The organism is Clostridium hydrogenum, from assembly GCF_021432385.1.
In the GTDB taxonomy this organism is placed as follows: domain Bacteria; phylum Bacillota; class Clostridia; order Clostridiales; family Clostridiaceae; genus Clostridium_S; species Clostridium_S hydrogenum.
In genome coordinates this window covers 1,694,902-1,752,572 of sequence record NZ_JAEACT010000002.1, presented here as the reverse complement: position 1 = coordinate 1,752,572, position 57,671 = coordinate 1,694,902, and the positions used below count along the sequence as shown (strand labels likewise).

Here is a 57,671-nt window from a genome sequence, read left to right as displayed (position 1 = left end):
TTTTTCAAGTCCTGTATCACGAGCAAAGTAATCAATATTATCCTCTATTATTCTATTATAATCGCCTGTAATTTCCCTTTCTTTAGCATTTTTCTCTATAATATTAAACATAGTATCAAAGTTAATTGGCTTGCTAATATAATCGTCCATTCCTGCTTCAATACACTTTTTATAGTCTCCTTCCATAGCATTAGCAGTCATTGCAACAATTGTAGTATGCTTTTTACTTTCATCCATATCTCTTATTTTAGAAGTACATTCATAACCATCCATTACTGGCATCTGACAATCCATAAAAACAACATCATAATCTTTATTTGAAACTGCTTTTAATGCTTCCAAGCCGTCCACAGCTACATCGCAACTCATATCACGAGATTTAAGTATGCTTATAACAATCTTACGATTCATTTCATTATCATCAACCAGCAAAATCCTTGGTTTTAGTACATTTTTATCTTCTTTATCAACCTTATTTACTCTAGCCAAATTTTCTTCTTTAACTTCGCTTTTTAGTCCTAGTACCATAGCAATGCAACTAAGCAAGTCATTTCGTTTAACTGGCTTTGTCAAACATGCTGAAAAACCATATTCTTTTGCAATCTTCGTATCGCATTTTTGCATTACTGAATTTAAAAGTATTAGTTTAATATCTTTTGCAAAGGGTATTGTCTTTAAAGTCGTTGCAAGCTCATAACCACTCATGTCCATCATTTCATAATCTATTATTGCTACACTTATTTTGTTCTTTGTATTTATATTTGAAAGAATAGTTGTAATAGCATTGGCTCCATCCGCAGCCTCAAATACATTAAATCCAGTTTCCCTAAGATATGAACTAACAATTTTTTTATTATTTATATTATCATCAACAACTAGAACATTTACGCCTTTAAGTTTTTCAAACGCGAGTTTGTAATCTGAAGCTCTCTTTGATATTTTGAGTTTCAGGTTAAATTTAAATGTAGAACCCTTCCCAAGTATACTTTCAACTCTGATTTCGCCATCCATCATTTTAACAAGCTCGCTAGATATCGCAAGTCCAAGTCCAGTTCCTCCATATTTTCTAGTAGTAGAGGCATCCGCTTGGCTAAAAGAATTAAAAATAGTATTAATATGTTCACTATGTATTCCAATTCCAGTATCCTTTACTTTAAAATAAAGCAAAGCCATTTCATTTTCTTCCTCTAAACAGTCAACCGTAATAGAAATATCACCCTTCTCAGTAAATTTTACTGCATTGCTTATAAGATTATTTAATATTTGCTTAATTCTTGCTGGATCACCAATAACCTCTTCAGGAACTTCTTCTTTAATCATAGTATAAATTTCAACATCTTTTTCTGCTGCTTTAGGAGCATAAAGTGAAACAGCATCCTCTATAGTGCTTCTTAAATTAAATTTAATTTTTTCCATTGCTAGCTTCTTAGCTTCAATCTTTGAAAAATCTAATATATCATTAATAATGCGCAATAATATCTCCGAAGCAGATTTTGCTTCACGTATAAATTCTTTTTGTTCCAAAGACAAATTCGTTGATTGAAGTAGTTCAAGGAATCCAAATATTCCATTCATTGGAGTTCTTATTTCATGAGACATATTTGCAAGGAACTGACTTTTTGCAATATTTGCCGCTTCAGCCTGTTCTTTTGCCTTATATAATTCAGTTTCCGCTTTTCTTTGTTCTGTAATATCTTCAGCAGTACAGATCAGATATTTAATATTCCCATTATCATCTCTCTGTGGTTTGCTTTTAATTTGAAGCAATCTATTCTCGCCTTTAAAATTTTTAATTTGAACCTCTTTCTTGGCTAGCCCTTTTCTTTGAAATAGCTCCCAATTTACCTCAGAAAGCTTATTTGCTGTGTCTATATCAAATATATCATACAAATCTTGATACTCTATATCGCTTTTTTTCTTTCCAAAAAACTTTGCATGAGCTTCGTTAACAGTGGCATATGATGTAACATTAGTTAAAGCCCAAATTTGTGATTCGGAATTATTTAATAAAATTGCCTGTCCATAAAGGGCATTTTCATATTCTTTTTCCTTTTTAATTCTTGACCTTGTATATGAAAAAATCTTTGAAATATCCCTTAACACATTAATTTGTTCCTCTTCCCATGTTATTGATTTTAACAGTCTTTCACACCCCATAAATCCTATTAATTTATTTTCATTTTTTAATGGAACCATTAAAGAAGATTGTATACCTTCCTTGCTGAAATTCTCTGTTTCAAATATTGCTTCTTTGGGAAACTCGTTAATATTATTTATAGCAACAAATTCATTATTTTTAATTTCACGAATTAACCATGGAAGCGCATAAACTACCTCTTCCTCTTGAAGTTCTCTTTTAGGCTCTACACCTTTTTTATTCCATTGACATTCTATTTTCATAAAAGTTGGATCATTAGAAAAATAGTATATGTACATTCTATCCAAATCAAAGAAGGTTCCAATGTCCTCTAAAGTTTTTTCTAATTCAATCAAATAATTAACACTATGTACATCTAAAAATTTCTGAAAAGTACTATTAATTATCTTAAGACAATCATTAGAATAATTAATATTTGTATAACTGCCTTTACCACTCATAAAATCACTCCCAAATTTAAAATTCACAAGGTTTTTCAATAAAAAGAGTTAATTCTTTCAATAAATCAACTTCATAAGGTTCTACAAGCAAACTTCCATTTTTATCGTAGATTATTTTTATAACAGGTCTCATTGGCATTGAATTATTTTGTTTTACTACTAACCCTTTTTCATTTGAGCTTAAAACAACTCCACTTCCTGTTGGAAAAGCAGCTATATTCATGGTAAACTTTCTAACCATTTCAGCATCAAAATAAACATTACTCATGCTAGTAAGATATTCTATAACTTCCGATACGGTTTTACTTTCGCCACCATTTTCACCAGATATTAAATTATCAAATACATTGCATATAGATACTATCTTTGCAATTTGATTTATTTCGGTGCTGTGTAATTTTGAAGGATATCCGCTTCCATCGCTTTTCTCATGATGCATTAATACAGCAACCTTAACATATGCATTCCAAATACGCTGTTCACCTAAAAAATCATAACCTACTTTTGGATGCATTAGTTCAATATACTTATTTAGTTCTTCCTGACTCTTATACTGATCTACAATTTTTTTATCGTTCATAATTTTTATCTTACCTATGTCATGTAAAAGAGCACCTGTGGCTATATCTTTAAGTTTTAACATACTATATCCCATGTGAGTTCCTATTATTGTGGACATTACACAAACATTTACTGAATGTGAATATATATTATTATCACTTGCACTTATTTCCGCAACATTTATCAAAACATTTTTATTTGTAAGTACATCCTCAATCACTGAATCTACTGAGTTCATAACACTACTATTATAAGTTTTTCCTTCACGGCAATACCCTTCTATCATTTCTTTAACCGCACGTTTGCCCATTTGTCTTGTCATCTCTGAAATGTTTTCTTCAATAATCACATTTTTGGATATATTATCATCAATATATACTAAACCAATTCCAAGTTCTTTAATTCTTTCAATATAATAAGGTTTTAATTTCACTCCAGCGCTAAGCAAAACTCTACCTGACTCATCATAAATTTGCCTTCCGAGAACTTCATCTCCCCTTAGATTAGATACTCTAACAACTCTCATATGTACCTCCAAATGAAATAATAAATTGTCTACTTTTAAGTTAAAAGTTTTTCTATGAAGCAATAGCAAAAGCTGCCAATTAAGCACAAGCAGCAGCACCATTAGCACCGATTCTTATTTAAATATATTATCATATTACTATACTTTTTACTATATAAAAACTTAGGAATTAACTTATTAATAACTAAAATTATTGCTAAGTATTAAAGCAAAGTACAAAGAAGGTAAATCATCCTTCATTGTACTCTGATTTAGTTACTTAGCATGATAAATTTGACTAATAGCATCTTCAATATCTGGTTCCTTTACACTTAAATCGATAATAGATAATTCTTTTGCTAATTCACTAATCAATTCAGAAGCTGTAATCTTATGATGGTCAAATTTGCACCAAATTTTATTCCCTTCAACTTTAACAAGTTTAGCTTTGTTAGTTTTAAGACAGGTTATAGGACTAGCTAATTCTAATACCATCATACGATGTTCTGCCATTTTAGATATTATTTCATCTATAGGTCCATCTTCAACTACATTGCCATGATTAATTACAATTAAACGCTTACATAATTCTGAAACATCCTCCAAATCATGTGTAGTAAGAATTACTGTTACCCCCTTTCTCTTATTAATTTCAAGAATAAATTTTCTAATTGCACGCTTTGCATCTATATCTAAACCTATAGTAGGTTCATCTAAAAAAAGAATTGATGGTGAATGAATCATAGCAGCTACCAATTCTCCACGCATACGCTGCCCAAGAGATAATTGCCTTACAGGAATATCAATAAACTTATTCAAATCCATTATTTCTCTCATTTCAGATAAATAATCTTTATACTGCTTTTCATTGACACGATAAATTCTTTTTAATAATTCAAAAGATTCCCCAAGACGTAAATCCCAATATAATTGACTTCTTTGTCCAAATACAACGCCTAGATTCTTTACAACTTTTTTTCTATCATTTTGAGGAGATATCCCATTAATCAAAATTTCACCTGAAGTAGGATGCAGGATACCAGACATCATCTTTATAGTTGTACTTTTCCCAGCTCCATTTGGACCTATATATCCTACAATTTCGCCTTGATTTATAGTGAAACTTATACCATTTACTGCATTAACCAATATTTTTTCAGAATGAAATAAATTAGAAAAAGCACCTATAAGCCCCTTCTTCTTTTTTGCAACCTTATATTGTTTATATACATCTTTTAAAATAATCTGTTCCATTTATCACGAACCTGCGCTTTCATATTTACTATTTAATCCTAAAAGGAAAAATGCTCTTGCTATTATAAAGCAAATGATACCTACTATTGGACACCATATTATTAAATCTAGTGGAATAGGAACGTTCATTTTTGAAGAAATGTTTAATAACCCGCTGACTGGATAGAAACTAACAAATCCAATTGGAATTATAAAAGTAAATAATCTGATAAACCAATTTGGATAAATAGACATTGGATATTGTGTAGTTCTTTCAAATATAGCAAGATTCAAGTCAACAAAAACGCTGCTTTTCTTTGTCCAAAAGGCTATAGATCCAGTTATGGTGTATACAGCTGCCCTAATCAAAGTTCCTCCAAAAGTAATTAAGATGATGTACAATATATTAATAGGTGACCAAATAAATTTGACCATCTTACAGCCATATAAAAAAATAATTATACCAGGAATCATATCAAATAGACCTACCAAATTAAAACTTGAAATGCAGAATTGATAAAAAGCCCCCATAGGTCTTAATAGCATTCTATCAAATTCACCATTTAATACACTGTATTCGATAGATCTTGTTTGTATAAATAACATATCTTGAAATCCATGACTTAGCAATGCCAGTCCAAATAAAAAAGCAACTTGTCCAAAATTCCAGCCATTTAATGTATCTACTCTAGACATAATAGTTTTTAACACATATATTCCTGCAAACCCTTGAATAGGTATCATTAAAAGCCAGCAAAACATATATGAAGCATATTCTAATTGACTAGCAATTTGTAATTTTACATTAATTATAAATACAGACCAATAGTATTTTATAGTATCTATCATTTCAACCTCCCTGTATTAAAATATTGTTTTTTGCTTTACACCATACAAATGAGGTAATTACACCTAATAGCAAAATCCAAATAATCTGTATGCCTATTTGAAGCAATCCATCGTTTATAGTTATTTTTCCAATATACAACCCCATTGGAGTCTGATAAGTGTACTGAAATGGCATAAATGCCAATACTTTTTGAACATCATTTGGAAAAAACCAAAGTGGAATCAAACTTCCTGAAAGAATACTAACTATGATATCCTTTACAACTCCCATATTGCCTAACTCTAATGTCCAAAAAGAAAACATTCCAACTAAAGCACTAATAAACCATAAAATCATAAAACCTAATACAGAACTAATCACAAAAAGCACAAATGCAGACGAGCTAACTGGTGCATTAACACCAAAAAAAATCATTCCCAAAAACAATAATGGCAATGCTTTATTTAAAATGCTAGCAAAAACATCTCCCAAATCTTGTGCAAAAAATGCTACTATAATATTGTAGGGACGCAACAAATCTACAGCTATTTTGCCTTGACGTACTCCATCTCTTATAGTATTTTGTACATTACATTGAAATACGGAAGATAAAAATACAGACAAAACAGAATATGTAATCATTTGGCTCTTTGATAGTCCCAGCATTTCTTTATTTCCTGCATAAGTGCACTTCCACAAAAATACAGTACTAACCATTAATATAAATCTAGTAGCTATTGTTGCAAATACTTCAAACCTATATGTTATATTTACAATTATTTGCATCTTTAATTTATATAAGTATGCCTCCATTAATTTCTCCTTTCTCATAATTTTATCCAAACCAAATTTGTCCAATTAATTTAAGATTTTACTTTAATTTTAATACAAGGTATTTTTTATGTCAATGTTGACCAATATTTATATATTTTTTCAAATAGCTATGTTTTAAATTAATCAATTTATTAAATTCTTATATAAATAAAGATAAACCATCTTGAAACTTGAAATTGCACATGCCAAATGTATCCTGTTGGATTAGAAAAGGATGATTTACCTTTCGCTTCTCTCAGGTAAATCTTAAACTTAATGTTGTTAGCTTCGCTAATCACCATATATGGGCTGTTGCTTAAACAATAAAAAAAAGCTTAGATTATTGAAATCCAAACTTTTTTATAGATATATTTTGTATATGTTTTTGTTTGTTGCTTGGAAAGTAGTGGAATTAGGGTTAATGAACTTACATGGGCTTAAGCCCACCGCCATTACTCTAGGCGATTAAATTTATTTTGTGCTGTTACTTTTGAAAGTAATTAATTTAAGTTCAATAATCTTAATGGGCATAGCCCAAACCCACCGTAGGTTTACTCACATTTCTTTTCTCGTTTCATTAGATTGGAAACTTCTTGGACGGGGTCGGCGTTTTTGAATAGGACATTGTAAAGCGCATTGGTTATTGGCATTGATATACCTTTTTCTTGTTTTAATTCGTAGAAAGCTTCGCAGGCGGTTATACCTTCTACAACCATGCCTATCTCTTTGCAGGCTTCATCTTTTGGAATACCCTCACCTATTAGTATGCCAGCTCTTCTGTTTCGGCTGTGCATACTTGTGCAGGTAACTATTAGGTCGCCCATACCTGTAAGTCCATAGAAGGTATCAAGTTTTCCTCCAAGTGCTATTCCAACTCTTACAATTTCACTCATTCCTCTTGTCATAAGTGCAGCTTTTGTGTTATCTCCAAATTTTAGGCCATCACACACTCCTGCAGCAAGGGCTATTATATTTTTAACTGCTCCACCTATTTCAACACCTATAATATCATTATTTGTATAAACTCTAAGTTTACTTGCCATGAAGATATCTTGAACTTCTTCCGCATATTTCATTTCATTAGAAGATACTACTAGGGTAGTTGGGATATCTAATGCAACTTCTTCTGCATGACTTGGTCCAGATAGTACAACAATTGGGTTAAGAGGTAATTCTTCTCTAATTACTTCTGATAATCTTTTCTTGCTTTCTTCTTCAATACCTTTTGCAATATTAATTATTACTTGATCATTTTGTAAAAAAGGTTTAATTTTTCTACACATTTCTCTAATAACGTGAGAAGGTACAGAAAGTACAATATACTTATTTTTTCTAACAGCATATTCTATATCGTTAACAGCTTTAACATTACATGGTATCAATATCTTAGGAAGATATTTAATATTCTCCTTTTTTATATTAATATCATCTGCTGTTTCTTTTTTTCTATCCCATATTAATACCTCATAGCCTTTTTTAGAAAGCATTACAGAAAGAGCAGTTCCAAAACTGCCTCCTCCCAAAAATGTTATACCATCCATGCTACTCCTTCCTTTCCCTAAATATTGTTTTAATTCCTGTACCTTCAAAATCAAAACTTTGCCTTAATTGATTTTCCAAATATCTTTGGTATGAGAAATGAAGCGCATCTGCATTATTTACAAAGAATACAAAAGTTGGAGGTTTAGTACCAGTTTGAGTTACATAATATATTTTTAATCTTTTAAGCGCAATAACAGGTGGTTCTTTCATCAAAACAGCTTTGCTTATAACGTCATTTAGAACTCCTGTAGCTATCCTTCTATTGTAGCTATCATAACATTTTCTAATTGTTTCAAGTACTTTATGAACTCTTTGACCAGTTTTAGCTGAAATAAATAAATAAGGTGCATAAGCCAAGAAAGAAAATTTCACTCTCATATTTTCTTTAAACTTATTCATAGTTTTATCATCTTTTTCTATTAAATCCCACTTATTAACTATTACTAAAATTGCTTTATTAGTTTCATGAGCATAACCTATTATTCTTTCATCCTGCTCGCTTACCTCTTCATTAGCATCTAAAACAAGTACACATACATCGCATCTTTCTATGGCAGCCATAGTTCTAACAGCACTGTACCTTTCGATTTCTTCTTTTACCTTGCTTTTTCTTCTAAGTCCAGCAGTATCTATTAATGTAAATTTTCCTATATCCGTTTCCAAATAACTATCTATTGCATCTCTAGTTGTTCCAGGTATATTACTTACTATAACTCTATCTTCTCCTAAAATTTTATTTATAAGAGAAGATTTTCCTACATTTGGCTTTCCAACTACAGCAACATTTATGTACTCATCTTCTTCTCCATTATCTTCAACTTCCTTAAAGCCTTTTACAACTTCATCAAGCATATCACCTAACCCTAAAGCCTGTGATGCTGAAATTGAAATTGGGTCTCCTAAACCTAAATTATAAAATTCATATACATTATTTTCTTCTTTAGCCTTATCTATTTTATTTACTACTAGAACTACAGGCTTTTTACTTTTTCTAAGCATTATAGCAACTTCACTATCTGCATCTGTAAGTCCTTGTTTTCCATCTACTATAAAAACTATTACGTCGGCCATTTCAATTGCAATTTGAGCCTGCCTTCTCATTTGGGAGAGTATTATATCTCCATTTTCTGGTTCTATACCACCTGTGTCTATTATTGTAAATTTCTTTGATACCCATTCAGATTCTGCATAAATTCTATCTCTTGTAACCCCTGGTGTATCCTCAACAATAGATATTCTCTTACCTGCTAATTTATTAAATAAAGTTGATTTTCCAACGTTTGGTCTACCTACTATTGCTACTATTGGTTTTCCCATATTTATTCCTCCTTGCTGTAATCATTAATAATCTGTATTAAATCTTCACCACTGTAATCACAAACTATTACTTTCCTATTTAATTCATTTTCAACATCTTCTATGCTAACATCATCAAGAAATATATTCTCGTCACTTTTAAGCATATTTTTAGGCAAAATTATGTACTCGCCTATTTCACTCATTTTTAAATACTTTATTATGTCCTTACCTGTTAAAAGTCCTGCCACAGTTATTTTTTCTCCAAAGAACTCATTTATTACTTTTATAACGCTTATTTTTATATTTTTTTCCTTATTCATAATCATATCCGCAGCATTCTTTATTTCACCATAGGCTAAAACACCTGTAACCAATGTAAAAGAACCCTTAGCATTATTAGATAAATCGGGCAACGTATCTTCAATATTATCTCTAAACGTTCTTATCATGCCAATTCCATCTTCAAATTGATCAAATGTACCATAAAAACTTGAATCAGGTATTTCCTCACCACTCAAAACATAAAATTCATCAGAAAGCCTTATAAAAGGTGTACCTATTTTTTTTACAAACTCATTTTGTATAGGCTTAATATTATCTATTTGAATCTTTGCAGTTTCAGCATTATACGGCTCCATATGGAATAATCCTTCTCTAAAATTTGTAACTCCTACTGGAACAGCTGCTATATTTTCTACATTAGGATAAAATTGAAACAAATCATTTACAGACTTTACAAGTTCTACGCCATCATTTATACCTGGGCACAAAACTATTTGGCAATTCATTTTTATACCTGCATCCGACAGCCTCTTCATTCTATCCATTATATTTCCTGCAAACCTATTGTTTAACATTTTTATTCTAAGCTCAGGATTTGTTGTTTGAACAGATATATTTATTGGACTAATTTTATATTGTATTATTCTTTCTATATCTTCATCACTCATATTGGTAAGTGTTACAAAATTACCTTGAAGAAATGAAAGTCTGGAATCATCATCCTTAAAATATAATGTTTTTCTCATTCCCTTTGGCAGTTGATCTATAAAGCAAAATATACATTTATTTCTGCAAGATTTTGCATTATCAAGGATTCCACTTTCAAATTCTATTCCAAGCTTCTCATCGTATTCCTTTTCAATTTCAAGTTCCCATATCTCACCAAAGTGTTTTTCAATTTCTACTACAACATAATCATCTGCCATAAGAAATCTATAATCTATAATATCTTTTACTTCTTTTCCATTTATACTTAAAAGCCTATCATTTGGTTCAATTTCTAATTCTTCAGCAATACTTCCTTTTTCTACTTTAGAAATTACGTTTTTCATTATTGCACTCCCATTTAAGCATCTAAAAAATAAATTGATACTATAAAAATTTTTTGAAGACGCCTTTTTATTTATCTTTAGTTATATTACATTATTAAGCATATTAAGTCAAGAAACAAGAACTTATTAATTATAAATCAAGGCTATGTTTTAAATAAGTGTTGATTTTCACACTTATTTAAAACATAGTCTAAATCAAAAAAATCCCACCTCATAATATAACATAAAATGAGGTGGTAAAATTAATTATTTCACTTATTTAAAACATAGCCTAATCATTTAAGTCAACTTGCTCTCCAGTTATTAAATATATTGTAGATTCGCAAATATTTGTTGTCCTATCTCCAACTCTCTCAAAATACTTGCATACAAATAAAAATTGAGTTGATTGGTTTATCATGCTATGATCCTCAGTCATCATTTTTAATAATTCATTGAAGATGTGCTTATACAATGCATCTAATTCATCATCCATCTTACAAATTTCATAAGCCTTATCCAAATTACATTCTACATATGCATCAAGAGCTCCCTTTATCATATCCTTAACAAGTTTGCCCATTTTAGGTATATCAACAAGAGGTTTTGCATACGTTTCATTTTTAACCCTCTTTACTACTTTTGCAATATCTACAGCATGGTCAGCCATTCTCTCTAAGTCTGTAACGATTTTTATAGTTGTAAATACATTTCTTAAATCCGATGCAATTGGTTGTTGCATTGCAATTAACTTTATAGCCTTATTTTCTATAACTTTTTGCATGTCGTCAACAACATCATCGTTTTTTATTATCTCCTCTGCCAATTCTTCATTTTGATTTACAATAGCCTCAATACACTCATATATTTGTTTTTCAACCATACTTCCCATTCTTAAAAGATCTGTGTGAAGATCCTCTAAGCTAGCTTCAAACATTTTTCTTGTCATCTATATTCACCCACCTTATAATTTAATCTTTAAATATAGATATATCAGCTCAACTATTAAAATTTATGTGCACCATAATGCCAAGGAGATGGCATTTTTGTACAAATAAATTTTAAGTTTCACAATGGTATATCTTTAAATCAGCCGAATCTACCAGTTATATAATCTTCCGTTCTCTTATCAACAGGTTTATAAAATATAGTTTCTGTTTTGCCACTTTCTATAACTTCGCCACTTAAGAAGAAAGCAGTATTATCTGATATTCTTCCTGCCTGCTGCATATTGTGTGTTACAATTATTACAGTATACTTCTTTTTTAATTCATCCATAAGTTCTTCTATTTTTAATGTTGAAATAGGATCAAGTGCAGATGTAGGTTCATCCATTAAAAGTATTTCTGGTTCTACAGCAAGGGTTCTTGCTACACAAAGTCTCTGCTGTTGTCCACCTGATAGACCAAGACCGCTCTTTTTAAGTCTATCCTTAACCTCATCCCAAAGAGCAGCTCCCTTCAAACTATTTTCAACAATTTCATCTAGCTTACCTCTATTTTTAATACCATGGATTCTAGGTCCATAGGCAACATTATCGTATATTGACATCGGAAAAGGATTTGGCTTTTGAAAAACCATTCCTATTCTTTTTCTAAGTTCTATTTCATCATAATCCTTATATATGTTTTTTCCTTCAAAGGTAACTTCACCGTCAATTTTTACAATAGGTATAAGATCATTCATTCTATTAATTGTTCTTAAGAATGTAGATTTACCACAACCTGAAGGACCTATTAATGCAGTAACTGTATTTTTTTCAAAGCTTAAATTTATATTTTTAAGAGCTTGAGCACTTCCATAATATAAGTTTAAATTTTTTGTTTCTATTATGCTCATAGAATTTCCCCCTTACTTTCCACTATATGACTCGTATATTTTCTTGCCTATAAAACGAGCTGAAAAATTAAAAATCAATACCATTATTACAAGTACAGCCGATGCTCCACTAGCGATTTTAGCTGCATCTGGCACCATGCCTTCTGAATTTAACTTCCAAATATAAACCGCTAAAGTTTCTGCTGGTCTAAATAAACTAAATGGAGAAGTTTGACCAACTAAACTTACATCACTATATTTTAGTATTGGTGCGCTCATACCTGAAGTATATAAAAGTGCAGCAGCTTCACCAAATATTCTTCCTGCCGCCAATATAACTCCTGTTAAAATTTGAGGCATTGATGATGGAAGAATAACAGTTTTTATTGCCTGCCATTTAGTTGCACCAAGTCCAAGACTTGCCTCTTTTACCTTTAAAGACGATGCCCTTATGGCATTTTCACTTACCCTTGTCATAGACGGTAAATTTAAGATTGCAATTACTAAGGCTCCTGAAAGCAAAGTATTTTGCCATTTAGTCATAATAACAAAAACTAGCATACCAAATAAACCTACAACTATGGATGGTAGTGATGCCATAGTTTCTATACAAAGTCTTATAAAGCCTAAAATTTTTCCTTCTGTTGCATATTCAGATAAATATATACCTGCTCCAACTCCAAAAGGCACTGTTATTATAAGTGAAACTATAAGCATATAAAAAGAGTTAAATAGCTGAGGACCTATTCCCCCTCCTGCTTGAGACGTTTTAGGCTCTCCAAATATAAAATTAAAATTCAATGAAGTTCTACCTCTGTATATTATAAATCCAATAAAAGAAATTAATAACAAAACTACAAGAGAAGATATGAGATATAAAATAGCAGTTGCAATTTTATCTACAGTTTTAGCTTTCATTATACTTCACCCTTTCTCCCAATTAATCTTATTACTACAATAAATACAAATGAAATTATAAGTAATAAAAATGCTAAAGCCCAAAGTGCATCATTCCAAGGCGTTCCATTTCCAGTATTAGCCATATCCATTGTTATAACACCAGTAAGCGTTATAGTTGAATCCGATAATCCCTTTGGAAACCTAATTGCATTACCAATAACCATTTGCACAGCTAAAGCTTCTCCAAATGCTCTTGCAAGTCCCAGTACTATGCCTGTAAGTATTCCATTTTTGCTAGCTGGTATTATTACTTTATATATAGTTTGCCACCTTGTTGCTCCTAATCCATAGGAAGCTTCAATATAATCATGGTGAACATTTCTAATTGCATCAGAAGATAAACTAGCTATGGTTGGAAGTATCATTATAGTTAACACCAATATAGCTGCAAGTACACTAAATCCAACGCCACCAAATTTGTTTCTTATTAATGGTATAAGAAATATTACTCCAACAAATCCGTATACAACTGACGGAATTCCAACAAATAACTCAAGTGCTGGTTGAAGAATTTTCTGTCCTAATTTAGGTGATATTATATTCATAAACACTGCTAAAGCAATTGCAAGTGGAGTACTTATAAGTACAGCCCCAATTGATACAATTCCTGAACCACGCATAAAAATTAAAGCACCAAACTTTTTATTATCTGGATCCCAATTACTTGAGAATAAAAAATGTGATAAAGAATAGTGATCTTTAGCAAAAACTTGAATTCCTTTAGATGCCACGAAAAAAATAATGGATAAAGTTAAAACCACCATTAATATACCACAAAAAGTAACAAATCCTTTTCCAATATACTCATTTTTAAGTTTTTTGAAAAAACTTTTTGATTTCATACTATCTCCCTCAAACTACTTTCTATATTTATGTAAACACTTAGACTGGCTACAAAACTGCAACCAGTCCTTTTTGAATTATTTCAATTCTACTTTCATATCGGAAATTGGAATATATCCATCTTTAGTTATTTGTGATTTATTATCGCTGCTCATCATATAATCTATGAAGGCTTTTGCAACTCCCTTTGCTTCTCCCTTAGTATACATATGTTCATATGAGCAGAAGCTATATTTTCCAGCAGTTATGTTATCAGTAGTAGCATCAACTCCGTCTATTTGAACCATGTTTATACCTTTTTTATTGTCAGCAGTTAAATAAGAAAGAGCTAAATAACTAATTGCACCCTTAGTACTAGTCATAGCAGTTTTAACTGAACCACTTGCATCTTGTGTAGTTCCTAAACCTGCTTTTTCACTTTGATTATCCATTACTGTTTTAAAGAAAGTTGCTCTAGTTCCTGATGATGCTGGTCTATTAATAACATTTATTGCTTCATTAGGTCCTCCAACTTTACTCCAATTTGTTATGTTTCCCTTGAATATATCTTGTATTTGTTGTTTAGTTAAGCTTTTTACTGTTACATCGCTGCTTGTAACAACTGAAAAACCTATAACACAAACCTTATGATCTACTAAAGCTTTAACATCATCTGCACTAAGTTTTCCGCCTTGATCTGCATATATATCTGAATCTCCAATATCAACTGCTCCTTGAGCTACTTGGCTCAAACCAGTTCCGCTTCCTCCACCTTGTACATTTACATTTGCATCTGGATTCTTTGTTTTAAATCCAGCTACTGAATCTTCTGCTAAAGGTTGAAGTGCTGTTGAACCTGAAGCTGTTATTGAGCCTGATACCTTCTCTACTTTTTTAGTTGTATTATCTGAAGTTGCCTTTTTATCATTAGAAGTTGAACTTCCACAACCTGCAAATAATCCTGCCATCACTGTAATTGCTAAAGCTGCAACTACAAATTTAACTTTTTTACTTTTCATCTAATCTACCTCCAAAAACTTAATTAGTTTTAACATCCTAACTACATTTAATATAATACCCCATCAATGTTAATCGAGTATTATACCATTGTTAACTAAACTTAACAAAACTTATACTACAAATTTGTTGACATTGCTATCAAGTTGTGCAGTTATGTGATTCATATTTTTAAGAGTAGTATCCATTTCACTAACATATTGATATTGTTCTTCAATCACACAAGAAACCTTACCTATTACATCATTAAATTCCTTGTATAAGTTGTTAATTTCATTAAGCTTATTATAAACTCCATCATTTTCAATATTAACAGCTTCTAAGTTAACATCTATATTTTTAATACTTGAAGTAATTTCTATACTTAAATTAAATATATTTTTATAATTTTCGATTGTATTATTGACAATTTCTATTTCTTTATTGAAAACTTCATCAACATATTGTATTTTTGTACCTGTATTATTTGTTTTAATATTAATTTTGTTTATTATTTCACTTATATTTTCCATCTCACTTTCTATATTTAAAGATAGCGTTCTTATTTCTTCTGCAATTACGCCAAAGCTGTTTCCACTATTACCAACTCTTGCTGCTTCTATAGCTGCATTCAACCCTAAAACATGGGTTTTATTCGAAATTTCGCTTACAACATTAACTATATTTTTAATTTCGCTTACGCTCTTTGTAAGTTCATCAAAGGAATCTCCAACTTCTCTAATACTTGTTTTTGATATTCCACTCATATTAGCCAATTCTTTAACTCTTTTTATACCTGTATCATTAACTGTTTGTATACTATTAGATAAATTTAGCATTCCCTTAGATAAATTTTTTATTCCAGCTATTTTTGTTCTTATATTGTTAAAGGCATCAAAACTAGCATCTAAATTCTCAGATATATGAAGTGTGTTTTGCTTTGCTCTATCCATGTCCACACTTATAACATCCATACCATCGGCAACAGAGCTCTGAGCTTTTTTAACAGAATTATTTGTATCCATTACTTCATTTGAAACTTCCTTTATGCTCATTAAAAGAACTTTTATATTAGATGCCATTTCATTAAAGGATTTAGATATTTTGCCAACCTCATCTAGACGTACTATTTTATTTGAAACAGTTAAATTACCTTTTGCAATCTCTTTAGTGTTTTTTATAAGCACATTCATAGGCTTAAATAAATTTCTAATTATAACATTCAATATTAAAATTACAGCTGTAACTGCAATTAAAGTAATAATTAAAATAATAATTCCTAATTTTTCAGGTATACTCTTTATTTCTTCTTTCTCATCCATTAAAATTATGGCTAATTTCAATTGTGGTATACTGCTTATATTACCTATATAAGTTTTATTATTAAAATCAAATTGAATAAAATTAGAACTTGGCTTTTCAAAAAAACTTTTATTTCTCAATACCTGTTTAATTTCTTCTACTTCATTCTTTTTATTTATGTAATAATTTTGTGGATGATATACTATGTTATTATTTTGATCAAGTATTGATACATACCCATCATTCATATATTTGAATTTTTTAAACCTTTTAGAAAAGTAATCTATAAATACAGTTTTACCAACAACACCAATAGTATTTCCAGCTCCATCTTTAACTGGACTTACAAAAGTTATTACAGGCTTGCTTGTCATTACTGAAGTATATACAGAGCTAATTGCACTCTTTCCTCCTTGAAGTGCACTATTAATATAATCATAATGAGAATTATCGTAGCCTAAATAGTCATCATTAGTACAAGCTACAGTTATTCCATCCTTTCCTGCAAAAAATATATTTTCAGTATCATTTTTATCTATTGTATTTAAAGCAATCTTATTTTTAATTTCACTTATTAAATCCTGTTCTTTTAGCAAAACATCCTGCCTTGTAGATTGATTTTCCTTTATTGCTATACTTTGTATACTAGGATTTTCAGCAATTTTATCCGTGTCACTAGATTGCACCAGCATCATATTTTGAAAATCATTACACATTTCTGATGTAACAACTTTCATATTATCTTCGTTCATTTGATAAATTTTATTATAGGTTAGCGCATTCACTATTCCATCTACTGCCAACATTAAAAAAATAATTGTGATTGATACAATTACAATTATTTTAAAAGATATTGAAGTTGTTTTATTACTATTTTTTATTTTTGCAAACTTAATATTAGGATTAATTTTTTTTAACAACTGATTTAATACAGAATTTTTCATATGCATTACTCCTTTTATAGATGTACAGTTTGAAAATTTAAAATTACAAATACTGAGTTTACCCTAACAAATCAAAATAAACTTAACATATGCAATTTTAACTTTTTAAGTCGCCCATCTATGCTATAATGTAATAATTTCTTAGTTACTGTGTCTTAAAGATAAACCATTGTGAAACTTAAAATTTCTTTGTGCCAAAATGCCGGTTTCTTGGCATTATGGTGCACATGAATTTTAATAGTTGAACTGGTATATCTATATATAGTGATACATTTTTACAACCATTCTCATAATATTAAATCAATACTCTTATATAACCAATCTCATAATATTAAATTAATGTTAATTCTGTACAATCGTTTGTTAAATTCTTGTTCATATTATGTTTATTTATATTTACATATTATATATAGACAACTTGCAATTTATAATTTCACTGTTTCAACTGCAACAAAAAAGCGAACCCTTATTCAGAGCACGGAGTACAGAGTACAACGTACAGTGAATGAGGATTTTCTTCCGCTTTGCTACAGAAAATCTTATAACTTATTTCTTTAATTGCTTACGCAATTGCGGAATAAATGTTGTTCAGCAAAGCTGACAACATTTAAGTTTAAGATTTACCTAACGTACGGAAAGGTAAATCATCCTTCACTGTACTCTGTACTCTGTACTTTGTACTCTAATTTTTAGTTCGCATTAATTTTTAATTATGGTTAAATTCTTTTTTAGAAAAAAATCCCCTTTAAAATACATTTTGGCATTATCCTTCACACGGTAATGTAACTATAAATTTGCTTCCTTTACCAAGTTCACTTTCTACTTCTATTTTACCATGAAAATTTAAAACTATATGTTTAACTATAGCAAGTCCAAGTCCTGTACCACCTTTAGCTCTAGATCTAGCTTTATCTACCCTATAAAAAGTTTCAAATAATCTTGGAATATCTTTTTCTGGTATACCTGCGCCCGTATCTTCAACCCAAATAATGTAGTTACCATCTTCAAATTTGCTTCCTATAAATACCTTATCTCCATTTTCACTATACTTAATTGCATTATCAGCCAAGTTTATAATCATCTGCTTAAATCTATCAGCATTTCCGATAAGTTTAGGTGCCCCTTCCAAACTAACTTGAATTTCAATATTTTTCTTTTGAGCAGAATCCTTCAAAAGATTATATACATTATTAATTACAGCCTTTACATCAATTTCTTCCTTTTTCTCATCTACATGAATTTCTATATCTGAAAGCGATAATATATCCCCAATTAATCTATTTAACCTGTCAACCTCTTCATCGATTATATTTAAAAATTCTTCTCTTTTATCACTTTCATCTACATATCTTAAGGTTTCTGCAAACCCTTTTATAGATGTAAGAGGCGTTTTAAGCTCATGGGATACATTTGCAACAAATTGAGTTCTCATATTTTCCAATTTAATAATATCCGTAATATCCTGAAGTACTGCAACAGTTCCTATACATTCATATCCATTAATTATCTCAGCTGTTTTCACCCTTAAAATTCTTTCTTTAGGCCAAACTATTTTTATTTCTCTGTACTCCTTCGATTTTTCTTTAAAAATATCCTCAAGTTCATAATTTCTTATATTATCCATGAGCCTTTCACCAATTATATTTTTAGTTAATCCAAATAGCCCTTCTGCACATGGATTTATCATTATAACCCTATATTTTTTATCAACTGCAATAACTCCACTATCCATACTCTCTAAAATTGCTTCTAATTTATTTTGTTTTTCTATAGAATCTGTAATAGTACTTTGAAGTTTTTCAGCCATATCATTAAATGTATTGCCAAGATTGCCAATCTCATCCTTATATTCAACTTTAACTCTTCTTTCAAGTTCACCTCTTGCTATTCTTGAAGTGATAAATTCTAAATCTCTAATTGGCTTTAAAATTATTTGTGACAACTTAAAAGATATAAAAACAGACACAATAGCTGCAAGTGCCACAACCGCAAAATAATATTTTAAATATACTTCTTTAAATCTATTAATATAAGAAATCCAAATTGCAGTTCTCACTATGCTACCGTCTTTTTTTAAATGAGCATAATACATTATTTTTTTCTTTAAAGAATCACTATATCTTATACTGTAACCGTCACCATCTTTTCTGGCCTCTATAACTTCAGCTCTTTTATTGTGATTATTTAATTTTTTTGCATCAATATCATTGTCATAAATAACAGTACCATTTTTACGTATGTACGTAATTCTTAGATCAGAATTTTTAAATATATCTTTGAGGGCGCTAGGTACATCATTTTCTGACGTTTTATCTATTATATTTGATGCTATAACATTATTTCTCTTTAAATCTTGCTCAACATTTTGCTCATATTCACGGTTAACTATATTAATAAACAAGCCTGTCACTATTAGTAACGTAAATGTAAGTATAAATATATTATAAATAAATAATCTTTTTCTCATAACTACTCACCGTCAAAATTAAATCTGTAGCCTATTCCTCTAATAGTCTCTATATATTTAGGCTTCTTATCATCATCTTCAATTTTTTGTCTTAGGTGCCTTATATGGACATCAACAGTACGTGTTTCACCTATATACTCATATCCCCAAATTTTATCTAAAAGAAAATCTCTTGTCATAACTCTTCCCTTATTTTTTATAAGCACTTCCAAAAGCTCAAATTCCTTTAAAGTTAAATCTAGCTTCTCATTAGCTTTAATTATCTCATGTTTTTGAAAATCAATAGCAATGTCACCAAATTTATATGATTTATCATTATATTCTATTTTGGTTCTCCTTAGGACAGCCTTAACTCTTGCCATTAACTCTCTTACAGAGAAAGGTTTTGTTATATAATCATCTGCTCCAAGTTCAAGTCCTAAAATCTTATCGAGTTCTTCACCTTTAGCAGTTATCATAATAACTGGCATATTAGATATATTATTATCTTTCCTAATTTCTCTACATACATCATATCCATCTAATCCAGGAAGCATCAAATCCAAAAGAACTAGCTGAGGTCTCTCAGACTTTGCAATCTTAAGCCCTTCTATGCCGTCAATTGCCGATATAACTTTATATCCATTTTTCTCTAAATTAAATTTTATAAGTTGTATAATATGTTCCTCATCATCTACTACTAAAATTTTTTCTCCAGCCATAAACTACTCCTCCATATTTTCTTTAAGATGCCTTAATAGTTATAAAAGAAAACATCCTACCAGCTTTTTCTTTATCTCTCCTATATGAATGTAATTGGTATTCCTTAGTGCAGTATGTGCATATGTTCAAAGGTTTTATATTTGTAATTCCTGCATTCTTTAATTGTTTTATTATGCACTTTTGTAAATCCAATTTACCATTCACATATATATCTTCATTTCTATAAATATCTATCTTTTTGAAATCTTCAACTAATTCCACACCAAACTCATAGCAACAAACCTTATTGTGTGGTCCTATGACTGCACTAATATTTTTTTCATCACATCCATAATCATTTTTCATAACTTTAACAGTTTTTTCTACTATTCTAAGGACAGTTCCTTTCCATCCACTATGAACTGCAGCTACAACACCACTAGTTTTATCATAAATTAAAATAGGCACGCAATCAGCTGTAAAGACACCAACCGCTACATTTTTTTGATTTGTAATTATTGAATCTCCATCATAAGCATTTCCATCAAATTTATAAATTTTATCACTATGAATTTGATTTAAATAGCCTACTTTTTCTACATTAAACCAACTTTTTAAATTACTGATATTCCTCATGCCCTCTTCTGAATTTATCTTAAAGTTCAAATTATTTTTTGAAGTAGAAAAATATAAACTAACATTTTCATCTTTTTCTTCTATAAATTCATAGTTCTCTATGCATTTTATATTCACAATTATCCCCCTATTTAATATTATCATATTTAGTTTTTTTGTGTTAATATTATTACTCTTTTAACATATTTAACAATAACTTAATAAAAGCATGCATAAAAAATAAGGCTGTCGCACAAAATTATTTAATACGCAAACAATAAATATTGCGAACCTTTTATTCAGAGTACAGATGACAGAGTACAGAATACAGTGAAGGATGATTTTCTTCCGCCTTGCTACAGAAAATCTTATAACTTATTTTTTGATTGCTTACGCAATCGCGGCATCAATGTTGTTCGGCGAAGCTGAACAACATATAAGTTTAAGATTTACCTAACGTAAGGAAAGGTAAATCAACCTTAACTGTACTCTGTACTCTGATTTTTAGTTCGCAATAATTTTAAGTTACGCATTAAATAATCTTAGTTTAACAGTCTCATTTCTTATTTATTAAATTAGATAATTCCTGCATAAAAGTGTTTATATCCTTAAACTGCCTATACACAGATGCAAATCTCACATAAGATATTTCATCTATATCTTTAAGTTTTTCCATAACCATCTCACCAATATCATCAGATTTAATTTCTGCAATCATTTTATTACTTATACTTTTCTCTATTTCAGCTGCAATATTTTCAATTTGTGATCTTGAAACTGGCCTTTTTTCACAAGATTTTATAAGTCCATTAATTATCTTTGATTTATCAAAGAATTCTCTGCTAGAATCCTTTTTTATAACTAATATTGGTATATCTTCGACTTTTTCATATGTAGTATAACGTCTTGAGCATTTTAAGCATTCACGCCTTCTTCTTATTGCCATGCTGTCTTCTGTAGATCTTGAATCTACAACCTTACTTTCACTGTATCCGCAAAATGGGCATTTCAATACTTTCACGTCCTTTGTAAAAAAACTTCTAAAGATAAACCAATAAAGCCGTTTATCTCTACATAATTATAACCTTTTTATCATGTAATATTCAATCCCTATTATCAAATAAATTATCACCATCTATTAGTATTACATCTACGCCAATCTTTTTAATCTTATCCCATTTTATTTCTATATCATCATTCTTTGAAAAAAACTTCGACCCTTTTGAATCCGGAATAGTTAATGCTAAAATTTTATAGTTCTCAACATCTATTTTCAAATCCTTAATAAACCCAAGCTTAGTTCCCGTGTTAATATCTATAATTTCCATTGACTTTAAATTATTAATAGAATACACTTGTCCCACCCCCGACTATTAAACTATATATGTAACTATATTAATTAATGTTATAATTTATAACTAAAGAATTATTGCACTAAATAAAAAAATGCGAACCATTATCAGAGTACAGAGTACAAAGTACAGTGAAGGATGATTTTCTTCCGCTTTGCTACAGAAAATCTTAAAACTTATTTTTTGATTGCTTACGCAATCGCGTTCCTAATGTTGTTCAGCAAAGCTGACAACATTTAAGTTTAAGATTTACCTGACGCAAGGAAAGGTAAATCACCCTTCACTCTACTCTCTACTCTTTACTCTCTACTCTAGTTTAATGTTTCGCATTAATTTTATATTACATGCCTAACAATCATTACCAACCCCTTTTAAACATACTTTCTCATATGTTTAAGAGCTGTTTTTTCCAATCTAGATACCTGTGCTTGTGAAATTCCTATTTCATCTGCAACCTCCATCTGTGTTCTTCCATCAAAAAAACGCATATTAAGTATCATTTTTTCTCTATCATTTAACTTTTTCATTGCTTCTTTAATAGATATATCTTGAAGCCAGCTGTCATCCAAGTTTTTATTATCACTTATTTGATCCATAACATATATTGCATCACCATCATCGTGATATATTGGTTCAAATAACGATATAGGATCTTGTATTGCATCTAAAGCAAAAATAACTTCCTCTCTTGGTACTTTTAACTCCTTTGCAATTTGTGATACCGTAGGTTCTTTATTATTTTTACTTATAAATTTATCCCTAACTTGCAGTGCTCTGTAAGCTATATCTCTTAAAGATCTACTTACTCTTATTGAATTATTATCCCTTAAATATCTCCTAATTTCACCTATAATCATTGGAACTGCATAAGTTGAAAATTTTACATTTTGACTTAAATCAAAGTTATCAATGGATTTTATAAGTCCAATGCAGCCTACTTGAAATAAATCATCTGCATTTTCACCTCTATTATTAAACCTTTGAATTACACTTAAAACTAATCTTAAATTACATTTAATAAATCTTTCTCTTGATCCTGTATTTCCATTTCTCATACTAATTAAAAGCTCTCGCATTTCCTTTTCTTTTAATACTGGAAGCTTCGCTGTATTAACTCCACATATTTCCACCTTATTTATAACCATTTTATCAGCCCCTTTGGAATAATAGCATTAAAATTATTCCCTAAAGAAACTTATTTTATACGAAAGACAATCTATATCATTTTATTTATTTCTCTTTTCAATCTTTTTATTATTCTTTTTTCTAACCTTGATATATATGATTGAGAAATGCCAAGCATATCTGCAACTTCCTTTTGAGTCTTCTCTCCTGTTCCTGTTAATCCATATCTAAGCTCGACAATTTCCTTTTCTCTTTTATTTAACTTTTGAAGAGCTATTACAAGAAGCTGTTTATCAACTTCATCCTCTATAAAATTATATACACAATCGTTTTCTGTACCTAATATATCTGATAGTAATAACTCATTTCCATCCCAATCTATATTTAAGGGTTCATAAAATGATATTTCAGCTTTTACTTTACTATTTCTCCTTAAATACATGAGTATTTCATTTTCAATACACCTAGATGCATATGTTGCCAATTTAATTTTTTTACTTGGATCAAAAGTATTAACTGCTTTAATAAGTCCTATTGTACCTACAGATATTAAATCTTCTACTCCAACTCCTGTATTTTCAAATTTCCTAGCTATATATACAACAAGTCTTAAATTTCTTTCAATTAAAATTGATCTTACACTTTCATCCCCAAGGGTAAGTTTATTGACCAAATTATCTTCTTCATCTTTGGATAATGGCGGTGGAAGAGCATCATTTCCACCTATGTAATACAGCTTTCTAGCAAATATTTTTATTCTGCTTGCTAACCTGTTAAAAAAAATTAATAATCTCTCCATAAAACCCCTCCGTTATTATATACATCCTCTAGGTAAAAGAGCTGTATATTCATTGAAATTACTCAATTTATTATCACTTAAAGCTATAATCATATCCCTCATTTCTACTTGAGTTCCATTATAAATTTTAACATAAGTTGGTTTAAAAGCTTCTAAAATTCCAGGTTTCCCACTAGCAACTTGATATTGAATATAATATTTACCTTTTTCATTCATCACAATATCTTCAAAAGAACTTCTTTCAACAATCATTACTGGAAGATTCGTTACGGGTTCCCTAAGTTCATTTCCGGTATCAAAAAATGCTCTTACAAATTTTTGCTTATCATTTATCCCTATTTCTACATTGTAAACTAAGGAAAAAACGTCTCTCCTATCTTTAACAAATACTGTGATTCTATATATGACCATATACAAAATCATTATACTAATCATCACATACTCATAAGGTATATTATTAATCCATATACTATACTTAGAATTACCATGCATGTAAAAATCAATAAATAAACAAATACCTGCTAGAGCCATTGAATATATTGTTAAAATTACAGTTGCCTTTATATTAAATAATACATTTTTATTTTTAAATGCAATATAAACCATTAATACTGCAACGATTATTTTAAATACTATTCCTGAAAAAAAACTTAATTGTGGAAAAACTAAAGTTATAACATATATTCCTCCAATAGCTCCAGATATAAATAAACGTTTTAATTTAACCTTTATCATTAAAGTTTGAGCTGTTATATGCAATAAAAATGTATTTACTATAACATTCTCAAATATTAATACATCTAAAAATACAACCAAATTTCTCCCCCCTAAAAGTATTATATAACTTATCATTTTAAAATTTTGTCATTTTTTACCAATTGAATTCATTTTTTAATTTATAATTTTTGATAATATTTTTTTTATACTGATACTTAGTAGCAATTTCTATTATTTTAAGTAAAAAAAAAGTGCTATAAGCACTTTTTTTAAAATTTATTCTTATTATGTTGTCTTCTTAAAAAAGCTGGTATGTCTAAATCTTCTTTTTTATCATGAATTTCAAACGAACCTGTATTATCAAGTGCGCTTGCTGCTTCTTCTTCTGGTTTATTAACTTCAGAAGAAATATTATTGTCAACTTTACGCTCTTTAGCTACTAATTCACTTTCAAAGCCAGTTGCAATAACAGTTATTCTAATTTCATCTTTTAAATTTTCATCTATAACAGCACCAAATATAATGTTAGCATCTGGATCAGCAGCTTCTTGAACAACTTGAGCAGCTTCATTAATTTCTAAAAGTCCAAGATCCGGACCTCCTGTAACATTTAAAAGCACTCCTGTAGCTCCAACAATTGAAGTTTCTAAAAGTGGGCTAGATATTGCCTGTTTTGCTGCGTCTGCAGCTCTAGTGTCACCAGCACCCCTTCCAACACCCATATGAGCAAGTCCTTTATCAATCATAACTGCTCTTACATCTGCAAAATCAAGATTAACAAGTCCAGGAATAGTAATCAAATCTGATATACCTTGAACACCTTGTTTTAATACATCATCAGCTAATTTAAATGCATCAACTAATGTTGTTTTTTTGTCAACAATTGCAAGCAATCTTTCATTTGGTATAGTTACAAGGGTATCCACACCTTCTTTTAAACTCTTAATTCCATCTTCTGCATGAAGCATTCTTTTTCTTCCTTCAAAAGGAAATGGCTTTGTAACTACTCCGACAGTTAAAATACCCATGGACTTAGCTATTTCTGCAACTACTGGTGCAGCACCTGTTCCGGTTCCTCCACCCATTCCTGCTGTTATGAATACCATATCAGCACCTTTAATTGCTTGTGATATTTCATCTTTACTTTCTTCTGCTGCCTTGCGACCAATTTCAGGATTAGCACCTGCCCCTAATCCCTTAGTAAGTTTATCTCCTATTTGAATTTTTTGTGAAGCTTGAGAAAGAGCTAAAGCCTGCTTATCTGTATTTATAGCTATAAATTCTACATTCTTTAATCCTTCCACAATCATTCTATTAACAGCGTTATTTCCTCCACCGCCGCAACCAATTACTTTTATTTGCGCAAATTGTTGAACATCAACATCAAAATCAAGCACAATAATACCTCCCTCATTAGAAAAGATCTGTAAAAAATTCTTTTACTCTTGAAAAAATATTTACATCTTCCTGGCCTTTTTTAGTCCCTTTATTCCAAAAATCTTTCAATTCACTTTCATTATTATCATAATTAAGCGCACCCTCAACAGAACCTAAGCTTGTACTTATATCATTCACTATACCAACCGCTGAGGCATACATAGGATTAGATGCACCTACATAATTTGGAGAACCAGTTCTTAAACTTTTTCCTATAATACTATTTCCATTTTCTATTGCACCTTTTATTAAAGTAATACCACCACCAACTACTACAACATTCGCTATTTCTCTATAATAGCCACTATCTTCTAATTTCCTTTTAACTAACTCATACAATTCTTCAATTCTAGACTTTATTATAAGTTTTAAAAAATTATAATCTAAATTAATTGTTTCATTATAAGACAATTTTACACTGATTTTTCCATTAAAGCTACTGTCATTTTCTTCTATGTCACCATATTTTAATTTTATTTTTTCAGCTTCGTTGAATGGAATCTTCATCCCCAAAGCAATATCATTAGTAATACTATTGCCTCCAATTGGCAAGGAATCTACATAACAAATGTTATCATTTTTAACAACCGTTATATCTATTGTTTCTGCACCAACATCAATAAGCGCACATCCAAGTTCCCTTTCCTCTGCCTTGAGCACAACACTTGAAGCTGCTTTTGGTTCAAAGCACATTCCTTTAACATTGAATCCAGCTTTATTAACGCATTTAATCAAATTATTTACAATTGTTGATTGAGCTGTGATAACTTGTACATCTGCCTCCAACCTCATGCCACTCATTCCAATTGGATCTTTAATATTATCGTAACCATCTACTATAAATTGCTGAGGTTCAACTCCTATGATTTCTTTATCGGACGGTAGTGAAATAAGTTTAGTAGATTCTATTAGTCTATCTACATCTCTTCTTTTAATTTCCCTATCATCTGAAGATACCGCAATAACAGCTTTGTTATGTATTAGTTCACATATACTACCTGGTAATGCTATATAAACATCATCTATTTCAATATCAAGCATTACTTCAAGTTTTTCAATACATTTTTTAATAGACTCAGCTGTCCTATCTATGTTAACAACAATTGATTTCTTTAATCCTTTGCATTCTGAAGAAGTTATACCTATTATTTGAAGTTCTCCTCTGTTAGTAATTCTTCCTGCCGCTGTACATATTTTAGATGAGCCTATGTCTATACCTACAACATAATTTTCCATTTGCTTCCCTCCCCTTAAGAGAACTTACATACAGAAAAAATTATATAAATTCTTTAATTTAAAAACAATTTAGCTTATTCCATATTATATATTCAACATAAATACAATATTTCCTCCAATAATTTTAATAAAATATTAATTAATTTTAAATATCGTCGATAAATATATCCCAACTATAGTATATACAAAAAAGAGTAGATATACAAGATATCTACTCTTTTTTATTAATTTACTTTTTCTAAATCAGATATATCAACATTTCTAGTATGTCTTGTATGACTCCATTCTTTTTTATCTTTATTTATCATACCTATAATTGCTATTGGAAGCCATGTTAAAAGATAAATAGGATAACATATTATGTAATATATAATCACTTTAAAAGTTAATTTCCCATCCATAGCTATTACAAGTGGTGTATATATATATTGAAAAACGCCTACTAATATAGCAAAAATTTTAAATATAGTAACACCACCAAAAAACCAACTTAAACTAACTTTTGCTATAAAATCAGAAGCCTGGAAAGAAAATTGTATTAAATTCAAAATTCCAGCTACTCCAAGAAGTACTGTTATTATAGGTTGCATAGAGTATATAGCACAATCAAGTGCCACAAAACTTCTTTTTGTAATTGCCCTTTTTAAAAGTTTAAAAAAGTATCTACTACAAACATCTGAAAATCCCTGCATCCATCTAACTCTTTGATGCCAAGATTGGACTAATTTAAGTGGCTTTTCATCATAAACTACAGCCTCATGAGCCCATCCTACTTTATATCCATTTAATACAAGCTTACATGTGAACTCTAAATCCTCTGTTAGGCAAGTTGCTCCCCATCCTAGCTCTTTTAAAATTTCAATATCAATGCATAAACCCGTTCCACCTAATTGACTTGAAAGCCCAATATTACTTCTTGACAATTGAACCATTCTATCTGTTGACCAAAATGCAATTGAATAACTACCCGTTATCCATGAATCACTCGGATTCTTACTATCGAGGTATCCTTGAACTACCTTATATCCTTCAACTAATTTTTTATTCATTTCATTTAGGAAGTTTTTTGATACTAAATTATCTGCATCAAATATCACTACTGAATCATATTTCTTTTTCATTTTAAATATTTTTCTAAACATCCATTCTAGTGCATAGCCTTTTCCTCGTTTATCTTTATCAAATCTTTCATATACCAAAGCACCATTTTCTTTGGCATTTTTCGCAGTATTATCAGTACAATTGTCCGCAATTACATATATATCATATAATTCCTTTGGATAATCTAATTTATTTAAGCTATGAATTAGTCCACTTATTACTGCTTCTTCATTATGAGCTGCAACTATAAGTGCAAATCTTTTTTCTGGCTTGATTTTTCTTTTATCATTTTTCTTATACAAACCGAAAAATGATATACATAGATAATACATTGTAATAATTAAAACCGTGTCAGTAAAAATACGTGAAAATATATTTAACATGGTTTTTACTATATTCACTATGTATCCCCCCTAGTCAAAATTATTTTAGCACAGTTATTATGTTAAATAGCATAATTTTAACAAAAATTAAGTGCTCTTAGAAAACTTACATACTAAAAGCTCTGAATAATTCAGAGCTTTTAATTTTAATAGCTAATTTAATATTTTCTATATTAATAAATTATATACCTAAAAATTAAAAATTACAACACTAACATTTTGGTCATAAATTCCCTGTCAACACATGAAGCTATAGCTGAATCATAAGAAATAATCCCTTGTTTAAACAATTCTTCAATGGATGAATCCATTGTTTTCATACCATACTTTGCTCCCGTTTGAATAATTGACTCGATTTGATGGGTTTTTCCCTCTCTTATTAAATTTTGTATTGCTGGTGTGGCTAACATAATTTCTAATGCAGCAATTCTACCCTTACCATCTTGTTTTTGAATAAGCTGTTGAGATATAATGCCTTGAAGTACGCCAGCTAATTGAATTCTAATTTGCTGTTGCTGATAAAGTGGGAAAACATCAATAATTCTATCTATTGTTTTTGCTGCCCCAATAGTATGCAATGTTGAAAAAACTAAATGTCCTGTTTCCGCTGCCGTTATTGCCGTTGATATAGTTTCAAAATCTCTCATTTCACCAATTAATATTACATCTGGATCTTCTCTAAGTACAGCTTTTAATGCAGCTTTGTATGATAATGTATCCTTACCTATTTCTCTTTGATTTATTATCGACTTATTGTGTTTATGTATAAATTCTATTGGTTCTTCTAGTGTTACAATATGTTCTGATCTTGTACTATTAATTTCGTTAATCATTGCTGCAAGTGTAGTGCTCTTACCAGAACCTGTTGGTCCCGTAACCAAAACTAGACCTCTTTTCTTAGTTATCAAATCATTTAATACGCTAGGAAACTCTAAATCTTTAAGCGAAGGAACCTTTAGTTCAACTGTCCTTATTGCCAAAGTATCACTACCTCTTTGCTTGTATATGTTAACTCTAAATCTACCTATACCAGAAACTGAATGTGATTTATCAACTTCTCCTGTGTTAACATACTTTTCATATTCATCACCTAATATTTCTTTTGTATACTTAACAGCATCATCTTGTGAAACTTTTTCATCACCTAACATTGTAAGTTTACCATTTATTCTCAAAACAGGTGGAATCCCGACTGTAATATGTAAATCTGATGCTTTTTTTTCAATTGTTGCTCTTAATAATTCATTTAATAATTTCAAGCTTTATTCCCCCTAAATATAGTCTAACAATAAAACATTTATACAAATTTTAATAACTCAACTTAAAATTTACAGATAAATTTTACATAGTTAACAAAATCCTTAATTTAATTATAATAAAAAACAGATATAAATACAATTAAATTTTTATTTAAAACTAAAAGGGAGAGTAAAGGAAACTGTAACAATAAAATTATTACGAAGCATTAAACCAAAGTACAGAGTACAAAGTATAAAGTACAAAGAAGGATGATTTTCTTCCTCTTTGCTACAGAAAATCTTATAACTTATTTTTGATTGCTTACGCAATCACGTCATTACTGTTGTCAGCGAACCTAACAACAGCTAAGTTTAAGATTTACCTGACATAAGGAAAGGCAAATCATCCTTCTTTGTACTCTGTACTTTGTACTTTGTACTCTGAATAAAGCTTCGCAATGTTTAAGCATTACCATCTAATTGCTTGCATAATTTTTTTAAGGCTCTTTTTTCTATTCTAGAAACATATGACCTAGATATACCAAGTATTTTGGCTATTTCCCTTTGATTTTTAGGCTTTCCATCAGTTAATCCATACCTTAGCTTTATTATTATTTTTTCTCTTCCCTTAAGTGAGTTTTCTATTTCTATATATAGCTTATTTATTTGAATCCTATTTTCTACAACTTCAACGACTGAATTTTCATCACTACTTAAAATATCCATTAGTGAAATTTCGTTTCCTTCCTTATCTACACCTATTGGTTCTTGAAGATATACCTCATTTTTTGTTTTTTTATTATTTCTAATTAACATAAGTATTTCATTTTCAATACACCTAGCAGCATAAGTTGCAAGTCTAGTACCCTTTGAGCCGTTATATGAATCTATTGCCTTAATTAACCCTATAGTTCCTATTGAAATTAAATCATCAACTTCCTTACCAGAAAAAGTGTATTTTTTAACGATATGTGCAACTAAGCGTAAATTTCTTTCTATCAAAATGCTTTTTGCTAGAGGATCACCTTCTTTTAATTTTTCTAAATAGTTTTTTTCTTCATCTTCAGAAAGGGGCTTTGGAAAAGATTCCCCACCGCCAACATAGGCTGTAAAAAACAACATGCTTCCAAATACATTAAATAAATAATATATAAAAAACAAAGGTTTTCCTCCTAATAGTGCTTATTAATATACTATTCAGGAAGCTTGGATTATGTTCCTATAAAACTTTTTTTACTTTTCCATTTCTTCAACAATTTTCTTAAATATTGGTGCTACAGTACTTCCACCGCTCATTTCTTTTGAAATGTCTGGTGAAAATATAACCGCTGAATAATTAATTCCCTTAATATTAAAAAATCCAACAAACCACCCATCTACATTTTGAATTACTTTATTTTTATCTTCTCCCCTTTGTGCAGTCCCTGTTTTTCCACCTATACAAGGATTGGGTGTATATGCAAGTGATCCAGTTCCATTTTTATCAGTAAGTACTTTCTTGAATTGCTCTAACATTATGTTTGAAGTTTTTTCGCTTATTACTCTTTTTTGCTCTACATTCTCTTTTTCAACTTTATTACCATTATCATAAATATAAGAATCTACAATATGTGGCTTTACATATATCCCCTTATTTACTACAGTATTAGGAATAGTTAATGCCTCGATAGGGGTTATTCTAATACTTTGACCAAATGATAATAAGCTCAAATTTCCCGTACTGTTAAAGTCCATACTATCCATAGCTCCAACACTTTCCGCATCAAGGCTTAGCACATTATCAAACAACCCTTGTGCTTTAGCCATGTTATATATATTATCAAAACCAGTTTTTTGACCTATTGCTATGAATACATCATTGGAAGAAACTACAAATGCTTGTTCCGGTGTACAGTAATCATACACCTTATCTTCACTATATTTTCCAGGATCCTTTATAGGTTTATTTAACTCTATTGAACCACTCTCAATTGCTGCCTCTTCAACTATAGCCTTAAATATAGATCCTGGATAATATATTCCTCCTAACCCTAAAGCTAAATTGGGTTTATACGTATCATTTTGTGAAACTGCTTTTATCTCACCATTATCACTTCTCATAACTAAAGCGCAAACTTCTTTAAGCTTACTTTCATTTAAAATATTTTGAACCTTATCGTTTATATCCTTGTCAATAGTAAGTTTAACTTTGGAAATATTTTCACTTTTTACTTTTTCTGTGGAAATTAAATTTCCATTAATATCATTTTGAAAACTTTCTGATGGGAAAGGACTATTTTTAAATTTATTATATATAATACTTTCAAGTGAATTGCTTCCTTTTAATTTTTCATTATTTTTATCTTTAGGATTAGTAAGTATATTATATAAATCTGCGGCTTTACTTCTATCTACCTCATTAACATAATATGCATATACTCCATTGACATCACTAAACTTTTTTACATTATTATAAGTTGCTTCATCTACTTCCCAATATAATTTTTCTGTTTCATTCTTAATTTCTATTGAATTTAAATCATATTTGCTATTATAGTTCTTTAAAATATAATTTAAAGCTGTTAACTCCCTTATATTTGTATCACTATTATTTCTAGTAAAAATATACGGATTTATGACAACATAATATTTTTTATTATATGATAGCAACTCCTTACCACTACAGTCTACAATATCATAATTTATATCACAGGTTTTTTCATTAGATACAAATTGTGAATTATAGCTAGTTTGCAAGTCCTTATTGTCAATATACATTAAAATATATAATTTATATACAAGTAATAAAAACATAATTATAACAAATATAAGTACTGGTATACACCTAGTTCTAATTTTATTCATAAAAACACCTCACCATAGTCTAAATTTTTGACTAAAATGAGGTGTTTTATTCAAATTTATTTTTCTTTAATAATCATGTTTCCTTTTTCAAGTACTTCATCAGATTTTATAGTATAAATCATTTGAGCTACAGGTGTACTATCTATTACTTCACCTTTTTTATTTTTTAATTCTTTAATTTCAATTTCAACATTATCTTCATGTGGTCTTAAAACTTCAACTTTATCACCAGCAAAAATTTTATTTTTTTGTTCTATAGTTGCAGTTTTAGTTTCTTTATTATAATCAATAACCATGCCAGCAACATCATAATTTCTTATGTATGCAGATGATTCGTAAACTTGCTTGTTATCTTCACCATAATAAAAGCCAGTACAATATACTCTATGGCTAGGTTTCATAAGGTAATCCATCCACTTTGGATTAAATTTATAAGAAGATGGATTTTCATAATATGCATCTAATGCTTCCCTATATGCCTTAACAACAGAAGCTACATAATATGAGCTCTTCATTCTACCTTCAATTTTAAAAGAAGTTATACCTGCAGTAACTAAGTCAGGGATATGCTCAATCATACACATATCTTTCGAATTCATTATATAAGTTCCTTTTTCATCCTCCAAAACCGGGAAGTATTGGCCAGGTCTTTTTTCTTCAACAAGCGAATATTTATACCTGCAAGGCTGCGCACATTGTCCTCTATTTGAATCTCTTCCAGTCATGTAATTAGATAAAAGGCATCTTCCCGAATAAGAAATGCACATTGATCCGTGAACAAATGCCTCTATTTCACAACTTTCAGGCAAATTTTGTCTCATTTCTTTTATTTCTTTTAATGACAATTCTCTAGCGAGCACTATTCTTTTGACACCTTGTTTATGCCAAAATATAGCTGATTTCCAATTAACATTATTAGCTTGAGTACTTAGATGAATTTCAAGCTCCGGAACAACTTCCCTTGCTGTCATAATTATTCCAGGATCTGAAACTATAATTGCATCAACTTTAGCTTCATAAAGCTCTTTCAAATATTCTTCAAGACCATCTAAATCCTCATTATGCGGAAATACATTTAAAGTAACATATAATCTTTTGCCATGCGCATGCACAAAGTCTATGCCTTCTTTTAACTCCTCTGTAGAAAAATTATCTGCGAAAGCTCTCAAATTAAGCTTACTTCCACCTAAATATACAGCATCTGCACCAAATTCAATAGCTGTTTTAAGTTTTTCTAAATTACCAGCAGGAGCTAATATTTCAGGTTTATTCATTCTTATTCCTCCTTGTCGTAACTGCAATTCCGTCTCCCATTGGAATTACAGTAGTAATTAAATCATCATTATTCGAAACCATGTCTAGATATTTTCTCATTCTCTTCACTATAGTAATTTTTCTTCTTTGTAATAACTCATTACTAGCTACCATACCCCTAAATAACACATTATCTGCTATAACAATTCCATCTTGCTTTAAAAGTCTTAAACACTCATGAAAAAAATCAGAGTAATGACCTTTTCCAGCATCAATAAATATAATATCATATTCATCATTTAATTCTTTTAACGCTTCTAAACAATCATTGCATATTATTTTAATTCTGTCTTCAAAACCATATTTTTTTATATTTTCTGAAGCTATTTTAATCATTTCTTCGCTTCTATCAATAGTTGTAATTTCAGCCTCAGAATTAATTGCCATTAAAATTGATGAATATCCTATAGCAGTGCCAAGTTCAAGTATTTTAAGAGGTCTTTTTATTTTAACCATAAGTTCAAGAAATTTGCCTGTTTCTTTTTGAACAATTGGAACATTATTAATATGTGCATATTCTTCTAATTCATTAAGTATCCCTTTTGTTTCAGGTATCAAATTTCTGATATAATCTTCTATATAATCATACATTATTTTGCTCATAAAATTCCTCCAAAACTAAAATCCCTGAGTTTGTTTTTTTACTTTTAAAAATTCATTATAATTATTTGTGAAAAAATGCGTGCCATTATTTTTAGAAACAAAATAAATATAATTTGTATTCTCAGGATTTATAGCAGCCAATATTGATTGTTTACCAGGCGAGCATATAGGCCCTTCAGGCAGTCCATTTACAAGATATGTATTATAATTTGATTTTACTTTTAAATCATTATAAGTTAACTTATCCTTATGATAACCCAATGCATATTCTACAGTAGCACAAGATTGTAGTTTCATATTCTCCTTAATTCTATTGTAAAATACAGAAGCAATGACAGCTCTTTCGTTTTGAACCTCAGCTTCACGCTCAATAATTGATGCCATGGTAACAATATTATCTAAATCAGATATTTTATTAGTAGATTCCTTTTTAATACTCATCATTACAGCATCAAACCTGCTGAGCATAGTATCTATTATAATTTTCCCATCTGTGTTCTTTTTAAATTCATATGTATCTGGGAAAAGATATCCTTCAAGCTTATATTTTCTATTATTATCATCTTTAATATAGCTTGGAAGCTTATATTCCGTGCATGCCTTTAAAAATTTATCTTTACTTATTATGCCTTTTTCATCTAAAGTATCTGCTATTTTAGAAATTTCAAATCCTTCTGGTATAGTAACCTTAACATAAGTTTCATCAAATATACCATTTTTCATATCATAAATTAATGAATTTATAGATTCTCCAGCTTTTATTGAATAAAATCCCGGCTTAATTTCACCGGGAATTTTTTTATATTTTACATATACCTTTAATAGTGTTCTATTTTTTATAAGGCTTTTTTCATTCAATTTATTTATAACTGTATATAAATTATCACCTTTTTTTACTTCAAACCTTGCTTTATTATTTACACTAAAAGGATATTTCATAACTGAATTGGCATAACCTATAATAATTACAATAACAATTAAAACTGAAACTAAAATAGCAATAAGTTTTTTTGTAATAAACCTTCTTATTTCCATAAAACCCATTCCCCTTAGCTATATAACTTTAGCTGGTAAATTGCTACTTCACCATAAATTTGCGATACTTCTATAAAATTTATATGAAACAAGTAGCTTATTCACCTTAAAATTTGTATAGTTTTACCTTCTAGTTTTTCTTCTTTGATTAGTATCAAGTATGCTCTTTCTCATTCTAATGCTCTTTGGTGTAACTTCTACTAATTCGTCAGATGCTATGAATTCAAGACATTTCTCCAAAGTCATTTCAGTTATTGGAACTAACTTTAATGCGTCATCAGCTCCTGATGATCTAGTATTTGAAAGATGCTTTTTCTTACAAACATTAACTTCTAGATCTTCGGCCCTTGAGCATTCTCCAACTATCATTCCTTCATAAACATCTACTCCAGCGCCAACAAATAATTTTCCTCTTTCTTGAGCACTATATAGTCCATAAACAACAGAAGTTCCATTTTCAAATACAACTATTGATCCTCTAGATCTTCCAGGTATATCGCCCTTATATGGCTCGTAATCCTCAAGTACTGAGTTCATTATTCCATTTCCTTTAGTATCAGTCATTAATTCATTTTTAAAACCGATAAGACCTCTTGATGGAATTTTAAACTCTAATCTTGTATAACCATTAATTGCTGAAGTCATATTCACAAGTTCAGCTTTTCTAGGTCCAAGCTTTTCCATAACAACACCCATAAATTCTTCAGGTACATCTATAGTTAATGCTTCTATTGGCTCTAATTTCTTTCCATTTTCCTCTTTATAAATTACCATAGGTTTTGATACTTGAAATTCATAGCCTTCTCTTCTCATAGTTTCAATCAATATTGAAAGATGAAGTTCTCCTCTTCCACTTACTTTAAATCTATCAGCAGAGTCTGTTTCTTCAACTCTCAAGCTTACGTTAGTTTCCAATTCCTTCATAAGTCTGTCTCTTAAATGTCTTGATGTAACAAAATCGCCTTCTCTTCCAGCAAAAGGAGAATCATTTACAATAAAATACATACTCAATGTAGGTTCATCTATTTCAACAAATGGAACTGCTTCCGGCTGTGATGCATCAGCAATAGTTTCACCTATATTAACATCTGGAATACCAGCAACAACTGCAATATCACCAAGTTTTACTTCATCAGTGTCAACTCTTTTTAATCCATCATAAGTAAATAAAGATGAAATTCTAACATTTTCTTTCTCGCCATCTTTTCTAATAAGAACAGCTGATTCATTCTTTTTAATAGATCCTCTTTCAACTCTACCGATAGCTATTCTTCCAACATACTCGTTTGAATCGATTGTGGAAACAAGCATTTGGAATGGCGCATCTATGTATCCTTCTGGTGCTTTTACGTGCTTAATGATAGTTTCAAATACTGGTTCCATTGTAGTACTTTCATCATCAAGTTCATATTTTGCAATTCCAGCCTTAGCTGAAGAATAAACTATTGGGAACTCTAATTGTTCATCATTTGCACCTAATTCAACAAATAAATCAAATACTAAATCTACAACTTCTTGTGGTCTAGCGTTTGGCTTATCTATTTTATTGATTACAACTATTGGCTTTAATCCTAATTCTAATGCTTTCTTTAAAACGAATTTTGTCTGTGGCATTGGTCCTTCAAAAGCATCTACCAATAATAATACACTGTCAACCATCTTAAGAACACGTTCAACCTCTCCACCGAAATCAGCATGTCCTGGTGTATCAACAATATTAATTTTTACACCTTTATGCATTACAGAAGTGTTTTTAGAAAGAATTGTTATTCCTCTTTCCTTTTCAAGATCATTTGAGTCCATTACTCTTTCTTGAACCTTTTCGTTACTTCTGAATATATTACTTTGCTTTAACAAGGCATCTACAAGTGTAGTCTTACCATGGTCAACATGGGCTATTATGGCTACATTCCTTATGTCTTCTCTAGTATACTTTTCCATTTTGAATCCTCCATATATTTATACATTATTAATTTTGAAACTTGCAAAGAAAAATTGGATACTTAATAGTACCCAATTTATTGTAATATTAGTTTGTTAAAAAGTCAAATTGAATTATTGTTTTCAGCCTATATTTCCATAATTATAGGTAATATCATAGGCTTTCTTTTAGTTTTTTCATATAAGAATACTCTTAATACTTCTTTTATATTAGATTTTATAGTGGCCCACTCAGTTATATGATTTTCTTCACATTCCCTAAGTGCCTCTTTTACTATTTCTTTTGCTTCGTCCATTAAATCTTCAGATTCCCTTACATAAACAAATCCTCTCGATATAATATCTGGTCCTGCAGCAACACTACCACTTTGTTTTTCTATTGTAACTACTACAGTTAAAATTCCATCCTGTGATAAATGTTTTCTATCTCTTAAAACGATATTTCCAACATCTCCAACACCAAGTCCATCAACAAAAATTTGTCCTGCCATAACTGTACCATTTTTTCTTATGCTGTCCCTTGTAACTTCTATGACGTCACCATTATCTGTAAGTACAATATTTTCTCTAGGCATGCCCAAACTTACTGCTAATTCTGCATGCTGTTTTAAATGTCTATACTCACCATGAACCGGCATAAAAAACCTAGGTTTTAAAAGAGTATGCATTAATTTTAATTCTTCTTGACAAGCATGACCCGAAACATGAACATTTTCAAGTGCCTCATAAATAACATCAGCGCCTTTTTTAAACAATTGGTTTATAACTCTTGAAACTAATTTTTCATTTCCTGGAATAGGATTTGCAGATATTATAACCATATCGCCTAATTGTATATTTACCTTTTTGTGTTCCGATGCTGCCATTCTTGTTAAAGCAGACATAGGTTCCCCTTGGCTTCCTGTTGTTATAATGACAATTTTATCATTAGGATATCTATTAATAGCATCAATTCCTATCATAACGCCATCATTAACCTTAAGATATCCTAATTCTATTGCAACAGCAACTATATTTTCCATGCTTCTGCCAGAAACGGCAACTTTCTTTCCAAATTTTTCAGATGCCTCAACTATTTGTTGAATTCTATGAATATTTGATGCAAAAGTTGCAACAATTATTCTGCCTTTTGCCGTTGCAAATATGTTATTAAACGTCTCTCCAACTGTACGTTCAGACATGGTATAACCCGGTCTTTCTACATTTGTACTATCGCATAACATAAGAAGTACTCCTTTTTTACCAAGCTCAGCAAAACGTGCTAAATCAGCCACGCAACCGTCTATCGGAGTATAATCAATTTTGAAATCACCAGTGTGAAGAATAACTCCCATAGGTGTGTGAATAGCTATTGCCATGGAATCAGCAATACTGTGACTTTGAGTAATAAATTCAACAGACATACTATCAAGTTTAATAATATCTCTTGCTTTAACTACTTTCAAATCGACAACGCTTAATAAATTATGTTCTTTAAGTTTAGTCTCAACAATTCCTATTGTAAGCTTTGTACCATAAACAGGAACATTCACTTGCTTTAGAACATAAGGTAACGCGCCAATATGATCTTCGTGTCCATGCGTTAAAAATATTCCTTTAACCCTTTCTACATTTTTGACTAAATAAGTAATATCAGGTATAACAATATCTATACCAAACATTTCCTCATCAGGGAATTTAAGGCCGCAATCTATAACAACTATTTCATTTTTATACTCAATAACTGTTAAGTTTTTGCCTATCTCATTCACACCACCGAGTGGCATTATTTTTATCTTATCTTTTTCTCTTCTCGTGGTTCTCCCCTCCTTCATTTTAATATTTTATTTCAACCATAAATCATAAAATATAATTTGAAGTAAATCTATTTATTCTAGCTTTGTAAAATTTTAATGTATATAATTTTACCCCCGTCATAATTAGAAATTTACCAAATAAAATATATAAATTTATAGCTTTTTTCTACATTCACTGCATAAACCATAAAATTTAACGCTGTGGTTTTTAATTAAAAAATTATAATGCTTTTCTATTTTTTCTTCTAAAGCATCAAGCAAATCACCTTCAACTTCAGTTACTTTACCACAATTAGTACAAATTAAATGATGATGTTGATGATTTTCATTGTCATGTACAAGTTCATATCTATTGCACCCATCATTTAAATCCAGTGTACATATAACGCCAATTTCTTCTAGCAACTGTACAGTTCTATATACAGTTGCTAGACCTATTTCAGGACACTCCACCTTAACTAAATCATACAGTTCTTCTGCTGTAAGATGTTTTCCCTCATTACCAATTATTATATCTAATACTGCCCTTCTTTGAGGAGTCAGTTTGTATCCTTTATCCTTAAGGTTATTTTTTAATTTTTCTAGTTCATCTGAAGACATTTTATTCATATTACAATCACCCATTTCATGCTTAACATGTTAATTAATCGATGTCTTCTCCCCCAAACAAAGTTTCATATGCTTCCGCAACAATTTGGAATTCATCATCATCTTCAACTGTGGATAATACATCATTTCCTTCGGAATCTTTTCCTATTTTAAGTATTATAGCCTCAGAATCATCCTGTTCATCTTCTGGAATAACAATTACATATTCCTTGCCCTCGATATCAAGTTTAGTTACCACTTCAAAAGTATTTTCTTTTCCATCCTCATCTAGAAGAGTTATGCTGTTCACATCGTTTTCCATACAATTATGTCCTCCAGTATAATTTATTTTAAAATTGAATTACGATTTTGTCAAATTTCACTTTAATTTACCATACAAATTTTTAATTAAATCTGCTAATTATTCTTGTAAAATTTGTAGAATCATCAGGATTTTACAAAAATAATTATCGATTTAGCAATAAATTTCATATATAAACTATATGTATAAAAAGAAGTTTAATAAAACTCATAAATTGTTTACAAATCATATTTAAAGGCTATCCAAGTATCCTTGTAAAATATATGTAGCAGCAACTTTATCAACAATTTTTTTTCTTTTTGCTCTTGACATATCTGCTTCTAACATTGCCCTATGTGCTGCAACAGTAGTAAGTCTTTCATCCCACATTACTATTTCTAAATTTAATTTTTCTTTTATAACTTCACAAAACTGCAAAACTTTTTCGCTTTGTGGTCCTACTGTTCCATTCATGTTTTTAGGCAATCCGCATAAGATCTTTTCAACCTTATATTCATCACATATCTTTTTTAATTCATTAATATCAAATTCTTCATTTTTTCTTCTAATTGTTCCTATTCCTTGAGCTGTAAATCCAAGTGGATCACTTATAGCCATTCCTATCGTTCTATCTCCAACATCAATTCCGAGAATCCTCATAAAATGCTCCCTTATATATAATATTTTATCCAATTTAAAATAAAAATGCCCTAAGCGGGCACATTTATTTTACATCAAGATAAGATTTTAACACCTCTTCAAGTATCTCATCTCTCTCTAACTTTCTAACTAAAGCACGTGCACCATTGTAGTTCGTTATGTAAGTAGGGTCGCCAGATATTAAATATCCAACCATTTGATTAATAGGATTATATCCTTTTTCTTTTAATGCAGTATATACTTCACTTAAGATTGCCTTAGTTAAATCCTTTTTATTTTTTAATACGTCAAACTCTATAGTATCATCTTTAATATTCCCCATTTTACATATCACCCCTTTATTTTAGTATAGATTTGTGCTTTAAATTTACATTAGCACCAGTTCAACTACCAATCTATAATTTAGTAATTGAACTGACTTTGATATATATATTATAAATCATATTCTATTAATTGTATACTACTTTACTAATTTTTCCAAAACTTTTTTTACTTCTTTTAAGGCATTCTCTATTTTTTCAACATCTTTTCCGCCAGCTTGAGCCATATCAGGTCTTCCTCCGCCGTTACCACCGCAGATACTAGCTACTTCTTTTACTATTTTACCACAGTGCACTCCTTTAGTAACTACTTCTTTACTAGCCATTGCTACAAGTTGAACCTTTGAATCATAGTCGCTTCCTAGCACAACTACACCTTCACCAATTTTATTTCTAATTTTATCGCATAACTCTCTTAAAGAATTTGCATCTACACCTTTTACAAAAGCAGCGGCATATTTTACGCCATTTACTTCACTTACAGAATTTAATATATCATCTTCCGCACCACCAGCTAATTTTGCTTTTAATTCTGCTATTTCTTTTTCTTTTTCTTTAAGTTCTGAGAATTGATGGTTTATTTTACTTATTATATCCTTTTCTGACCATTTAAATTCATTTTCTATAGTTTTTATAAGATTTTCTTTTTCTTCCACAAATTTGATTGCAGCGGATCCTGTTACTGCCTCTATTCTCCTTATACCTGCAGCCACACCACTTTCTGATACTATTTTAAACAATCCAATTTCTCCGCTATTTTTAACATGAGTACCACCACATAATTCTTGACTGAAATCGCCAACAGAAACAACTCTTACTTTATCACCATACTTATCATCAAATAAAGCCATTGCACCTGATTTTTTAGCTTCTTCTAATGACATTACATCTGTATTTACATTATAAATTTCCATAATTTTTTCATTTACAATTCTTTCAACTTTTTTAAGTTCATCTGCTGTTACAGCTGTAAAATGTGTAAAGTCAAATCTAAGTTTATCTTGGTCAACATATGAACCTGACTGATGAACATGATCACCAACAACACTTTTTAATGCTGCTTGAAGCATATGAGTTGCAGTATGGTTTTTAGCTATATTTTTTCTTCTTGCAGCATCAACTTCTAGTGTAACTTTTTCACCTTTTGCAATACTTCCTTTGGTAACTTCTACAAAGTGAATTACTTTACCTGATATATTTTTCTTACAATCAACTACTTTAGCTTCTCCATTTTGAGCTATTATTCTACCAGTATCTCCAATTTGGCCACCCATTTCTGCATAGAAAGGTGTTTTTGGAACAACTACTGCTGCTTTATCTCCTTCAGTTATTTCATTTACGAAATTTTCTTCCTTAACTATTAACTCAACTTCTGAAGTAATACTTAATGAATCATATCCATCAAAGGAAGTCTCTATATCTGCTGGTATCTTATCTACAGCATTTATATCTTTTCCCATGTAATTTGATTCTTCTCTAGCTTCCCTAGCTCTTTTTCTCTGAAGTTCCATTTCAGCATGGAAGTTTTCTTTATCAACATCCATTCCCTTTTCTTCAAGTATTTCTTCTGTAAGTTCTATTGGGAATCCATAAGTATCATACAACTTAAATGCTTTACTTCCATCTAAAATGTTTTTGTTTTGAGCTTGCATTTCATCCATATATTCTTTTAAAATTTGCATTCCACTATCTATGGTTTGAGCAAATCTCTCTTCTTCAAGTCTTATAACCTTCTTAATATAGTCTTTTTTCTCTTCTAATTCTGGATATGCTCCTTTAGAATCTCTAATTACAATCTCGCATATATCGCATAAAAACGTGTTTTCAATGCCTAATGTTTTTCCATGCCTAGCAGCTCTTCTCAAAAGTCTTCTCAAGACATACCCTCTGCCTTCATTTGATGGTAATATTCCATCACTAATCATAAATGTAACACTTCTCACATGATCTGCTATTATTCTAAGTGAAATATCATTTTCATGATTTTCACCATATTTTGCATTAGCTACTTTTGAAACTTCGCTCAATATATTTTTCATTGTATCTACTTGAAAAATGCTTTCAGTGCCCTGCATAATAGTAGCCATTCTTTCAAGTCCCATCCCTGTATCTATGTTTGGATTTGATAATTTATTATAATTTCCTTGTTCATCTTTGTCAAATTGAGTAAATACCAAATTCCAAAATTCAATTATCCTATCTGAATCTTGTGCCTCTACAAATTCTTCAATGCTTTCAACTTGTTTTCCGCCTTCACGGTCAAAATGTATTTCAGAACAAGGTCCACAAGGTCCTGCACCATGCTCCCAAAAGTTATCTTCCTTACCCAATCTAAATATTCTCTTTGGATCAACTCCAGCTTTTTCAGTCCATATTTTGAAAGCTTCATCATCGTCAAGATAAATAGTAACGTATAATCTGTCTTTAGGTAATTCCATAACCTGAGTTATAAATTCCCATGCCCACGGAATAACTTCTTCTTTAAAATAATCTCCAAAAGAAAAGTTTCCAAGCATTTCAAAGAAAGTTGCATGCCTTGCGGTTTTACCTATATTCTCAATATCGCCTGTTCTTACACATTTTTGACATGTAGTTACTCTTTTTCTTGGTGGAACTTGAAGTCCAGTAAAATATGGCTTTAATGGTGCCATACCAGCATTTATCAAAAGCAAGCTTTTATCATTATTTGGTATTAGTGAAAAACTTGGCAATCTTAAATGTCCCTTACTTTCGAAAAACTCCAAATATGCTTCTCTAATTTCATTCAATCCCATGTATTTCATTATCTATCTCTCCTCTAAACAAGTTTTTTATTTGACTCTTCAAACGCATTAAAAAATCATCCAAAAATAAAAAGAGCCTCAATCCCATATATAAGGGACGAAAGCTCATATTTCCGCGGTACCACCCTAATTACACAATTGTGCCTCTTAATTAAATCCAATTGCTCAAAGACAGCTTCAATAAGCCAAATAAGAAGTTTTCACCAACCACTTCTTCTCTAAATATTTAAACTAATTTACTCATTCTTATCATCGCTTTTACTTATTAACTTTTATATAGAGTATATTATAGTTACTTTTTAATATCTTGTCAATGCCTAGAATAAGTAATAGTTTAAATCTTCGTATATAACTTTTAATATAACTCCGATTGGGACTGCAAAAACCATTCCCCCGAATCCAGCGATTTTTTCTCCAACAATTAGTAATATTATTACCACAAGCGGATGCATGTTTATTGAATCACCAGTTACCTTTGGAGAAATAACGTTACCTTCTATTAATTGGACTAAATAAAGGAATACAGCAGTATATACAGCTTGCTTTGGTGATTCTAAAAGTGCAACAATCACAGCAGGAACAGCTCCAAATAGTGGCCCAAAATATGGTACTATATTAAATAAACCATTTATTATGGAAAGTAAAAGTGGATATTTTACTTTTAAAATTATCAACGTAAAAAACGTAAACAAGCCTATTAAAATGCATAAAAGGAATTGGCTAATTGTGTATTTACCCAATACCTCATCAACGTCAGCACTTATCCTTTTTATTATACTTCTGTATTTAAGAGGGAAAAGGACAACTAACTTATTTGCTATATCATCCCAATCAGCTAAAAAATAGTATGCTATTATGGGCAAAATAGCAATGTTTACAAAGTTTCCCCCTAATCCTAATACAAAATTTATAATTTTCTCAATCAGCTTTTTAAGTTCCAAATTAAACCTATCATATACGGTTATAATTAAATTATCTCCCGGTGAATTCTTAATTAATGGTTTCAAAAAATGCTGTACTCTGCCTATATAATTTTTAACCTCTGGATTTTGAAAATTTATGCTCAAAGTTTCCTTTAATATAGATGGAATTAAAAAAAATATAAAAGCTACTATGATTACTATGATTGCCATAATAAGCATTACAGCTGATATTTTTTTGTTAACTCCCCTTCCTATGAGCCATACATGAATTGGTTTTAACACATATGCAACAATAAAACCTATAACTATAAGATAAATTATTTCCTTTAACGCATTAACCTTTGTTAATAAAAGCACAATCAAAAAAAGACTTAATATTAAAGCTAGAAATTTATATATCATTTTCATCATTATCAACTTCCATTGTAATATTATGAAACATTCTAACAAAATTAAATTTTTCATCGTTAGATAAACACATTAAATTCTTTTCACCTAATATGTAATTACCTTGCAATATAACCCTTTTCCCGGATATTAAATTTCCAATTAATCCTTTTGATATTATGAGACCTTTAATTTTAAAATTCATTTCATCAAAAATTATTTCCTCTAGCATCCCTAATAAAAGTCCATGTATATCTACTGTTTCTCTACCCCTTATTTTTTTAAATTCTATGAAATTGTTTAGGAAATATATTTCTTTAACTATTATTTTAGAACTAATACATATAGTATCCTTTTTACTGATATACAAGGTCTTATTAAATACTTTTCCTTTAATTATTTTAAACCCCTCAATTACTCCTCTATTACAATCTAATAAAATATCTTCTACCCTTCCTATTCTTTGACCAGCTACAGAATAAACATCCATAAACATAAAATCTCTACTTCGCATCATAAAAATCACCTTAGTGTTATAATGCGTATTTTAGAAAATAATATACTTGTTTATTGCACTAATCAAAAAATGCGAACCATAAATCAGAGTACGGAGTACAGAGTACAAAGTACAGTGAATGATGTTTTTTCTCCGCTATCGCTACGAAAAAACTTAAAACTTATCCTTGATTGCTTACGCAATCGCGTCATTACTGTTGTCAGCAAAGCTGACAACAGTTAAGTTTAAGATTTACCTAAGCAAAGCGAAAGGTAAATCATCCTTCACTGTACTCTGTACTCTGTACTTTGTACTCTAATTTAATGGTTCGCAATAATTTAAAAATATAGCTAATTATACTAATTACCGTGTACGTGCTCGTGTATAGTTTCTGAATGTGTCATCATTGCCCAAGGTTCTAATCCTTGTTTAACTCTATAATCATTTATTGCCTTATGTATTGCTTCCTCTGCAAGCACGGAACAATGCATTTTTACAGGTGGAAGTCCATCAAGTGCTTCGGCAACAGCCTTATTTGTTAGTTCCCAAGCCTCTTCCAAAGTTTTTCCTTTAATTAATTCAGTCGCCATACTAGAAGATGCAATAGCTGAACCGCATCCAAAAGTTTTAAATTTTACGTCCTTAAGTACATTGTCTTCTACTTTTATATAAATTTTCATTATGTCCCCACATTGAGGATTTCCAACTTCTCCTATACCATTGGCATCTTCAATTTCTCCAACATTTCTTGGATTTCTAAAGTGATCCATTACCTTTTCGCTATACATCATAATATTAATTCCTCCTAAACTATTTTTGCTTTTTTATAAAATCTTCCCATAAAGGTGACATATCTCTTCTTCTTTTAACTATCTTAGGTAAAACTTCTAATACGTAATCCACATCATCTTCAGTGCTCTTTGCTCCAAGCGTAAGCCTTAATGAGCCATGAGCTATTTCATGTGGCAAACCTAAAGCTAAAAGAACATGCGAAGGATCTAACGATGCAGATGCACATGCACTGCCTGTTGATGCAAATATGCCTTCAAAATCAAGATCCAAAAGAAGTGTTTCTCCTTCAATACCTATAAAACTAACATCAATATTTGAAGGTAATCTTTTCTCTCCTTTAGGACCATTAAGTTTTGTATAAGGTATCTTTTCCATTATACCACTTAAAAGCTTATCCCTTAACGCAGCTACTCTGTTTGATTCTTCCTTCATTTCAGATATAGAAAGTTCTATTGCTTTACCTAATCCAACAATGCCAGCTATATTTTCTGTACTACCTCTTTTTGATCTTTCTTGACCGCCACCATGAATTAAACTTTCTATTTTTACACCTGTTCTTATGTATAAAGCGCCAACACCTTTAGGTCCATAAAACTTATGTCCTGCTAAAGAAAGTAAATCTATATTCATGTCTTTTACATCAACAGGTACATGACCAACTGCTTGAACTGCATCTGTATGAAAAAGCACCTTTCTTTCCCTGCAAATTTTACCAATTTCCTTTATAGGCTCAATAGTTCCAACCTCATTATTTGCAAACATTATAGATACTAAAATAGTCTTATCTGTTATTGCATTTTTTACATCTTCTGGACTTATAAAGCCTTCAGCATCCGGCTTTAAATATGTAACTTCGAACCCATTCTTTTCAAGAAATTTACAAGCATTAATCATAGCATGATGTTCAATTTGAGTAGTTATTATATGGTTTCCTTTGTTCTTATTTGCAAAAGCTATTCCTTTAAGAGCCCAGTTATCAGCTTCAGAACCACCACATGTAAAATAAATTTCATTTTTTTCAGCATTTATTGCTTTGGCAACTCTTTCCCTTGCAGTATTTATTGCCACCTTAGTTTTATCTGAAAAAGAATATAATGATGATGGATTTCCAAATTCTTCAGTAAAATAAGGCTTCATTTCCTCAAATACTTCTGGTTTTACATAAGTTGTTGCTGCATAATCCATATAAATTCTTCTATTCTCCATAGTTTCCACTCCTTATTTGTTAAAATTGCTTTGTATTAATTAATTTGTCTTTACCTGTTCATTATCTTTTATACTATTATAATCATCTAGCATATCTTGAAGCGTTATAGTATTAGTTACATTATCTATACTTTCTTTTATTTTTACCCATAAAAGTCTAGTAGGGCATGAACCCGCATTATCACAAATACTGTCTTCAACACAGCTTGACACTTCTATAGGTCCCTCTAAGACATCTAATATATCAGATACATGTATATCTTTCGGCTCTTTTCCAAGAACATATCCTCCTTGTGCACCTCTTATGCTTTTAATTAACTTTGCCTTTCTTAAAGGTGCAAAAAGCTGTTCAAGATAACATTCAGATATATTTTGCCTTTCCCCTATACTCTTTATCGAAACAGGCTCACTTCCACAGTGAATTGCTAAATCCACCATAGCCTTTACACCATATCTTCCTTTAGTAGATAACTTCATTCACTCACTTCCTTTTTAATTCCGACAAACTTGCTAAACTATAATTATAGTATCAAATCCGAGTATACTTGTCAACTATTTTTAAAGCAGAGTACTTTTTTAAAACAGAGTACAAAGTACAGAGTACGGAGTACAGTGACGGTTAATTTTCTGCTTACGCAGAAAATTTAAAAACTTAATGGGCTTTCGCCCAAACCCATAATAAATAAGCAATAGGTAGTTTTTGTTTTACACAAAAACTACCTATTGCTTATTGGTTTAGCGAAGCTAAACTCTCTTATAAATTTTTAGATTTATCCGATAAACGGAGGATAATCATCCTTCACTGTACTCCGTACTCTGTACTTTGTACTCTGATTTCATCCCAATAACGAACTTTCCCCCATCAAGTATTCATCAATTGCCTTTGCTGCCTGTCTTCCGTCATGTATTGCATGAACTACAAGAGATTGACCAGTTCTCATATCTCCAGCCGTAAAAACTTTATCATCACTAGTTTTGTAATTTTCATCTGCAACTACATTTCCTCTTCCATCAAGCTTTAATCCTAAATCATTAATAGCACCTTCATGCTGAGGATGTACAAATCCCATTGCAATGAGGATCAAGTCAACTTTTTGTTCGAATTCGCTGCCTTCTACTTCTTTCATTGACATTCTACCTGAAGCATCTTTCTCCCACTCTACTCTTATTCCCTTAAGATTTTCAATAAAGCCATCTTTTCCTTCAACTTTTTTAGTTGAAACACAGAATTCTCTTATGCAGCCCTCTTCATGAGAAGAAGTTGTTTTAAATACCTTAGGAAATAATGGCCAAGGCATTGTTTCATCCCTTTCTGTAGGTGGCTTTGGCATTATCTCATATTGATATACTGCTTTAGCGCCTTGTCTTATAGCCGTTCCAATACAATCTGAACCAGTATCTCCTCCACCTACTACTACAACAACCTTATCCTTAGCAGTTATTTCTTCTCCGTCTATATTGAGTCCAGAATTTCTCATATTTTGCTGTTTTAAATAATCCACTGCAAAGTGTATTCCATTAAGTTCTCTACCTTCAACTTTTAAATCCCTTGGGATTGTAGAACCGCCAGTTAAAAGCACAACATCAAATTCGTTTTTTATATCTTGAATGCTTATATCATAACCAACATTAGTAGAGGTTTTAAATTCTATTCCTGATTTAGTCATAATATCAACTCTTCTATCAATAACGTGCTTTTCAAGTTTAAAGTCTGGAATACCATATCTTAGTAGTCCACCAACTTTATTATCTCTTTCAAATACAGTTACGTTATGTCCAACAGAATTAAGTTCAGCAGCTGCGGCAAGTCCAGCAGGTCCAGAACCTATAATTGCAACTTTCTTTCCTGTTCTAACCTTAGGTTCCGCAGGTTTTACCCATCCCTCTTTATAAGCCATTTCTATAATTGCATATTCAACTTCTTTAACAGAAACTGCATCTGAATTATCTCCAAGTGTACATGAGCCTTCACATAAAGCAGGACAAACTCTTCCAGTAAACTCAGGAAAATTACTTGTTAAAGAAATTCTTTCATAAGCTTTTTTCCATTGATCATTATAGACCATATCATTAAAATCAGGCATCAAATTTCCAAGAGGGCAGCCCCATGAGCAAAATGGGGTACCACAATTCATGCATCTAGCTGCTTGAATTTTAACCTTATCTTCAGTTAATCTGTCATATACTTCCTTATAATCCTTTATTCTTGCTTTTACATCACGTTCTTTAGAAACTTCTCTATCATATTCTTTAAATCCAGTTATCTTTCCCATATCTGCACCTCCTATTACATGCCAGCTGCTGCTGATTTTTCTCTAGTATTTTTAATTATAGCCTTATAAGCCGTTGGTATAGCTATTTTAAACTTAGCTTTTGCTTCATCCCAGTTATCTAATATAGCTTTTGCCTTAACACTTTCAGTACATCCATAGTGCTCCTTTATAAGACTTAATAGCATTTCTTCATCATCAGCATCCAGATCAGATGATATTTCAATTGATTCATTAGTACACTTTGATAAAAACTCATTATCTTCATCAAAAACAAATGCTATACCACCGCTCATACCAGCGCCAAAGTTTCTTCCAGTTGTTCCCATTACAGTAACAACCCCACCTGTCATATATTCACAACAGTGATCTCCTACACCTTCAACAACCGCATAAGCCCCACTATTTCTTACTGCAAAACGCTCTCCAGCAATACCGTTAACAAATAGCTTTCCACTAGTTGCACCATAAAGAAGAGTATTTCCAGCTATCACATTTTCATCTTGCTTAAAGCCTGCATTTCTAGGAGTTTTTATTATTATCTTAGCACCTGAAAGACCTTTTCCAACATAATCATTAGCTTCTCCTTCAAGGACAAGTGTAATTCCCTTAGCTCCAAAAGCACCAAAACTCTGACCTGCAGAACCAACAAAATTAAATTTTATTGTATCTTCCGGAAGACCTTCTGCACCATACAATTTTGCTATCTTTCCACTAAGCATAGTTCCAACTGTTCTATCAACATTTTTAATTTCAAAGTTTCCAGTAACAGGTTTCTTTTCAGTCATTGCTTCCCTTGCAACTGCAATTAATTTGTAATCCATACTCTTATCAAGACCATGTTCTTGCTTAACTGTGCAGTATGGTTTAATTCTCTTTGGCATGTCTGGTTTATATAATATTCTTGAGAAGTCAAGCTTTTTAGCCTTCCAATGGCTAATAGCCTCTTTAGTATCAATTTTATCTACTCTTCCAACCATTTCATTTATACTTCTAAAACCAAGTTGAGCCATATATTCTCTAACTTCCTCAGCTATAAATGTTAAGAAAGTAATTACATTTTCAGGTTTTCCTTTAAAATTCTTTCTAAGTTCTGGATCTTGAGTAGCAATACCCATTTCACATGTATTAGAATGGCAGCTTCTAAGCATAGTGCATCCCATTACTACCAATAGCGTTGAAGCAAAAACAAATTCTTCTGCTCCAAGAAGTGTTGCTATAACAACATCTCTACCAGTTTTAAGCTGACCATCGGTTTGAAGTACAACTCTGCTTCTTAAGTTATTTAATAATAGTACTTGTTGTGCTTCTGATAACCCAAGCTCCCAAGGTATACCGGCATGTTTTATTGATGAAACAGGTGATGCTCCAGTACCACCATCGTGTCCACTTATCAATATTGCATCAGCATGAGCCTTTGCAACCCCTGCTGCTACTGTACCTACACCAACCTCTGAAACAAGTTTGACATTAATTCTAGCTGAAGTATTTACACATTTTAAGTCATATATAAGCTGTGCCAAATCTTCAATAGAATATATATCGTGATGAGGTGGTGGTGATATAAGATCTATACCAGGAGTTGAGTGTCTTACTTTAGCTATATTCTTGTCAACCTTTTTACCTGGAAGTTGACCGCCTTCACCTGGTTTTGCACCCTGAGCCATCTTAATTTGAAGTTCATCTGCATTGACAAGATATTCCGTTGTAACTCCAAATCTTGCTGAAGCTATTTGTTTTATTGCACTTCGTCTAAGATCTCCATTTGCATCCCTCTTATATCTATCACTGTCTTCTCCGCCTTCTCCACAGTTGCTCTTTCCACCAATTCTGTTCATAGCTATTGCTATAGTTTCATGAGCTTCCTTACTGATAGATCCAAAAGACATTGCACCTGAACAAAATCTTTTAAGAATTTCACTTACTGGTTCTACTTCTTCAATTGGAATAGGTTTTAAATTCTTAAACTTGAATAAACCCCTTATAGTACATAAGTTTTTATCCTGATTATTTATTATACTTGTATATTCCTTAAACAATTTATAATTACTAGTCCTAGCTGAAACTTGAAGTTTATAAATTGTTTCTGGATTAAATAAGTGATATTCTCCAGTTTTTCTCCATGCATACTGTCCTCCAATATCAAGTACTGAAATTGGCTTTCTTATCTTATTAAAGGCATTTTTGTGTCTAGTTAATACTTCCTTAGCTACTTCTTCAATTCCAATACCTTCAATTCTAGAAGGAGTTCCTTCAAAGTATTTATTTATAAATTCACTATTAAGTCCAATGGCTTCAAATATTTCAGCTCCATGATAACTTCTTAGTGTTGAAATTCCCATTTTTGATAATATTTTAAGCAATCCATGATTTAAAGCATCAACATAATTAAACAGTGCCTTCTTCTCATCAATACCATCTAAATCTTTTTCACGAATAATTTCTTTTATTGTATCAAATGCAATATATGGATTTACTGCTGTTGCACCATAACCTAATAACAACGCAAAGTGCATAGTTTCCCTTGCTTCACCAGTTTCAACAATTATGGAAATTTTAGTACGCGTTTTTTCTTTTATTAGATGATGTTGAACAGCTGAAACAGCAAGTAAGCTAGGAATAGCTGCTTCATAAGAATCCATATTCTTATCACTCAAAACAAGTATATTAAAGCCTTCGCTAACCCTTTTGGATGCTCTTTCGCAAATCTTATTGACTGCATCTTTAAAACCTTCAATGCCAGTATCAGCTTTAAATGTTATAGGTATAGTGGTTGTCTTAAAATCCTTGTTACTGAGGTTTTTGATCTTATCCATCTCAAGATTTGTAAGTATTGGTTCCTTTATTTCTATAAATGGATTATTTGAAATTTCTTTATTTAATATATTACCCTGAGAACCAATATAATTCATAAGTGAAGTTACAAGTTCTTCTCTTATCGGATCTATTGGTGGATTGGTAACCTGAGCAAAAAGCTGCTTAAAATATGCAAAAAGTAATTGAGACTTATTAGATAACACAGCAAGTGGAGTATCATTTCCCATTGATCCTATAGGTTCATGTCCAGTTTTTGCCATAGGCCCAATTATTACTTTTAAATCTTCTAATGTATAACCAAATGCCTGTTGTTTTTCTTTTAAAACTTCAGGATTAATTTTTTCTTCTGACTTAGTACCTTCAAAATCATCTAAAGTAAATTTATTTTTTTCAATGATTTCTTTATACTCTTTACTATTACATATGTTGTTCTTTATTTCAGCATCACTTATTATTCTTCCTTCTTTTGTATCTATTAAGAACATCTTTCCAGGCTGTAATCTTCCCTTACAAGTAATTTCTTCAGGAGAAAACTTAAGTACACCCGCTTCTGATGCAAGTACTGCTATACCATCTTTAGTAATTAAATACCTTGCTGGCCTAAGTCCGTTTCTATCTAAAACTGCACCAACTTGAGTTCCATCTGTAAATGATACTGCTGCTGGACCATCCCAAGGCTCTATTAATGTACCTTGATATTCGTAAAAAGCCCTTTTAGATGCTTCCATATCCTTGTTATTTTCCCATGCTTCTGGAATTAACATCATAAGCGCTTCAGCAGGTGTTCTACCATCTGCAACTAATAGTTCATAAACATTATCAAGAGAAGCAGAATCACTACCCTTAGGTTTTATTATAGGGAAAAGTTTTGAAATATCTTTGCCAAAGGAGGATGATTTTAAAACTCCCTCACGAGCATTCATCCAATTTCTGTTTCCTCTAATTGTATTGATTTCACCATTATGAGCTAAATGTCTAAAGGGTTGTGCAAGATCCCAAGTTGGAAAAGTGTTTGTACTATATCTTTGATGAACTAAAGCTATAGCACTTTTAAAATTTATGTCATTTAAATCCATATAAAAACTATTTATTTGATCAGCAAGCAAAAGTCCCTTATATACAATTGTACGGCTTGAAAGACTGCATATATAGAAATATTCTGAATTTCTTTCAACAAGTCTTTTAACTTCACTTTCTGTTCTTTTTCTTATCAGGTAAAGTTTTCTTTCAAATTCTTTTTGATCTTCTAAATTGCTACCTATAAAAATTTGTTTAATAATAGGTTCGCTTCCTTTTGCTGTTTCTCCAATTGATCTATTATCTCTTGGAACTTCTCTCCAACCTAATACTTTTTGTCCTTCTTCTTCAACTACTCTTTCAAAAATACCTTCACATTGATATGAAAGAGCTATTTCTTTCGGAAGGAACACCATTCCTACTGCATACTTGCCTTCTTTTGGCAGTTCTATGCCTAAATTATCACAAGTGATTCTAAAAAACTCATCAGGTATTTGAACCATTATTCCTGCTCCATCACCTGTTTTAGTATCAGCTCCGACAGCACCCCTATGTGTCAAGTTTACTAAAATTTCAATTCCTTTTTTAACTATACTATGGGTTTGTTCACCTTTTATACTAGCTATAAAACCTATTCCACAATTATCCTTTTCAAAGGCGGGATCGTAAAGTCCCTGTTTTTTTGGAAATCCAATGCTATTTGCCATTTTTAAGCCCCCTAACTTACTTATGTTGAAAATTTTACATTATTTTCTTAAAAAAGTTTAAGAATTTAATATAATAATTTATTTAATATAAAAAAAAATGCTATTACCAATATTATAATATTAAAATGAAATTTTTCAATAGCAAACTTGCATTTTTAATTATAATTCCAAAAATTTTTTATTTTTTCTTCTATTTCATTTTTATTTTTCACAAAAATACGCGATGACCATTCTATAGGAAATAAGCTTCTGTACGTGCCATTTCCAAATCTTTCATCAAGTAGAAGAATAGCTCCTATGTCTTCTTCTGAACGAATTACTCTTCCTGCTGCTTGAAGAACTTTGTTCATTCCAGGATAAATATATGCATATTCATATCCTAAATTATTCTTTTTACTAAAATATTTTCTAATTAGCTCTCTTTCAATACAAACTTTTGGAAGTCCTACTCCAACTATCACAGCACCAATAAGACTTTCTCCTTTCAAATCAATTCCTTCTGAAAATACTCCTCCCATAACGCAAAATGCAATTATTTCCTCATCCGAATTATTCTTGAATTTATCCAAAAAATCTTTTCTTTCTACTTCATCCATACTACCGCTTTGTATTACTACATTATAATTGTACTTATTTGAAAATCTTTCATATACTTCCTCCATATATTTATATGACGGAAAGAAAACCATATAATTACCTTTTTTAGGGCTTATGAAAGAATTTATATATTCAACTATATCATCATAGCTTTTTTCCCTATTTATATATTTTGTGGAAATTCTATTTTCAATTGCAACTAAACAATTTTTCTCTGAAAAAGGTGACTTCAATGCACCCGAATAATCTTCTTTAGTTGCACCATACATTTCCTTATAATAATTCATAGGTGTAAGCGTAGCAGAAAAAAACACTGAAGTTTTTCCACGTTTTGAAGCTTCTTTAATGAGCTTTGATGGATCTAAACAGTATAATTTAATTATAAAATCCTCATGAGTTTTTTCTCCTAAAAACACAAAAGCATCGTCATATAATTCGGCTATCCTAGCAAAAGCTGTACACTCAAAATAAAAGTCAAGCATATCTTTATAAATATCTGAATCAGCATTCATAATTAGCCATTCTTCACATATTGTCGTAAACTTTAAAACATACCTTATTACATCCTTTGGTATCTCTTCTTGCACAAAAACATCTCTTTCGGCTTCAACTTTTTTTAGTTCAATAAAAACTTTATTTAATTCATTTAATACTTTATACAACTTTCCTTTTTTATTTTGAACTGCTTTTTTTAATTTCATAACGGTACTTTTGCATAAACTAGCTGAGTACATATTACGTGCCCTATCCACTAAATTATGAGCTTCATCTATTAAAAATGTATATTTACCATTATTATCCGAAAAAAATCTACGCAAATATACGGCGGGATCAAATACATAATTATAATCGCAAATTATCAAATCTGACCACAAAGTCAAATCAAGTGAAAACTCAAAAGGACACACTTTATGTTTTGAAGCATACTTTTCTATTTTATCTCTTGATAGATTATCTTCATTTTTTAATATATCTAAAATTGCCTCATTAACTCTATCATAGTGTCCCTTTGCATAAATGCACCCTTCTGGATTGCAAGAAATTTCATCATTAAAACATATTTTTTCTTTTGAAGTAATTACAATAGATTTTAGCTTTAAATTATTTTTTCTCATAAGATTGATAGCATCCTCTGCTGCATTCCCATTAGTGCCTTTAGCGGTCAAGTAAAATATTTTTTCATTTAACTCTTCTCCCATTGCTTTTACAGCAGGAAATATCGTAGAAATAGTTTTTCCTATTCCAGTAGGTGCTTTAATAAACGCATTTTTATTTTCCTGTATTGCTTTATAAACATATACTGCAAGCTCTCTCTGACCTTTTCTATAGTTTTGAAATGGGAATTGCATTTTTTTTATAGAAGTTTCTCGTACTTTAATCCACTCTTCTGTAAACTTAGCCCAAACTATATACAACTCTAAAAGTTTAAAAAATTCAGCTTTAAGCTCTAAATTATTAAAAACTTTTTCAAATACTTTGCATTCATAAGTATCTGCATTTACATAAGTAAGCCTTATAGTTATACTATCTACATTATTTTGTAAACCATATATATATCCATAACACTTAGCCTGAAGCCAATGCAATT

Annotated in this window: 46 protein-coding genes and 1 other annotated feature (2 of these 47 only partly in view); all 46 genes read right to left on the bottom strand. The window is 30.5% G+C overall.

Annotation, left to right across the window (positions count from 1 at the left end; all coding sequences use genetic code 11):
- On the bottom strand, positions 1-2,598 hold the 5' portion of the coding sequence (locus CUEA01_RS07820; RefSeq protein WP_234121093.1) for a response regulator. Its footprint begins 267 nt before the window's first position; only the first 2,598 of its 2,865 coding nucleotides appear in the window; it begins with the start codon at positions 2,596-2,598; its stop codon lies off the left edge, out of view.
- 16 nt (positions 2,599-2,614) lie between these two features.
- Positions 2,615-3,685: an HD-GYP domain-containing protein gene (locus CUEA01_RS07815; RefSeq protein ID WP_234121092.1), complete on the bottom strand. Its 1,071-nt coding sequence runs from the start codon at positions 3,683-3,685 to the stop codon at positions 2,615-2,617.
- Positions 3,686-3,940: 255 nt separating this feature from the next.
- Positions 3,941-4,918: an ABC transporter ATP-binding protein gene (locus CUEA01_RS07810; RefSeq protein ID WP_234121091.1), complete on the bottom strand. Its 978-nt coding sequence runs from the start codon at positions 4,916-4,918 to the stop codon at positions 3,941-3,943.
- 3 nt (positions 4,919-4,921) lie between these two features.
- Positions 4,922-5,746, bottom strand: coding sequence for an ABC transporter permease (locus tag CUEA01_RS07805; RefSeq protein WP_234121090.1), 825 nt, complete (start codon positions 5,744-5,746; stop codon positions 4,922-4,924).
- A 1-nt stretch (position 5,747) separates the two neighbouring features.
- Positions 5,748-6,539, bottom strand: coding sequence for an ABC transporter permease (locus tag CUEA01_RS07800; protein WP_234121089.1), 792 nt, complete (start codon positions 6,537-6,539; stop codon positions 5,748-5,750).
- Between the two features lie 551 nt (positions 6,540-7,090).
- Complete coding sequence (locus tag CUEA01_RS07795; protein WP_234121088.1) at positions 7,091-8,080, bottom strand: NAD(P)H-dependent glycerol-3-phosphate dehydrogenase; 990 nt, start codon at positions 8,078-8,080, stop codon at positions 7,091-7,093.
- A 1-nt stretch (position 8,081) separates the two neighbouring features.
- Positions 8,082-9,398: a ribosome biogenesis GTPase Der gene (der, locus tag CUEA01_RS07790; protein WP_234121087.1), complete on the bottom strand. Its 1,317-nt coding sequence runs from the start codon at positions 9,396-9,398 to the stop codon at positions 8,082-8,084.
- 2 nt (positions 9,399-9,400) lie between these two features.
- The gene (locus CUEA01_RS07785) at positions 9,401-10,714 is read right to left on the bottom strand and encodes a DUF512 domain-containing protein (RefSeq protein ID WP_234121086.1); all 1,314 of its coding nucleotides are present in this window, start codon (positions 10,712-10,714) and stop codon (positions 9,401-9,403) included.
- A gap of 271 nt (positions 10,715-10,985) precedes the next feature.
- Positions 10,986-11,642 (bottom strand): phosphate signaling complex protein PhoU, encoded by a 657-nt coding sequence (gene phoU / locus CUEA01_RS07780; RefSeq protein WP_234121085.1) that lies wholly within the window; start codon positions 11,640-11,642, stop codon positions 10,986-10,988.
- Between the two features lie 140 nt (positions 11,643-11,782).
- Positions 11,783-12,532, bottom strand: coding sequence for a phosphate ABC transporter ATP-binding protein PstB (gene pstB / locus CUEA01_RS07775; RefSeq protein WP_234121084.1), 750 nt, complete (start codon positions 12,530-12,532; stop codon positions 11,783-11,785).
- A gap of 12 nt (positions 12,533-12,544) precedes the next feature.
- Positions 12,545-13,429 (bottom strand): phosphate ABC transporter permease PstA, encoded by an 885-nt coding sequence (gene pstA / locus CUEA01_RS07770; protein WP_234121083.1) that lies wholly within the window; start codon positions 13,427-13,429, stop codon positions 12,545-12,547.
- Positions 13,429-14,313, bottom strand: coding sequence for a phosphate ABC transporter permease subunit PstC (gene pstC, locus CUEA01_RS07765; protein WP_234121082.1), 885 nt, complete (start codon positions 14,311-14,313; stop codon positions 13,429-13,431). The genes pstA and pstC overlap by 1 nt, the downstream gene beginning before the upstream one ends.
- Before the next feature lie 78 nt (positions 14,314-14,391).
- The gene (locus tag CUEA01_RS07760; protein WP_234121081.1) at positions 14,392-15,312 is read right to left on the bottom strand and encodes a phosphate ABC transporter substrate-binding protein; all 921 of its coding nucleotides are present in this window, start codon (positions 15,310-15,312) and stop codon (positions 14,392-14,394) included.
- A 111-nt stretch (positions 15,313-15,423) separates the two neighbouring features.
- Entirely contained in the window at positions 15,424-17,535 is a 2,112-nt protein-coding gene (locus CUEA01_RS07755; RefSeq protein ID WP_234121080.1) for a methyl-accepting chemotaxis protein, read from the bottom strand.
- Between the two features lie 763 nt (positions 17,536-18,298).
- Positions 18,299-20,002 carry a two-component system histidine kinase PnpS gene (gene pnpS / locus CUEA01_RS07750; RefSeq protein WP_234121079.1) on the bottom strand — a complete coding sequence of 568 codons (1,704 nt, stop codon included), beginning with the start codon at positions 20,000-20,002 and terminating at the stop codon, positions 18,299-18,301.
- 2 nt (positions 20,003-20,004) lie between these two features.
- Positions 20,005-20,703 carry a response regulator transcription factor gene (locus CUEA01_RS07745; protein WP_234121078.1) on the bottom strand — a complete coding sequence of 233 codons (699 nt, stop codon included), beginning with the start codon at positions 20,701-20,703 and terminating at the stop codon, positions 20,005-20,007.
- Between the two features lie 22 nt (positions 20,704-20,725).
- Entirely contained in the window at positions 20,726-21,436 is a 711-nt protein-coding gene (pgeF, locus tag CUEA01_RS07740; protein ID WP_234121077.1) for a peptidoglycan editing factor PgeF, read from the bottom strand.
- Positions 21,437-21,854: 418 nt separating this feature from the next.
- A complete protein-coding gene (gene nrdR / locus CUEA01_RS07735) occupies positions 21,855-22,310 on the bottom strand; it encodes a transcriptional regulator NrdR (protein ID WP_234122142.1) in 456 nt (151 codons plus the stop codon).
- A 91-nt stretch (positions 22,311-22,401) separates the two neighbouring features.
- On the bottom strand, positions 22,402-22,662 hold the full coding sequence (locus CUEA01_RS07730; protein ID WP_329603971.1) for a YlmC/YmxH family sporulation protein: 261 nt from the start codon (positions 22,660-22,662) through the stop codon (positions 22,402-22,404).
- Positions 22,663-23,021: 359 nt separating this feature from the next.
- Positions 23,022-23,795: an RNA polymerase sporulation sigma factor SigG gene (gene sigG / locus CUEA01_RS07725; RefSeq protein ID WP_234121076.1), complete on the bottom strand. Its 774-nt coding sequence runs from the start codon at positions 23,793-23,795 to the stop codon at positions 23,022-23,024.
- Positions 23,796-23,866: 71 nt separating this feature from the next.
- Complete coding sequence (gene sigE / locus CUEA01_RS07720; protein ID WP_234121075.1) at positions 23,867-24,574, bottom strand: RNA polymerase sporulation sigma factor SigE; 708 nt, start codon at positions 24,572-24,574, stop codon at positions 23,867-23,869.
- Positions 24,575-24,589: 15 nt separating this feature from the next.
- Positions 24,590-25,390 carry a sigma-E processing peptidase SpoIIGA gene (gene spoIIGA, locus CUEA01_RS07715; RefSeq protein WP_234121074.1) on the bottom strand — a complete coding sequence of 267 codons (801 nt, stop codon included), beginning with the start codon at positions 25,388-25,390 and terminating at the stop codon, positions 24,590-24,592.
- Positions 25,391-25,560: 170 nt separating this feature from the next.
- Entirely contained in the window at positions 25,561-26,688 is a 1,128-nt protein-coding gene (ftsZ, locus tag CUEA01_RS07710; RefSeq protein WP_234121073.1) for a cell division protein FtsZ, read from the bottom strand.
- 16 nt (positions 26,689-26,704) lie between these two features.
- Positions 26,705-27,964, bottom strand: coding sequence for a cell division protein FtsA (ftsA, locus tag CUEA01_RS07705; protein ID WP_234121072.1), 1,260 nt, complete (start codon positions 27,962-27,964; stop codon positions 26,705-26,707).
- 224 nt (positions 27,965-28,188) lie between these two features.
- Entirely contained in the window at positions 28,189-29,466 is a 1,278-nt protein-coding gene (locus CUEA01_RS07700) for a glycosyltransferase family 2 protein (protein WP_234121071.1), read from the bottom strand.
- A 185-nt stretch (positions 29,467-29,651) separates the two neighbouring features.
- Entirely contained in the window at positions 29,652-30,707 is a 1,056-nt protein-coding gene (locus CUEA01_RS07695; protein WP_234121070.1) for a type IV pilus twitching motility protein PilT, read from the bottom strand.
- Between the two features lie 441 nt (positions 30,708-31,148).
- Entirely contained in the window at positions 31,149-31,847 is a 699-nt protein-coding gene (gene sigK, locus CUEA01_RS07690; RefSeq protein ID WP_234121069.1) for an RNA polymerase sporulation sigma factor SigK, read from the bottom strand.
- Between the two features lie 72 nt (positions 31,848-31,919).
- Positions 31,920-33,530, bottom strand: coding sequence for a penicillin-binding transpeptidase domain-containing protein (locus CUEA01_RS07685; protein ID WP_234121068.1), 1,611 nt, complete (start codon positions 33,528-33,530; stop codon positions 31,920-31,922).
- Between the two features lie 56 nt (positions 33,531-33,586).
- Positions 33,587-34,804 carry a peptidase U32 family protein gene (locus CUEA01_RS07680; protein WP_234121067.1) on the bottom strand — a complete coding sequence of 406 codons (1,218 nt, stop codon included), beginning with the start codon at positions 34,802-34,804 and terminating at the stop codon, positions 33,587-33,589.
- Positions 34,797-35,447 (bottom strand): O-methyltransferase, encoded by a 651-nt coding sequence (locus CUEA01_RS07675; protein ID WP_234121066.1) that lies wholly within the window; start codon positions 35,445-35,447, stop codon positions 34,797-34,799. Before CUEA01_RS07675 ends, CUEA01_RS07680 begins: the two co-directional genes overlap by 8 nt.
- 15 nt (positions 35,448-35,462) lie before the next feature.
- Complete coding sequence (gene mltG, locus CUEA01_RS07670) at positions 35,463-36,482, bottom strand: endolytic transglycosylase MltG (RefSeq protein ID WP_234121065.1); 1,020 nt, start codon at positions 36,480-36,482, stop codon at positions 35,463-35,465.
- A gap of 123 nt (positions 36,483-36,605) precedes the next feature.
- Complete coding sequence (typA, locus tag CUEA01_RS07665; RefSeq protein ID WP_234121064.1) at positions 36,606-38,423, bottom strand: translational GTPase TypA; 1,818 nt, start codon at positions 38,421-38,423, stop codon at positions 36,606-36,608.
- A 128-nt stretch (positions 38,424-38,551) separates the two neighbouring features.
- The gene (locus CUEA01_RS07660) at positions 38,552-40,237 is read right to left on the bottom strand and encodes a ribonuclease J (protein ID WP_234121063.1); all 1,686 of its coding nucleotides are present in this window, start codon (positions 40,235-40,237) and stop codon (positions 38,552-38,554) included.
- 135 nt (positions 40,238-40,372) lie between these two features.
- A complete protein-coding gene (locus CUEA01_RS07655) occupies positions 40,373-40,828 on the bottom strand; it encodes a Fur family transcriptional regulator (protein ID WP_234121062.1) in 456 nt (151 codons plus the stop codon).
- A 34-nt stretch (positions 40,829-40,862) separates the two neighbouring features.
- Positions 40,863-41,129: a DUF1292 domain-containing protein gene (locus CUEA01_RS07650; protein ID WP_234121061.1), complete on the bottom strand. Its 267-nt coding sequence runs from the start codon at positions 41,127-41,129 to the stop codon at positions 40,863-40,865.
- Between the two features lie 231 nt (positions 41,130-41,360).
- Positions 41,361-41,768, bottom strand: coding sequence for a Holliday junction resolvase RuvX (gene ruvX, locus CUEA01_RS07645; RefSeq protein WP_234121060.1), 408 nt, complete (start codon positions 41,766-41,768; stop codon positions 41,361-41,363).
- A 64-nt stretch (positions 41,769-41,832) separates the two neighbouring features.
- Positions 41,833-42,090, bottom strand: a complete 258-nt coding sequence (locus CUEA01_RS07640) for an IreB family regulatory phosphoprotein (protein WP_234121059.1) — start codon at positions 42,088-42,090, stop codon at positions 41,833-41,835.
- Positions 42,091-42,228: 138 nt separating this feature from the next.
- Positions 42,229-44,871, bottom strand: coding sequence for an alanine--tRNA ligase (gene alaS / locus CUEA01_RS07635; RefSeq protein ID WP_234121058.1), 2,643 nt, complete (start codon positions 44,869-44,871; stop codon positions 42,229-42,231).
- Positions 44,872-44,961: 90 nt separating this feature from the next.
- Positions 44,962-45,133 (bottom strand) — a binding site (T-box leader).
- A 55-nt stretch (positions 45,134-45,188) separates the two neighbouring features.
- Positions 45,189-46,205 (bottom strand): AI-2E family transporter, encoded by a 1,017-nt coding sequence (locus CUEA01_RS07630; RefSeq protein ID WP_234121057.1) that lies wholly within the window; start codon positions 46,203-46,205, stop codon positions 45,189-45,191.
- Positions 46,186-46,698 (bottom strand): PRC-barrel domain-containing protein, encoded by a 513-nt coding sequence (locus CUEA01_RS07625; RefSeq protein ID WP_234121056.1) that lies wholly within the window; start codon positions 46,696-46,698, stop codon positions 46,186-46,188. The genes CUEA01_RS07630 and CUEA01_RS07625 overlap by 20 nt, the downstream gene beginning before the upstream one ends.
- A gap of 338 nt (positions 46,699-47,036) precedes the next feature.
- A complete protein-coding gene (gene nifU / locus CUEA01_RS07620; protein WP_234122140.1) occupies positions 47,037-47,465 on the bottom strand; it encodes a Fe-S cluster assembly scaffold protein NifU in 429 nt (142 codons plus the stop codon).
- A 22-nt stretch (positions 47,466-47,487) separates the two neighbouring features.
- On the bottom strand, positions 47,488-48,675 hold the full coding sequence (gene nifS / locus CUEA01_RS07615) for a cysteine desulfurase NifS (RefSeq protein WP_234121055.1): 1,188 nt from the start codon (positions 48,673-48,675) through the stop codon (positions 47,488-47,490).
- Between the two features lie 39 nt (positions 48,676-48,714).
- Positions 48,715-49,152, bottom strand: a complete 438-nt coding sequence (locus CUEA01_RS07610) for an RrF2 family transcriptional regulator (RefSeq protein ID WP_234121054.1) — start codon at positions 49,150-49,152, stop codon at positions 48,715-48,717.
- Between the two features lie 359 nt (positions 49,153-49,511).
- Entirely contained in the window at positions 49,512-50,948 is a 1,437-nt protein-coding gene (locus CUEA01_RS07605; RefSeq protein ID WP_234121053.1) for a glutamate synthase subunit beta, read from the bottom strand.
- A 14-nt stretch (positions 50,949-50,962) separates the two neighbouring features.
- Positions 50,963-55,486 (bottom strand): glutamate synthase large subunit, encoded by a 4,524-nt coding sequence (gene gltB, locus CUEA01_RS07600; RefSeq protein WP_234121052.1) that lies wholly within the window; start codon positions 55,484-55,486, stop codon positions 50,963-50,965.
- A 155-nt stretch (positions 55,487-55,641) separates the two neighbouring features.
- Positions 55,642-57,671, bottom strand: partial view of an ATP-dependent DNA helicase gene (locus tag CUEA01_RS07595; protein ID WP_234121051.1) — the 3' portion only. It continues 340 nt past the right edge of the window; 2,030 of the gene's 2,370 nt are visible here — the last part of the coding sequence; its start codon lies off the right edge, out of view — the gene reads right to left on this strand; the stop codon is at positions 55,642-55,644.

Coding starts and splice junctions, on each gene's coding strand:
- CUEA01_RS07815 (WP_234121092.1), bottom strand. CDS start 3,685: ATGAGAGTTGTTAGAGTATCTAATCTAAGGGGAGATGAAGTTCTCGGA.
- CUEA01_RS07810 (WP_234121091.1), bottom strand. CDS start 4,918: ATGGAACAGATTATTTTAAAAGATGTATATAAACAATATAAGGTTGCA.
- CUEA01_RS07805 (WP_234121090.1), bottom strand. CDS start 5,746: ATGATAGATACTATAAAATACTATTGGTCTGTATTTATAATTAATGTA.
- CUEA01_RS07800 (WP_234121089.1), bottom strand. CDS start 6,539: ATGGAGGCATACTTATATAAATTAAAGATGCAAATAATTGTAAATATA.
- CUEA01_RS07795 (WP_234121088.1), bottom strand. CDS start 8,080: ATGGATGGTATAACATTTTTGGGAGGAGGCAGTTTTGGAACTGCTCTT.
- der (WP_234121087.1), bottom strand. CDS start 9,398: ATGGGAAAACCAATAGTAGCAATAGTAGGTAGACCAAACGTTGGAAAA.
- CUEA01_RS07785 (WP_234121086.1), bottom strand. CDS start 10,714: ATGAAAAACGTAATTTCTAAAGTAGAAAAAGGAAGTATTGCTGAAGAA.
- phoU (WP_234121085.1), bottom strand. CDS start 11,642: ATGACAAGAAAAATGTTTGAAGCTAGCTTAGAGGATCTTCACACAGAT.
- pstB (WP_234121084.1), bottom strand. CDS start 12,532: ATGAGCATAATAGAAACAAAAAATTTAAACTTATATTATGGAAGTGCT.
- pstA (WP_234121083.1), bottom strand. CDS start 13,429: ATGAAAGCTAAAACTGTAGATAAAATTGCAACTGCTATTTTATATCTC.
- pstC (WP_234121082.1), bottom strand. CDS start 14,313: ATGAAATCAAAAAGTTTTTTCAAAAAACTTAAAAATGAGTATATTGGA.
- CUEA01_RS07760 (WP_234121081.1), bottom strand. CDS start 15,312: ATGAAAAGTAAAAAAGTTAAATTTGTAGTTGCAGCTTTAGCAATTACA.
- CUEA01_RS07755 (WP_234121080.1), bottom strand. CDS start 17,535: ATGAAAAATTCTGTATTAAATCAGTTGTTAAAAAAAATTAATCCTAAT.
- pnpS (WP_234121079.1), bottom strand. CDS start 20,002: ATGAGAAAAAGATTATTTATTTATAATATATTTATACTTACATTTACG.
- CUEA01_RS07745 (WP_234121078.1), bottom strand. CDS start 20,703: ATGGCTGGAGAAAAAATTTTAGTAGTAGATGATGAGGAACATATTATA.
- sigG (WP_234121076.1), bottom strand. CDS start 23,795: ATGGTTATAAATAAGGTGGAAATATGTGGAGTTAATACAGCGAAGCTT.
- sigE (WP_234121075.1), bottom strand. CDS start 24,574: ATGGAGAGATTATTAATTTTTTTTAACAGGTTAGCAAGCAGAATAAAA.
- ftsA (WP_234121072.1), bottom strand. CDS start 27,964: ATGGAAAATTATGTTGTAGGTATAGACATAGGCTCATCTAAAATATGT.
- CUEA01_RS07685 (WP_234121068.1), bottom strand. CDS start 33,530: ATGAATAAAATTAGAACTAGGTGTATACCAGTACTTATATTTGTTATA.
- CUEA01_RS07680 (WP_234121067.1), bottom strand. CDS start 34,804: ATGAATAAACCTGAAATATTAGCTCCTGCTGGTAATTTAGAAAAACTT.
- CUEA01_RS07675 (WP_234121066.1), bottom strand. CDS start 35,447: ATGAGCAAAATAATGTATGATTATATAGAAGATTATATCAGAAATTTG.
- mltG (WP_234121065.1), bottom strand. CDS start 36,482: ATGGAAATAAGAAGGTTTATTACAAAAAAACTTATTGCTATTTTAGTT.
- typA (WP_234121064.1), bottom strand. CDS start 38,423: ATGGAAAAGTATACTAGAGAAGACATAAGGAATGTAGCCATAATAGCC.
- CUEA01_RS07660 (WP_234121063.1), bottom strand. CDS start 40,237: ATGAAGGAGGGGAGAACCACGAGAAGAGAAAAAGATAAGATAAAAATA.
- CUEA01_RS07655 (WP_234121062.1), bottom strand. CDS start 40,828: ATGAATAAAATGTCTTCAGATGAACTAGAAAAATTAAAAAATAACCTT.
- CUEA01_RS07650 (WP_234121061.1), bottom strand. CDS start 41,129: ATGGAAAACGATGTGAACAGCATAACTCTTCTAGATGAGGATGGAAAA.
- ruvX (WP_234121060.1), bottom strand. CDS start 41,768: ATGAGGATTCTCGGAATTGATGTTGGAGATAGAACGATAGGAATGGCT.
- CUEA01_RS07640 (WP_234121059.1), bottom strand. CDS start 42,090: ATGGGGAATATTAAAGATGATACTATAGAGTTTGACGTATTAAAAAAT.
- alaS (WP_234121058.1), bottom strand. CDS start 44,871: ATGAAATACATGGGATTGAATGAAATTAGAGAAGCATATTTGGAGTTT.
- CUEA01_RS07630 (WP_234121057.1), bottom strand. CDS start 46,205: ATGATGAAAATGATATATAAATTTCTAGCTTTAATATTAAGTCTTTTT.
- CUEA01_RS07625 (WP_234121056.1), bottom strand. CDS start 46,698: ATGATGCGAAGTAGAGATTTTATGTTTATGGATGTTTATTCTGTAGCT.
- nifU (WP_234122140.1), bottom strand. CDS start 47,465: ATGTATAGCGAAAAGGTAATGGATCACTTTAGAAATCCAAGAAATGTT.
- nifS (WP_234121055.1), bottom strand. CDS start 48,675: ATGGAGAATAGAAGAATTTATATGGATTATGCAGCAACAACTTATGTA.
- CUEA01_RS07610 (WP_234121054.1), bottom strand. CDS start 49,152: ATGAAGTTATCTACTAAAGGAAGATATGGTGTAAAGGCTATGGTGGAT.
- CUEA01_RS07605 (WP_234121053.1), bottom strand. CDS start 50,948: ATGGGAAAGATAACTGGATTTAAAGAATATGATAGAGAAGTTTCTAAA.
- gltB (WP_234121052.1), bottom strand. CDS start 55,486: ATGGCAAATAGCATTGGATTTCCAAAAAAACAGGGACTTTACGATCCC.